This window comes from Bartonella sp. AA81SXKL, assembly GCF_042196945.1.
In the GTDB taxonomy this organism is placed as follows: Bacteria; Pseudomonadota; Alphaproteobacteria; order Rhizobiales; family Rhizobiaceae; genus Bartonella.
Genome location: NZ_JBHIRH010000009.1, coordinates 1 through 57671 on the forward strand (window position 1 = coordinate 1; position 57671 = coordinate 57671).

Consider the following 57671-nt stretch of genomic DNA (forward strand, 5'->3'; position numbering starts at 1 on the left):
GTTTTGCTATTCGTGAAGGTGGTCGTACTGTTGGTGCCGGTATCGTCTCTAAGATCATTGAATAAATAATGCTTGTTAAAGGGGTGTTAAAAGTGTTTTAGTTTTGAGAGTTAGGGGTATAGCTCAGTTGGTAGAGCGGCGGTCTCCAAAACCGCAGGTCGCGGGTTCAAGTCCTGCTGCCCCTGCCAAAGGGGGTACATATAAGGGAGTGGATTTTGCTGCCTTTTTCGCTTTTTTTGATATGGGGCTTGTTTTTTTGTGTGTGAAACGGTATTGAATAGAAAGTAAGGAAATTGCATAAGTCTGAAAGTTGGCTTTTGCATTTTTTTCCTGTTTATTTTATTCTATAAAACACAATAGGACTAGAGAGAGTATAGTGTGACGATGGCATCTAAAACCAATCCGATTACCTTTTTGAAGCAGGTTTATGCAGAAACAATTAAAGTGAAATGGCCTACACGTCGTGAGACGGTTATTTCTACTATTATGGTTTTGTTGGTAACTGCATTGGCTTCAGCTTTCTTTTTTATTGTGGATCAGGTTATGCATTTTGGTGTTTGGCGGGTTATTGATCTTCTGAAATATCTTTTTAGTTGAGAATGTAAGGAAGTGTGACTGTGGCAGCTCGTTGGTATATTGTTCAGGCATATTCAAACTTTGAAAAGAAAGTAGCGGAAGCTATTGATAAGGAGGCAAAGCAAAAGGGACTTGATCATCTTTTTGAAAAGATTTTTGTTCCAACAGAGCGTGTTGTAGAGGTTCGTCGTGGACGCAAAGTTGATACTGAGCGAAAATTTTTTCCTGGTTATGTTCTTGTTCGTGCTGAGTTAACAGATGAAGTTTATCATCTTATTAAGAATACGCCTAAAGTGACAGGTTTTTTAGGATCAGATGCGCGTCCTGTTCCCATTTCTGATCGAGAGGTTGAGCAAATTCTCAAACAAGTTCAGGAAAGGGTTGAGTCTCCAAAGTCTTCTGTATTGTTTGAGGTTGGAGAGCAAGTTCGCGTTGCTGATGGTCCTTTTGTTTCGTTTAATGGAATTGTTCAAGAGGTTGAAGAAGAGCGCTCTCGTCTTAAGGTTGAAGTGCTTATTTTTGGGCGTCCTACGCCTGTTGATTTGGAATTTAGTCAGGTTGAAAAACTCTGATTAAACTTAGAGTAGTTTTAATTACTTTAAGGAAGGAGTGGGAGGTGATTTATAGCTTTTGTCGGCTTAATGATCCGAACCACGTGACTGCAAGCGGGTAACGGGCAAGATGAATTGTCAGTATACCAGTAAAATTAAAGGCAGATTGTTATGGCAAAAAAAAGTATAGGTCAGCTTAAGTTGCAGGTCCCTGCAGGAGCTGCTACTCCATCTCCACCGATTGGTCCAGCTCTTGGGCAGCGTGGTATTAATATCATGGAATTTTGTAAGGCGTTTAATGCAGCGACACAAGAAATGGAAAAGGGGGCACCGATTCCAGTTGTTATTACGTATTACCAAGATAAATCTTTCACATTTTCTCTCAAGACGCCTCCTGTATCATTCTTTTTAAAGAAGGAAGCAAACCTGAAATCTGGCTCAAAAGAGCCTGGTAAAGTGTCTGTAGGAAGCATTTCTCGCGATAAAATTCGTTCGATTGCGGAATCAAAGATGAAAGATTTTAATGCGAATGACATTGAGGCAGCAATGCGTATGGTTGAAGGTTCTGCTCGCTCGATGGGCTTGGAAGTGGTGGGCTAATATTATGGCAAAAGTAGCAAAAAGAATAAAAAATATCCGAAAAGATATTGATTTTAATGAACTTTACGCTTTAAAAGATGCCGTTTCAATGGTTAAGGAGCGTGCTGTTGCTAAGTTTGATGAAACAATCGAAATTTCAATGAACTTGGGTGTTGATCCTCGTCATGCTGATCAAATGGTTCGAGGCGTTGCTCATTTGCCTAATGGAACAGGGAGAAATATTCGTGTTGCCGTTTTTGCTCGTGGGGATAAGGCTGAGGAAGCTAAGGCGGCAGGAGCTGATATTGTGGGTGCCGAAGATTTATTTGAAAGCGTTAATAGAGGGACTATAGATTTTGATCGTTGTATTGCAACGCCAGACATGATGCCTCTTGTTGGTCGTCTTGGTAAGATTCTTGGTCCACGGAGTTTGATGCCGAATCCGAAAGTTGGTACTGTAACACTTGATGTCGCCGGTGCTGTCAAAGCTTCTAAAGGTGGTGCTGTTGAGTTTCGTGTGGAAAAAGCTGGTATTGTGCATGCTGGTATTGGTAAGGCTTCTTTTGGTGTTGAAAAAATCGTAGAAAATATAAAAGCCTTTGCAAGTGCAGTTATTAAAGCCAAACCACAAGGTGCAAAAGGTGAGTATATTAAGCGCGTTGCTGTTTCGTCGACTATGGGAATTGGTGTTAAAGTTGATCCAGCAACGGTTCGTTCAGAGCTAGTATAAGCTGATTTATAATTTTGTTTTGGGGTATGGGAATATCAAAATTGTATTTAAAATGCTGATTTTGATCAGCTCGCTATCTAAGCTTTATAGGGCTTAGGTTGTACCGGGAGAAATTCCGGAATATCCTGTCCGAGATTGTAGGTGATGCTTTTAAGTATCTTAATCAAAAAAAACCTGCATGAGACTGGGGTAAAAACTGAGAGTTAAAAGACTTAAAGGGTTTGAGCCAAGGTTGCCTTTGAACGCTGTGCGTGAAAAAGGGGACAGGATCCTCATCGGTGACATGAAGTGTTTTATGTTATCAAAGGTAACCAACAGGTTTGTTTTAAGCAAATCTGTTAAATGGAGAGAGACAGTGAATAGAGCGGAAAAACGCGAATTTGTTACATGGCTTAACGAGGCTTTTCGGAAGTCTGGTTCTGTTGTTGTTGCACATTATTCCGGTCTGACAGTTTCACAGATGAATGATTTGCGTTCGAAAATGGGTGAAGCTGGCGGTGCCGTTAAGGTCGCCAAAAACCGTCTTGCTAAAATCGCTCTTCAGGGCACGGAATCTGAATCGATAGTGGGTTTGTTTACTGGACAAACACTTATTGCTTATTCAGAAGATCCAATCACAGCACCGAAAGTTGCTGTTGATTTTGCGAAAAGCAATGACAAATTTGTCATACTTGGCGGTTCAATGGGTGCAACAAGTTTAACTGTAGATGCTGTGAAGTCATTGGCTTCATTGCCTTCATTAAACGAGTTGCGTGCAAAACTTGTGGGTATGATTTCTACCCCTGCGACCCGTATTGCACAGGTTGTTAATGCCCCTGCTGGTCAGGTTGCACGTGTCATTGGAGCATATGCTCAGGAGGATAAGGCGGCTTAAGGCTGTTTGTATTCACGTTTATGGAAGAGCTTTAATGCTTTTCTGTTTTTTTGAATAAGATTTAATAATGGTTAAAATCTTTTAATTGAAGGAATTTAAAAATGGCTGATCTAGAGAAGATCGTAGAAGACCTTTCTAATCTAACCCTTTTGGAAGCCGCTGAGCTTTCTAAGTTACTTGAAGAAAAGTGGGGAGTTTCGGCTGCTGCTCCTGTAGCTGTCGCTGCTGTTGCTGGTGCTGCTGCTCCAGCTGCTGAAGAAAAAACAGAATTTGATGTTATTCTTGTTGAAGGTGGCGCACAAAAAATTAATGTTATTAAGGAAGTTCGTGCTCTTACTGGACTTGGTCTTAAAGAAGCTAAAGATCTGGTTGAAGGTGCACCTAAGCCTATTAAAGAGGCTGCTTCTAAAGAAGAAGCAGAAAAAATTAAATCTCAACTTGAAGCTGCCGGTGCTAAGGTGGAACTTAAGTAAATTTAATTTTATCGGCGGGCATTTATGTTCGCCGATTTTCTTTCTCTTAATACAAAGAGGGAAAATAATGAGTAAAAAAACTTTTCCCAATGGTTTCGTAACAGGAATGGGATAGGTTTGGATTACTTACCCCTTCATCATAGAGTCAAAGAGATAAATGGCTTATGTTGGTGGGGAAAGTTAATGATGCTCATTATTGAGTGTCAAGTGAACTGGTCTGCATATGCAGGTTAATGGTATAAGGCTTTCAAGGTTGGTCTACCTTGAAGAGTAAAGATCAAGGAGCGACGATGGCTCAGACTCACGCAATGATGTCTCAATTCAATGGTCGTAAGCGCGTACGGAAATTTTTTGGTAAGATTCCTGAAGTAGCAGAAATGCCGAATCTTATTGAGGTTCAAAAAGCCTCATACGATCAATTTCTCATGGTTGAGGAACCGAAAGGTGGACGACCAGATGAAGGTTTGCAAGCTGTTTTTAAATCGGTTTTTCCTATTTCAGATTTTTCCGGTACAGCTATGCTTGAGTTTGTAGGTTATGAATTTGATTTACCAAAATTTGATGTTGAAGAGTGCCGTCAACGTGATTTAACTTATGCTGCCCCATTAAAGGTCATATTGCGTTTGATTGTTTTTGATGTTGATGAGGATACTGGCTCCAAAGATATCAAAGACATTAAAGAGCAAGGCGTTTATATGGGTGATATGCCTTTAATGACGACGAATGGTACCTTTATTGTTAATGGTACGGAGCGTGTTATTGTTTCTCAGATGCATCGTTCTCCTGGTGTCTTTTTTGACCATGATAAAGGAAAGTCCCATTCATCAGGAAAGCTTCTTTTTGCTGCTCGTGTTATTCCGTATCGAGGTTCTTGGCTTGATATTGAGTTTGATGCTAAGGACATCATTTATGCGCGTATTGATCGACGGCGCAAGATTCCTGTTACTAGTCTTTTGATGGCATTAGGTATGGATGCGTCGGATATTTTATCGACGTTTTATGATAAAGTGACTTATGAGCGTGATGGAGAAGGATGGCGAGTTCCTTATTCTGTGGATCGCTTTAAAGGAATGAAGCTCATTTCTGACCTTATAGATGCAGATAGTGGTGAAGTCGTTGCGGAGGCTGGTAAAAAATTAACAGTTCGTACTGCGAAGTCTTTGGTAGAAAAAGGACTTAAAGCGGTTAAAGTTAGTGAAGATGATTTATTAGGTTGTTATCTAGCCGAAGATATCGTCAATTACGAAACAGGTGAAATCTACCTTGAAGCTGGTGATGAAATTGACGAAAAAGTATTAAAAATTCTGCTCGATGTTAGTGCTGATCAAGTCAATATTCTTGATATTGATCACATGAATATTGGCGCTTACATCCGCAATACTTTGAAGGTGGATAAAAATGAAAGTCGGCAGGATGCGTTATTTGATATTTACCGGGTGATGCGTCCAGGTGAACCTCCAACAATCGATACAGCAGAAGCAATGTTCCATTCATTGTTTTTTGATCCAGAGCGTTATGATCTTTCAGCTGTCGGGCGTGTTAAGATGAATTTACGTATGGATCTTGATTGTCCAGACACAGTTCGTATTTTACGCCAAGAGGATATTCTTGCTGTTGTTAAGATGTTGGTTGAATTGCGTGATGGACGTGGTGAAATTGATGATATTGATAATCTTGGCAACCGTCGCGTTCGTTCCGTTGGGGAGTTGATGGAAAATCAATATCGCATTGGTCTTCTTCGTATGGAGCGTGCGATAAAAGAGCGTATGTCATCGGTTGAAATTGATACAGTTATGCCACAGGATTTAATCAATGCAAAGCCTGCGGCAGCAGCGGTCCGTGAATTTTTTGGGTCTTCACAATTGTCGCAGTTTATGGATCAAACCAATCCATTGTCAGAAATTACCCATAAGCGCCGTCTTTCTGCTCTTGGTCCAGGTGGTTTGACTCGTGAACGTGCGGGTTTTGAAGTCCGTGACGTACATCCTACGCATTATGGTCGTATTTGTCCGATTGAAACACCAGAAGGCCCCAATATTGGTCTGATTAACTCCTTAGCAACATTTGCGCGAGTTAACAAATATGGCTTTATTGAAAGCCCATATCGAAAAATTATTGATGGGAAAGTCACAAAAGAAGTTATTTATCTTTCAGCGATGGAAGAAGCAAAGCATTATGTCGCTCAGGCTAATTCTTCATTAGATAACGAAGGTCGTTTTATAGAAGAGTTTGTTGTTTGCCGTCATGCTGGTGAAGTTTTAATGGCGCCGCGTGATCATGTTGATTTGATGGATGTTTCACCAAAACAGTTGGTTTCAGTTGCAGCAGCGCTTATTCCTTTTTTGGAAAATGATGATGCGAATCGTGCGCTTATGGGATCGAACATGCAGCGTCAAGCAGTTCCTCTTGTACGCGCTGAAGCGCCATTTGTTGGGACGGGAATGGAATCTATTGTTGCGCGCGATTCAGGAGCTGCTGTAAGTGCAAAACGTAGTGGTGTTGTTGATCAAGTCGATGCTACCCGTATTGTTATCCGTGCAACAGAAGATTTAGATCCTTCAAAATCAGGCGTTGATATTTACCGCTTACAGAAATTTCAGCGTTCTAATCAGTCCACTTGTATTAATCAGCGTCCTCTTGTACATGTCGGTGATAGGGTAGAGAAAGGTGATATCATTGCAGATGGTCCATCCACGGATCTTGGTGATTTGGCTCTTGGGCGGAATGTTCTCGTAGCCTTTATGCCTTGGAATGGATACAATTATGAAGATTCTATTTTGTTATCCGAGCGCATTGTTGCTGATGATGTGTTTACTTCAATTCATATTGAGGAATTTGAAGTTGCGGCACGCGATACAAAACTTGGACCTGAGGAAATTACGCGCGACATTCCTAATGTTGCGGAAGAAGCGTTAAGAAATCTTGATGAAGCTGGCATTATTTATATTGGTGCTGAAGTTCAACCAGGTGATATTTTAGTTGGAAAGATTACCCCGAAAGGTGAAAGTCCCATGACGCCGGAAGAAAAGCTTCTGCGTGCAATTTTTGGGGAAAAGGCATCCGATGTTCGTGATACTTCTATGCGTATGCCTCCTGGGACTTTTGGTACTGTTGTTGAAGTTCGCGTTTTTAATCGCCATGGCGTGGAAAAAGATGAACGTGCGATGGCAATTGAGCGTGAAGAAATTGAGCGTTTAGCAAAAGACCGTGATGATGAACAGTCTATTCTTGATCGCAATGTTTATGCGCGCCTCACCGATATGTTGACAGGTAAAGTTGCTGTAGAAGGTCCGAAAGGCTTTTCGGGCAGCAAAAAGCTTGATAGTACAGTAATGGGGCATTATCCACGATCCCAGTGGTGGCAATTTGCTGTTGAGGATGAAAAGCTTCAAAATGAAATTGAAGCTTTGCGCAAGCAATATGATGAATCAAAAGAAGCATTACAACGTCGCTTTATGGATAAGGTTGAAAAGGTCCAAAGAGGTGATGAAATGCCTCCTGGTGTCATGAAAATGGTGAAGGTTTTTGTGGCTGTGAAGCGCAAAATCCAACCAGGTGACAAGATGGCGGGACGTCACGGGAATAAGGGTGTTGTTTCACGTATTCTTCCCGTAGAAGATATGCCATTTCTTGAAGATGGGACCCATGCTGATATCGTCTTGAATCCGCTTGGTGTGCCTAGTCGTATGAATGTTGGACAAATTCTTGAAACGCATCTTGGTTGGGCATGTGCGGGGATGGGCAAGAAGATTGGTGCTTTGTTAGAGTTATATCAAGAGACTGGGGATATATTGCCGTTGCGTCAGCGTATTGAAAATCTTATGCCTGATGATAATCATAATGAACCAGTTCGTCAGTATGATAATGAAAGCCTTTACAAATTGGCATTGCAGATGAAGAAAGGGGTTTCAATTGCAACGCCTGTTTTTGATGGAGCACATGAGTCTGATATTAACATGATGCTGGAAGACGCAGGCTTAGATAGTTCAGGGCAGGTTACGCTTTATGATGGTCGTACTGGGGAGCCTTTTGATCGTCCAGTAACGGTGGGATATATTTACATGTTGAAATTGCATCACCTTGTTGATGATAAGATTCATGCACGTTCTATTGGTCCCTATTCACTTGTTACGCAGCAGCCATTAGGAGGTAAGGCACAATTTGGTGGTCAGCGTTTTGGTGAAATGGAGGTTTGGGCACTTGAAGCTTATGGTGCTGCATACACTTTGCAGGAGATGCTAACAGTAAAATCAGATGATGTGGCTGGTCGAACAAAAGTCTATGAGGCAATTGTGCGTGGTGATGATACATTTGAGGCAGGTATACCCGAAAGCTTTAATGTGTTGGTAAAAGAAATGCGCTCACTTGCTCTTAATGTGGAGCTTGATGATGCGCGTGAACTTATTGCACAGCGGGCATTGTCTGATACGGCAGAATAATAATTCAAGGAGCGCACTAGAAAAAGGTGCGCTCTTATTACTTTAAGAGGCTCAATAACCTTATTAAGGCTATACAGGTCATTTTTAAAAGTAAATGTCTTTTAAAGAAGATCTGTTATAAAATAGATGAGATATTACAACAGGTTCTAAGAATCTTTGAAGGAGAACAGCATGAACCACGAGGTCATGAATCTTTTCAATCCTCAAGCGCCAGCGCAGACATTTGACTCTATTCGTATTTCTATTGCGAGTCCTGAGAAAATTTTGTCCTGGTCGTATGGTGAGATTAAGAAGCCTGAGACGATTAATTATCGGACTTTTAAACCAGAGCGTGATGGTCTTTTTTGTGCACGTATATTTGGCCCTATTAAGGACTATGAATGTCTATGTGGCAAATATAAACGCATGAAGTATAAGGGTATTATTTGTGAAAAATGTGGTGTAGAGGTTACTCTTTCCCGCGTACGTCGTGAGCGTATGGGGCATATTGAACTTGCGGCACCCGTTGCGCATATATGGTTTCTTAAATCATTACCAGGTCGTATTTCTACACTTTTAGATTTAACTTTAAAAGATATTGAACGGGTTCTTTATTTTGAGAATTATATTGTAACCGAACCAGGATTGACGTCTCTTAAGCTCCATCAGCTTCTTTCTGAAGAAGAATATATGCTTGCTATTGATGAATTTGGAGAAGATCAGTTTACAGCTATGATTGGCGCTGAAGCTATTTACGAGCTTTTAGCTAGTATGGAGTTAGATAAAATCGCTAATGATTTGCGTCTTGAATTAGCTGAAACAACTTCAGAGTTAAAGCAGAAAAAATTGATTAAACGACTTAAAATCGTTGAAAATTTTCTTGAATCTGGAAATAAGCCAGAGTGGATGATTATGAAAACAATTCCGGTTATTCCACCGGATTTGCGTCCATTGGTTCCGCTTGATGGTGGGCGTTTTGCGACATCAGATCTGAATGATCTTTATCGGCGTGTTATTAATCGTAATAACCGCTTGAAACGGCTGATTGAATTGCGTGCTCCTGGAATTATCGTACGCAATGAAAAGCGTATGGTACAAGAAGCTGTTGATGCATTGTTTGATAATGGACGGCGTGGGCGTGTGATTACTGGAGCCAATAAACGTCCTCTTAAGTCTTTATCAGATATGTTGAAGGGCAAGCAAGGACGTTTTCGTCAGAACTTACTTGGGAAGCGTGTTGATTACTCGGGGCGTTCTGTTATCGTGACGGGTCCTGAATTAAAATTGCATCAATGTGGTCTTCCCAAAAAAATGGCTCTTGAATTATTTAAGCCTTTTATTTATGCGCGGCTTGATGCAAAAGGCTATTCATCAACGGTAAAGCAGGCAAAGAAGCTTGTTGAAAAAGAACATCCAGAAGTTTGGGATATCTTGGATGAGGTTATTCGTGAACACCCTGTTTTACTCAACCGTGCGCCAACATTGCACCGTTTGGGGATTCAGGCTTTTGAACCTATCTTAATTGAAGGCAAAGCTATTCAACTTCATCCACTGGTGTGTACTGCTTTTAATGCAGATTTTGATGGTGATCAGATGGCGGTTCACGTGCCGCTTTCTCTTGAAGCACAGCTTGAAGCCCGTGTTTTGATGATGTCCACCAATAATATTCTTCATCCGGCCAATGGTGCTCCCATTATTGTTCCCTCACAGGATATGGTTCTTGGTCTTTATTATCTTTCAATTGTTTCTGAAAAAGAACCAGGTGAAGGAATGGCCTTTTCTGATATAGGTGAGCTTCATTATGCCTTGGAAAATAAGGTTATAACGCTTCATACGAAGATTAAAGGCCGTGTTAAGAATATGGGGAAGGATGGAAAAGAAGTCTCTAAACTTTATGATACGACACCTGGTCGTTTGATTATCGGTGAGCTTTTGCCAAGAAGTGCGGATATCTCATTTGATATTGTCAATCAAGAGATGACGAAAAAGAACATTTCTAAAATGATTGATCATGTTTATCGGCACTGTGGACAAAAAGAGACGGTTATTTTTTGTGACCGTATTATGCAGCTTGGCTTTTCTTATGCTTGTCGTGCAGGAATTTCATTCGGTAAGGACGATATGGTTATTCCTGATAGTAAGTCGCGTTTAGTCGCAGAAACAGAAGCTTTGGCTAAGGAGTACGAACAGCAATATAATGATGGTTTGATTACACAAGGTGAAAAATACAATAAGGTTGTAGATGCTTGGGGTAAATGTACAGATCGCGTTGCAGATGAAATGATGAAACGTATTCAAGCCGTCGATTTTGATCCTAAAACAGGTCGTCAACGGCCGATGAACTCTATCTATATGATGTCGCACTCTGGTGCTCGTGGTTCTGCTAACCAGATGAGACAATTGGCCGGTATGCGTGGATTAATGGCAAAACCATCGGGTGAAATTATTGAAACACCCATTATTTCCAATTTTAAAGAAGGTCTAACTGTTAATGAATACTTCAATTCCACGCATGGTGCACGTAAAGGACTTGCTGATACTGCGTTAAAGACGGCGAACTCTGGTTATTTAACACGGCGTCTTGTTGATGTTGCACAGGATGCTATTATTTCAGCAGTTGATTGTGGTACCGCAAAAGGGCTTACCATGCAGCCGATTGTTGATGCAGGACAAATTGTTGCCTCCCTTGGGCAAAGAATTCTTGGTCGTACAGCGCTTGTTGATATTCTACATCCTGTCTCTGGAGAGGTTATCCTTGAAGGTGGAGCAATGATTGAGGAAGCTGATGTCGCGAAGATTGAAGCAGCTGGAATTCAATCTGTTCAAATTCGTTCTGCATTAACATGTGAAACACGTCTTGGTGTTTGTGCAAAATGCTATGGTCGTGATTTGGCGCGTGGAACACCTGTTAATCAGGGAGAAGCCGTTGGTGTTATTGCTGCTCAATCCATTGGTGAGCCGGGAACACAGCTTACTATGCGTACTTTCCACTTAGGAGGAACTGCGCAGGTTGTTGATTCATCGTATTTAGAGGCATCTTATGAAGGTAAGGTGGAGATTCGTAATCGTAATGTGGTTCGTAACTCTGAAGGCCATTTGGTTGTTATGGGGCGTAATATGGCTATCCTTATCAAGGATGAGTTAGGAAAAGAGCGCGTTGTACATCGTGTTAGCTATGGTGCTCATATTTTTGTTGATGATGGTGATGTGGTTAAACGTGGCCAACGTATAGCAGAATGGGATCCTTATACACGTCCAATTTTAACGGAAGTTGAAGGCTATGTGGGTTTTGAAGATATGATTGATGGTTTATCTGTCACTGAAACAGCTGATGAATCTACGGGTATTACGAAGCGTTTGGTGATTGATTGGCGCGCTAATCCACGTGGTGCGGATCTTAAACCAGCTATTATTATTCACACGGATAAAGAAGGTGAATCCATTGCTAAATTGTATAAGGGAGGTGAAGCCCGTTATATGATGTCAGTGGAAACTATTCTTTCTGTTGAGCTTGGTGCTCATGTTAAGGCTGGTGATGTTATTGCTCGTTTGCCAATGGAAAGTGCCAAGACGAAAGATATTACGGGTGGTCTTCCTCGTGTGGCTGAGCTTTTTGAAGCGCGTCGTCCAAAGGATCATGCGATTATTGCTGAAGTTAGTGGCACGATTCGATTCGGCCGTGGTTATAAGAATAAACGTCGTATCATTATTGAACCAAATGATGAAACTCTTGAGGCAGTAGAATACTTGATTCCAAAAGGTAAGTTGTTCCATTTCCAAGAAGGCGATCAAATTGAAAAGGGAGATTATATCCTTGATGGTAATCCAGCACCTCATGACATCTTGGCGATTAAGGGGGTTGAAGCTTTGGCATCTTATCTTGTTAATGAGATTCAGGAGGTTTATCGTTTGCAGGGAGTTCTTATTAATGATAAGCACATTGAAGTGATTGTTCGTCAAATGTTGCAAAAAGTTGAAATTACAGAATCTGGAGATTCTGGTTATATTCCAGGTGATAATGTTGATCGTATTGAACTTGATGAAATCAATGATAATTTGATTGCAGAAGGGAAGAAACCTGCATCTGGTAATCCCATTCTTCTTGGAATTACAAAAGCTTCTCTTCAAACGCCTTCTTTCATTTCGGCGGCATCGTTTCAGGAAACAACACGTGTTCTTACTGAAGCAGCAGTTTCTGGTAAAATTGATACTTTGCAAGGACTTAAAGAGAACGTTATTGTCGGTCGTCTTATTCCAGCAGGTACGGGTGGTACAATTTCTCAAATCCGTCGTATTGCTGCAGTTCGTGATGATTTGATTGTAGATGAGCAGCGTAAGTCTAGTAATAACGAAGTGGCTAAGGCTATGTTGACAAATATGACAACCGGGGCCGTTGCTGAATAATTTAAATACAACACCACATAATATAAAAACGTCTGAATAGAAAGTTCAGACGTTTTTTATTTCGAAATGCAGAAGTTGTATATTTTCTTGAAAAATATCAAAAATTATAAGGCGATAGTTATTTTAAACATCTTTAGTAGCTTATTGTTTTGTAATGATGCTTATCTTTCTTGTTGTTTCATTTTAAAGTTTCTTAATTTCTGCAGGCAGTATAGAAAGTTTTTTCCCAAATATGTGAAACTCAAAAATCATATTCAAGGAAAAGAGTTGATTATCTACAAATCAAATAATGATTGATTTTAAACTTTAGGAAAATTTTTAATTGATATCTTCTATAGAGATTTAAAAGGATTTATAATGAAAGATCAATAGTCTTTCTGTAATCTAAAAATAATTGATTCTCTACTATACAATGTTTATGAATGTATTTTCTTCTAAATTAAAATGCAGAAAAGTAGAGATTAAGGTGCTCACTAAGTTTTATAAAAAATAGACATATTTCTTATAACAATGTGATCTATGCAGACAGAATAATAAAATGTACGAATATTATTCAATTGGAAAATTAACACGTGAGTTTTCAATAATAGCTCGAACTTTGCTATGAAGAAGAGGGACTTCTTATCCCTTTTCGGTGTGGAAGTACACGGCTTTATACATAAACGGATCGTCATAAGTTAAAACAAATCCTGTATGCTAACAGAGTAAAATTTTCGTTGTCTGAAATATCTGATATGTTGACAATGGTTGGAAAACCACCTGATGATGAGAAAAAGCTTAAGAAATTAATTGCAGGAATTCATAAAAAACGAACTGATTTAAAGCAGATGCAGCATGATGTTGATGATCTTCTACAGGATTTAGAACGAATTGAAGAGAGTTTTTTTGAGAGCTTAGCGGAGTTGGGGGTTAGTCATTGATTATAAATTTATTTTGTCTTCTTTTAGACAAATTTCTTTCTCTTAAAAGAGATAGATTATACTATCTCTAAGGGGAATATTTACCACTGCGTGAAATGTGTAAGTCATTTAAAGAAATAGAGTGTTTGAAAAAGCTGCAAAGGTATTTTCGCAGTATATTATCCTTGATAAGAAAAAACTATTTTTCATAAAGAAAGTAAAAACAATGACAGTTTCTCCTATGAGTGTTTTTCAATCTATTTTGTCACGAAAGTCAATTCGCGCTTTTACTGATCAGCCAGTTAGTTTGGAAACAATCAAAGAAATCTTAAAACTTGCAGCACGTGCACCATCTGGAACAAATATTCAGCCATGGCAAGTAATTGTGCTTACAGGAAGTGTATTACAGAAAGTAGGGCAAGAGCTTTCACAACTTGTGCTTTCAGGTGTAAAAGGAGAGCGTGAATATAGTTATTATCCACGTCAGTGGCGTGAGCCTTATATTTCAAGGCGTCGAAAAGTTGGTTTGGATCTTTATCAGAGTCTTGGAATTCAAAAAGATGATGAAGAAAAAGTACTTCATCAAAAGGCGCGAAATTTTTTATTTTTTGATGCACCTGTAGGACTCTTATTTACAATGGATCACGACATGGAAATGGGGAGTTGGCTTGATTTGGGTATGTTTATGCAGACCATTATGTTAGCTGCACGTGGATTTGGATTAGATACCTGTCCTCAAGCTGCTTTTGCTGATTATCATAAACAGATTCGTACGCTTTTATCTATTCCTTCTGATCGCCATATTATCTGTGGTATGGCACTTGGTTATCGCGATATGAGTGCTCCAGAAAACAATTTTGAGACAGAACGAGAATCGTTAGAAAAATTTGTACGTTTCATTGAAACATATCCATAAAATATTTTATAAAATTAAGCATACGTTTTGAAGAACTTAGTGCATTATGAAAAATATTTCCGATAAGATTTCTCATCCTTATTGAATTTTAATATTGCATATTAACACTTATTTTACTACGCTTCAAACATTAGGAGTTGTGACTCTAGGGGCATTGTCCGTTTTAAAGGTTGGCTAATGGAAAACACTATAGAAAGAAAGTGTTGGGTGGTAGCAAGACGAGCGACATTCGTGTTTATTGTTGTCATTTTTTTAGTTTATCTCGCAATTTGATTTTAAACGGAAGAAACGTTATGAAAAAGCATATATGCTCAAGCTGTACTATAGTTTAAGGTGATACGTGTTTCTATCTGTTTTTGAACTTTTTAAAATTGGGATTGGTCCTTCTAGCTCACATACGATGGGACCAATGACAGCTGCTAATATGTTTTTGCAAAAGATAGGAGATTTTTCTCAGTCGTCTGATGTTCAAGTTTCTCGTATACGTGTTTATCTTTATGGTTCTTTAGCTTTCACGGGTATTGGTCATGCAACAGATAGAGCTATCATATTAGGACTTTTAGGAGAAAAAGCTTCTACTGTTGATCCTGATAGCATGGGGTTTCTGTTAGAAAAAGTTATACGTGAAAAAAAAGTGCAACCAGTAGGTCATCCCGCTTATCAGTTTGATGTGCAATGTGATCTTATTTTTGAACGAAAGCAAATCCTCCCTGGACATACAAATGGACTAGCCTTTGAAGGACTTGATACTGATGGGAATGTTCTGTTGCGGCAGATTTATTATTCTATCGGTGGTGGCTTTGTTGTGACTGAGGATGAATTAAGCCATATGAATGATAATATACAACCAGAAGCATTTGAGGTACCATATCCATTCGATTCTGCTTGTACAATGTTATCAATGGCAGAAAAATCAGGACTTTCAATTGCTGAAATGAAGCGCTTAAATGAAGAAACAAAGATAGAGCGTTCTTCTCTTGATGTAGGGCTTGATGAAATTTTTTCAGCGATGACAAATTGCATTGATAGAGGTCTTTCACAAGAAGGTGAGTTGCCTGGTGGATTGCGTGTTCTAAGGCGCGCTAAAAAGCTGCATGAAACGCTTTTGGAAAAACAAAAGAAAAATTACAATTATCCACTTTGGGCAAATGATTGGCTTTCGGTATATGCTATAGCCGTCAATGAGGAAAATGCAGCAGGTGGTCGTGTTGTTACAGCACCAACAAATGGAGCAGCCGGTGTCGTCCCAGCCGTTTTGCGTTATTATCTTCAATTTAATGATGATTCAGATCGAGAGGGAATACATAATTTTCTATTAACGGCAGCAGCTATAGGCGGTGTTATCAAACATAATGCCTCTATTTCTGGTGCAGAAGTTGGGTGTCAAGGTGAAGTTGGAACGGCATCTTCAATGGCCGCAGCAGGGTTGACCGCAGCGTTAGGTGGAACACCAGCTCAAATTGAAAATGCGGCAGAAATTGCGCTTGAACATCACTTGGGAATGACATGTGATCCTGTTGCAGGTCTTGTACAAGTTCCTTGTATTGAGCGTAATGCAATGGGAGCTGTTAAGGCGGTAACGGCTTCTTCTCTTGCATTATATGGTAATGGAGATCATTTTGTTTCTCTTGATGCTTGTATAGAAACAATGCGCCAGACTGGTCATGATATGAGTGAACGCTATAAAGAGACAAGTAAAGGTGGTCTTGCAGTCAATGTGATATCTTGTTAAGAGCTGGAACATTTTTCAATCCATAACTGGACTTTTGGGAGAGAGATCGTATTTTCTGATAAAGCTTATGTTTTTTCAGCGTTTATGTTGTATGGGGAGCGTTATTAAGAGGGACTTTCTTTATTGAACTTTTACAATAATCCCATCAAATGATAAGCTTTCATCTAATGAAGCTATTCATTTTTTCCAGAAAGATATCAAGGATAATTTTTTATATTAAATCCAAAAGTGGAAAAATATTGGGTATTTTTATGTCCTTAACAATGTTTTTATTGAAAGCTTGGAGATATTGGATAGTTGGAAAAGCTGTCAGAAAAATTCAACAATTTAAGAAAAAAGTATGTTTATCAAAGGGTTTTCTAAGGCTGTAGATAATGGTTAATAATAAAATAATTTTTTAGAGAAATTAAATATTTGTTGCTCCTAAACGGATTTTAATAGGCACATTACCAGTTTGGCTCGCAACGCGTAAATGAATGCGTACAGGAGGCATTATGAGACGACGGTTGCGTATTGTTTGGCAAATGAGAAGGTGAACAAGAGATTGTGTATCTAATGCAGTCGAATTATATTTTAAACCAGTAAGTTTTGCGGCAGCATCGTGAAGAGAACGCAATGAAAGGAGGGATGATTGCTTCAATAAAATTTCTTTTTTATGGAATGAAGCAAAAGCATTATCTGTCATAATACTATCCTTAACGCAGAATTCAAAAATTTTTAGTAGGCTACAGTATAGCAGTTAAAATTTGCTTTCTTTAATGTAGAGCAAGCATCAAATGCAGCTTTTTTTGATTGAAACCCTGTAAAGCGCGCTCGGTAATAACGCCGCCCATTTTTTTCAAACAGTTGCATGTGTGAAGATGCGTGTTTTAAAATAGAAAAAGCTATATTTTTTGCTTTTAAAAGTAGAGTTTTTGCTTGTTCTTCACTAGGAAGAGAACCAATTTGGATAGCCCATCCGGCATTTTCGGACAAAGAGACTGTTACAATTTTATGAGTCTCAGCCGGTATAGTTTTTTGAGGATTCGGTATTGGTATAATTACCTTATTTACAGCCGTTATTGCGATATTGGAGTTTTTAGGTTGTTCTGCAAATGCTGTCAACATAGTCGAAATTTCATCGTCAAAATTACTTGAATCAGCTTTAATGGTCGGTATAGGAGTATTGGCGCCAGTCGGTAAGTGATAGCGTACAGAAGCCATTAAACGTTCACCACTTTTCATTTGGCTTGCTTTGGGCAAATATTGTTTCAATAGGCTAGCCATATGCTCGTCACGCGCAGTAGATGATTTACCTCCCATAACAACAGCGACAACAGAGCGCCCCTCAAGACGCATCGAAGTTGCTAAATTAGAACCTGACATTTGTGTGTAGCCTGTTTTAATTCCATCGACACCTTTCATTATTTTAACAAGTTTATTGTGGCTGTTAATTTTATGTCCACGGAAATTAAAACTTTTTGTTTTGAACAATTTATATTGTTTGGGAAAATGTTTACGTAAAGCTAATGACAAAGTCGCTATATCTCGTGCTGTAGAATAATTGTGCACATCCGGAAGTCCTGAAGCATTTGCAAAATGTGTATGTTTCATGCCAAGTTTACGAGCTTTTATTGTCATCATTTGAGCGAATTTTTTTTCACTACCTCCAAGATATTCTGCAATGGCAGCAGCAACATCATTTGCGGATCTTGTAATGAGTGCTTTAGCTGCTGATTCTGCAGAAATTGTTTGGCCTGCTTTAAATCCAATTTTTGTTGGTGGACGCATTGCTGCATAATGAGAAACAGGAATTGGTGTATTTGGTGTCACACGACGCATCTGCATAGCTTCAAAGAGTAAGTACAATGTCATCATTTTTGTTAAAGAAGCAGGATAACGTTTCAGTGTTGCATTGGCTTGAAATAGAGTTTTTCCCGTAGTAGCATCTATAACAATAGCCGCATACTTATCAGGATAGGCGCCTTGAGGTGTGGCTGATGCCCAACAGTAAGAAAAAGCTAACATAACAAAAGAAATTGCTATTGTTTTACAGTAGCGCATAATTTTTTGATAATTAATATACACTTGCAGTATCCTATTTCTCCATTTATCCTGAAAAACTTCTATAAAGCTTCCTTTTCTGTAATTTGTTGATGCAGTTTAGGCGAATGGTATTACTAATTTGTTTACAGAAGTTATTTTATGAGTGAGTGATTGAAGTCTAACCATAGAGGGAGATTTTTTTCTAATACAAACAGGTATTGCAATAGTTATGAAAGAATTTAAAATTAATAAAAAATGTGTTGCATGGAAAACGATAATGGGACAGACGCTCATAATAAACTCTATAGCTCATATTATGCATAATGAAAAGGGCAAGAATTGGGATGAAGGTAGGCATGGTGCGGTTATAATGCCTAAGGCTAGAGAAAAACTCGAAAAACCTAAATTATGTCGAGTTTTTTTGCTTAATGATGATTACACACCTATGGATTTTGTTGTTTTCGTTTTGAAGAACTTTTTTAAAAAAAGTTTCGAAGAGGCAACGCGGATAATGTTAAATGTTCATCACAATGGGATAGGAGAATGTGGGACTTATACTTATGAAGTCGCTGAAATGAAAATATTACAAGTGAGGGAATGTGCGCGTCAAAATGAACATCCGTTACAATGTGTAATGGAATGGAAGTGAGGAGCTATGCCATCTTTTACACCTAGTCTTGAAGAGGTTTTGCATCGTGCATTAACAATTGCTACTCAAGCACGGCATGAATATGCAACACTAGAGCATCTTCTACTTGCGCTGTTAGATGATGCCGATGCAAATTCCGTTATTCAGGCTTGCCAAGTAGATGTGGAGGAATTGCGAGAGCGCTTAACCAATTATCTTCGCTCAGAGTTAGATGAACAGATTAGAGCTGATGAGGATACAAAGCCTACAGCTTTTTTCCAGCGTGTTATCCAACGTGCGGTGATTCATGCACAATCAGCTGGAAAAGATGAAGTATCGGGGGCAAATGTTCTTGTTGCAATTTTTTCTGAACGTGAAAGCCATGCAGCATATTTTCTTCAAGAGATGGGAATGACACGCTATGATGCTGTACGTTTTATTTCACAGGGTGTCACGCGTGATGATGGGTTATCCATGTTACTTGAAGGACTTGAAGAGCAATTAGATCAGCAGATTTCGGATAATGGTGAAAGAGGAACAAGTGCTTTAACGAATTATTGTGTTGATCTCAATTGTAAAGCACGTAATGGAAAAATTGATTTATTAATTGGCCGTGAAATAGAAATTTCACGCATGATTCAGATTTTATGTCGAAGGTCAAAAAACAATCCGCTTTTGGTTGGTGATCCTGGAGTAGGGAAAACAGCTATAATTGAGGGATTGGCAAAGCGCATTGTTGATGGGCAAGTGCCTGAAGTTTTATCAAATGCAACAATATTTTCTCTTGATATGGGGGGACTTGTTGCAGGTACACGTTATCGCGGTGATTTTGAAGAACGCTTAAAGCAAGTTATTAAAGAGTTTGAGCTGTATCCAGATGCTATTTTATTTATTGATGAAATCCATACCTTAATTGGAGCAGGAGCAACATTAGGGGGAAATATGGATGCAGCAAATCTTTTGAAACCTGTGTTATCTTCTGGAACTATGCGATGTATTGGTTCGACGACTTACAGAGAATATCGCAAATTCTTTGAACAAGATCGTGCTTTAGAGCGTCGTTTTCAGAAGATTGATATTAATGAACCTTCTGTTACAGATGCGATTAAAATTTTGCAGGGGATGAAGCCTTACTTTGAAGATTTTCATCAGATTAAATATACAGATCAGGCGATGAAGGCATCTGTAGAATTATCTTCACGTTATATAATTGACCGTAGGTTACCTGACAAAGCAATTGATATTATTGATGAAAGTGGCGCAGCGCAAAAGCTTTTGCCACAAAAACAACGCAAGAAGAGTATAGGTGTTAAAGAAATTGAAGCGACTGTTGCTACAATTGCAAGAATTCCACCAAAAACAGTTTCCCGGAATGATCAGAAGATACTGAGTAAGCTTGAAAGAGAACTCAAACATGTTGTTTATGGTCAAGATCAGGCAATTTCCGTCTTAGTTTCATCCATAAAATTGGCGCGAGCAGGTTTACGCGAACCGGATAAACCAATAGGAAGTTATTTATTTTCAGGACCAACAGGTGTAGGAAAAACTGAAGTTGCAAAACAGCTTGCATCATCTTTAGGCATTGAATTATTGCGTTTTGATATGTCAGAATATATGGAACGGCATACGATAGCACGTTTAATCGGAGCACCTCCAGGTTATATAGGGTTTGATCAAGGAGGTCTCCTTACAGATGCCGTTGATCAGAAACCTCACGCAGTTCTATTGCTAGATGAGATTGAGAAAGCGCACCCAGAGTTATTTAATATTTTATTGCAGGTAATGGATTATGGTAGATTAACAGACCATAATGGTAAGAAAATTGATTTCCGCAATGTTATTTTGATTATGACAACCAATGCTGGTGCTTCAGATATGGCAAAATCAGCTATTGGATTTGGGAAAGTACATCGTGATGGTGAGGATATAGAAGCAATCAATCGGTTATTTACACCAGAATTTCGTAATCGGTTAGATGCAATTATTCCGTTTGCACCTTTATCTCATTTAATCATCAATCAGATAGTGCAAAAATTTATTTTTCAGCTTGAAGCACAATTAGCTGATCGGGGAATTTGTTTTGAATTAAGCCCTTCTGCAACTTTATGGCTTTCTAATAAAGGATATGATTCTCAGATGGGAGCACGCCCATTAGGGCGTGTTATACAAGAATATATTAAAAAGCCATTAGCTGATGAAATTTTATTTGGAAAGTTACGCAATGGCGGTACCGTTCGCGTATTGACACAAAAATCAAATGGTAAAAAAGAAAGCTTACAGTTAGAAATTTCATCTTCCGATATATCTGTAAGTTCAAAGAAAAGTAAAATGGAAAACTTTACAAAAAAAACGTGTAGGAAAAAAAGCACAACAACTTAAGAGTGTGTTATAAAGCTGCACGGATTTTTTTTGCATTCTCTTCAAGTATTTCTGGAGGCGTTACCATATCATTATGAGGGGTAAGCTCTATTCCCTCCATACGTGGTATAATATGAAAATGAAGGTGATAGACGGTTTGTTGACTAGCTGCTTCATTAAATTGCATGACAGTTATGCCATCTGCTTGAAAGGCTTTTTTGACAGCATTTGCAATTTTTTGAACAGCTTTAATAACAGGAAATAATGTTTCAGGATCTGCATCAAGTAAGTTTCTAGAGCCTTTTTTAGGAATGACCAGCGTATGACCTTGTGCCTGTGGCATGATATCCATAAATCCAATAACATCATCATCTTCGTAGACACGAACAGAAGGGATTTCATTGCGAATCAATTTAGCAAAAATATTGTTATTGTCATAAGCTTGTTTCATACAAATATTTCCTTTTATCGTAAGTTTAAGATTCTAATTTAAAAACGAAAAAATGCAAGGTTTATCAGAGTGTAAGACAAAGAAGTATTTTGACTTCAGTTATATTTAGGATAATGCACTGTCTTAATGAAGGTTTAGATTTCTATGATGGCTTCAACTTCTACAGGAACATCCATAGGAAGAGAGGCAACACCAATAGCAGAACGGGCGTGTTTTCCAATTTCACCAAGGATATTGACGAATAAATTAGAAGCTCCATTGGCAACAAAAGGAATATCGGTAAAATGAGAATCTACAGCCACAAAAACAGTAATTTTGACCACACGTTTTATTTTATTTAAGTCACCCAGAGTTGCCTTGAGTTGCGCGAGAATATTGAGAGCGCAAGCTTCAGATGCTTTTTGGGCTTGTTCGGTATTCACAGTTGCACCAACTTTACCGATGGCTATTGGTTTTCCATTAATAAGAGGAAGTTGCCCAGAAATAAAGAGTTGATTGCCACTTTGTGAAGTGGTGATGTAATTGGCAAGGGGGGAGATTACTTCAGGAAGAGTGATCCCGAATTTTTCTAAGTTTTTTTCAATCATATTGGTCATAATTTTAACTCCATAGCTGCTTTATAATATATTCATTGCATAATCTATTTTTTGATTTAAGAAAATGTGTGGTTAATTGAGAAATTAGCCTTTTTTGCCTTATTGTATGATGTTATGCAACGGGGATAAAGTTCGGAAGTTGGGAATGATTAGATCATTATTTATAATAGTTTTATATATTGTTTTTTTATGTACTGCGAGAGCTGAAGAGCCCATTTTTATTGTGCCTCATCGAGCAATTTATGATTTTCATCTCGATAGTGTTTCTCATGAAATGACAATTTCTGCGATGTCAGGACGAATGGTTTACGAGCTTGCTGGTTCGGCATGCCAAGGCTATAGCACACGTTTTCGTTTCATTAGCCGTGTTTACATTGAAGATATGCCAGTACGTTTGACGGATCAACAGACGACGAGTTATGAAACAGGAGACAGCCGTACATTTCGTTTTAATATTACAGATCAAGAGGGAGAAGAGGTTGTGCATCGTGCCGAGGGAGTTGCGGAGCGTACGCAAGATGGTATTACAGTTACCTTAAAAAAGCCAAAGGAAAAAGAGTATAAGCTTGCAATGGCTGAATTTCCAATGATGCAACTAAAAAATATTATCCGCCATGCAAAAGCAGGAGATCATTTTTACAATGTTACTGTATTTGATGGGACAAATAAAGCAGATAAAGTTATAAAAGAAAGTATCGTCATAGGGGAAAAGAAGACGCTTTTATCTGATAGCGAAACGGAAAAAGTAAGAAAATTGGATGAAGAAGAATATTGGCCTGTTACAATTTCTTATTTTGATGATGGAGAAAATAAAGATGGTTTGCCGGTTTATCGTAGCAGTTTTCTCTTACATGAGAATGGTGTCATGCGTGATCTTCATATAGATTATGGAACTTTTTCAGTGCGTGCAAAATTGAACAGTCTCGAATTCTTGGAACTTGGAAAAGATCTTAATCAATGTGAAAATGCAAATATTAAATGATTAAAGAAAATAACTTGAAAAAGAATCAAATATTAGTATGTTTGCGCTATTCCACACGCGGAGTCTGGGTGTTTGCAAATGATCTGTGAGAAACTTCTAGCAAGCATCCGCCGGTAGCAGGTCTTCCTGCTTTTTCCGCGGAGGTTGAACCGGAAAGGATAAGATTTATGGCACTACCCGATTTTACTATGCACCAGCTTTTAGAAGCTGGTGTGCATTTTGGTCACCAGACTCATCGCTGGAATCCCAAAATGACTCCCTATATTTATGGTCAGCGTAATAATATCCATATTATTGACCTTGCTCAGACCGTTCCACTTTTACACCAAGCACTTAAACTTGTTTCAGATACTGTAGCGCGTGGTGGTCGTATTCTCTTTGTTGGTACGAAACGGCAAGCATCTGACATTATCGCAGATGCGGCGAATCGTTCCGCTCAGTATTACGTTAATGCACGTTGGCTTGGCGGCATGCTCACAAACTGGAAAACGATTTCCAATTCGATCCATCGTTTGCGGAAGCTTGATAAAATTCTTGCTGCTGAAGCGCAAGGCTTTACTAAAAAGGAACGTTTAAATCTTGAACGTGATCGTGAAAAGCTTAATCGTGCGCTTGGTGGTATTAAAGATATGGGTTCTGTTCCAGATCTTATCTTTGTTATCGATACGAATAAAGAAAATATTGCACTCCAAGAAGCAAAACGTTTAGGTATTCCAGTGATTGCTATTATTGATACCAATTGTGATCCCGATGACGTAACACATCCAATACCAGGTAATGACGATGCTTCACGTGCAATTTCTCTTTATTGCGATCTTTTTGCCCGTGCTGCTCTTGATGGTATTGCACGCCAGCAAGGAGCAATGGGTATCGATTTAGGAGCTCAAGTTGATGCACCTGTGGAGCCTATTTTGGAAGAAAATGCAGTTTCAGAAGTTTCTGAATAATATAAAATGCCTAATTAAGGTACTTTTATTGTCTAAAGAAGAAGTTATAGGCGTGCAGAGGGATTTTGCACGCTTTCACTGTTACAAAATAAAGAGGCAAATATGAGCATTACTGCTGCACAAGTAAAAGAACTTCGAGAACTATCTGGCGCTGGTATGATGGACTGTAAAGCCGCCCTAGCAGAGACCAATGGTGATATGGAAGCTGCTGTTGATTGGCTTCGTAAAAAAGGAATAGCTAAAGCAGATAAAAAGGCTGGTCGTACAGCAGCTGAGGGATTAATCGGAGTCGTATCAAAAGATTCACATGCAGTTTTGGTTGAGATTAATTCTGAAACAGATTTTGTTGCACGCAATGATGGATTCCAAGACATCGTGCGTAAAGTAGCAACTGCTGCCTTAGATACGTCAGGGGATGTTGAATCTGTTTCTGTTTCTCTTTATCCAGGTTCTGAGAAGACTGTAGAGCTTACAATTAAAGATGCAATTGGTACAATTGGCGAAAATATAACATTTCGTCGTTCCGCTAAATTGTCCGTTGAGAATGGTGTTGTTGCGACTTATATACACAATAGTGTGGCTGATGGGCTTGGAAAACTTGGTGTTTTGGTTGCGATTGAAACAACAGGAAATAAAGAGGCTGCTCTTGCTTTTGGTCGGCAGGTCGCGATGCATATTGCGGCAACCAATCCATTAGCACTTACAGCACAAGATGTTGATGCTGCTGCTGTTGAGCGAGAAAAAGCAATTTTTTCAGATCAAGCGCGTCAGTCTGGAAAACCTGAAAATATCATTGAAAAAATGGTAGAAGGGCGTATGCGTAAGTTTTTTGAAGAGGTTGTTTTGCTTTCTCAAGCTTTTGTTATGAATCCTGATATAACTGTTGAGGCTGCTTTAAAGGATGCTGAGAAATCAATAGGTGCTCCAGCAAAAATTATAGGCTTTATTCGTTTTGCATTAGGTGAAGGTGTGGAAAAAGAGGAGTCTGATTTTGCAGCAGAGGTTGCTGCTGCTGTAAAAGGCTAGTTATTGCAAACTCTTGATCAGAGATTTAAAGTCATATCATTGGTTGTAGAATCTCTGAGGGGAAAAATGTAATTGTTGAGAGGGCGTCACGTGAAAAAAGTGGTGCCCTTCGTGATGTCAAAAGCAAAAAGTAAATGGGCTTTTGGGGAGATTATTAATGGCATTAGCACTTCCGTATAAACGGATTCTTTTAAAGGCTTCTGGTGAAGCTCTTATGGGAGGGCAGAATTTTGGCATTGATGTTTCTGTTGTAGACCGTATTGCCGCTGATATTGCAGAAGTGCGCACAATGGGGATAGAAGTTGCGGTTGTTATCGGTGGGGGAAATATTTTTCGTGGCGTTGCTGTTGCTTCGCATGGTGGGGACCGAGTGACAGGTGATCATATGGGAATGCTTGCAACTGCTATTAACTCTTTAGCATTGCGAACATCTTTGACAAAATTAGGGGTTGAAACTGTTGTACTCTCTGCGATTGCTATGCCACAAATTTGTGAAAGTTTTTCGCAACGTAAAGCAATAGCTTATATGAATCAGGGAAAAGTTGTTATTTTTGCAGGTGGTACAGGAAATCCATTTTTTACCACTGATTCTGCTGCTACTTTACGTGCAGCAGAAATTGGTGCGGATGTCCTTCTTAAAGGAACACAAGTTGATGGTATTTATTCAGCAGATCCAAAAATAGACCCTACGGCTAAGCGTTTTGACCAATTAACACATGTTGAAGTTTTGCAATGGGGATTATCTGTTATGGATTCAACGGCGGTCACTTTAGCACGTGAGAACAATGTACCGATTATTGTGTACTCCATTCATGAAAAAGGCGGTTTGGCTAAGGTCTTGAATGGAACAGGACGCTTTACAATAGTATCGGAATAAGGGTAAGCTTCAAAGGACAATTGAAGGAGACAGAAATATGAATGTTACATCAATTATGGATGATCTGAAACGTCGCATGGATGGTGCCATTACGGCTTTTAAACATGAGTTAGGTGGTTTGCGGACTGGACGTGCATCGGCCAGTTTATTAGAACCGTTGACCGTTGAATCTTATGGTTCTGTTGTTCATATAAATCAGGTTGCTAATATTTCTGTTCCTGAACCTCGGATGCTTTCTGTTTCTGTATGGGATAAAACGATGGTCGGAGCTGTAGAGCGCGCTATTCGCGATTCTGGTCTTGGTTTAAATCCCATAACTGATGGTACGAATTTACGTATTCCTTTGCCTGAGTTGAATGAAGAGCGCCGTAAAGAACTTGTAAAAATTGCGCATCACTATGCAGAGCAAGCGCGTGTTGCTACACGTCATGTTCGTCGGGATGGTCTGGACAATTTGAAAAAGTTAGAAAAAGATGGTGAAATTGGACAAGATGAAGCCCATAGTTTGTCTGAAAAAGTTCAAAAACTCACAGATGAAACTATTGCTGATATTGATAAAATTTTAGTCGTAAAAGAATCTGAGATTATGCACGTTTAAGACGATTTTGTCGCTAGAAAAAGGATGTTATACTCCCAGCCTGTAAATTGTTTCTAGGGATAATTGTAGGGAGTGGTGTGCTCTGTGGTAGCAAGGTGTGATGCAGGAAGGTATTCTATCATTTTGATATGGGAGAGACTGATTTGAAAGGGCAGATGTTTTAATTTTTTAGTCTGCGTGATAAATCATGCGCTTTGCTGGGAGACACTATTTAACAGCATGGTGCGGTTTTTTAGTTGAGCACATCTTTGTTAAAATGCATTTAGAAATTATTCAAATATTCTAAGATGAAGGTTGGGGAAAGAATATAATGCAAAAAACAAGCCTAACCTTTCTCTTATTTCTCATTATAAAACATGTGAGTATAATTGATCAAGCAGATGTTATGTGGCGTAATTCGTTTTTTAATGACGAATAGTTGATAGAAAAGTGTTTTTATACGAAACCTCTATTAGTTAATTTGTATGGGGCAGAGGTAACTGCTTTTTCATTTTATATTTGAGAAAATATTAAAAAAATATTTTATAATTTTGACGGAGATTTTTGAAGCTGTTTTCATTGATTATTAGTTTCATAAGCGCTATCTTAGTAGACTGAATTATTTATGATAAATTATAAGAGAAATTATACAGGTATGAGATAAAAATACTGCGTAGGGGAGTTTTTCTTGCGTTAATTTTAGAGCTTGTATTTTCTATTTTTATTGTTTGGATGTTGTTTTGTCTAATTTGGTTTATCGTATTCTGACAGCTTTTGTTTTTGGCATTATTGCGTTGTATCTAACATGGTTGGGAGGAAACTTCTTTTTTTTATTTGTATGGTGTATTGGCGGTTTTGTTCTTTATGAGTGGATGAGTATTACTAAAGAGAAATGGTGTATTTTACAAAAAATATTAGCAAGTATCTTTTATTTAATCTTTGGCTTTTTTTTAGTGTTGAGTGTATCTGCTTCATTGATTTTTTGTGTTTTAATCGTTTTAGCTACAGTATTAGCTATTATATCTATAAAAAAAAGTGGTTGGGTTTTTTGTGGTTTTTTATATGCATCTTTTCCTGTTGTTGCTTTATGCTTTCTACGGGATCATGAAATGTTGGGGTTCCAAGTTGTTATTTTCTTATTTACGATAGTGTGGGGAACAGATATTGGTGGTTATTTTATCGGACGTGCATTAGGGGGACCTAAATTAGCACCACAATTTTCTCCTAATAAAACATGGTCAGGAGCACTTGGTGGTACATTTGTCGGAGTTTTCGGTGGTATATGGGTTGCTTTTGGATTTTTTGATATAAATTTAGCCAGTTTTTTTGTGCCACTCCTTACACTTGTTTTGTCAATTGTTTCACAATTGAGTGATTTAGGGCAATCATGGCTCAAAAGACGGTTTTCTGTTAAAGATTCTAGTTCTTTATTGCCTGGACATGGTGGTTTTATGGATCGTATAGATGGATTGGTAGGGGCAGCTTTTCTTCTTTATTTAATTGGTTCATTTATGTCTGATATGGATGCGCCTTTTAATCTTTTTAGTATGATCTAATTGGGAGAAGATAGTTTGGAACTTTTAAATCATATCGTCACTATGGGTGATTTTCTTTTAAGAAGTTTGAGTATTCTTTTCATCATTATGATTATCATTTTTGTACACGAATTTGGGCACTATCTCATTGGTCGGTGGTGTGGTATTAAGGCGTTAATTTTTTCGCTTGGATTTGGACCAGAAATAGCGAGTTGTACAGATAAGCATGGCACGAAGTGGCGTTTAGCACTTATCCCCTTAGGAGGTTATGTAAAATTTGTTGGGGATGAGGAAAAAATCGATACGGAATCATCCCAATCATCTCTGATTGTTGATGGTTCATTTGCTAGTGCGCATGCTTGGAAAAAAGCAGCAACTGTTTTTGCCGGTCCTTTCTTCAATGCCCTTTTTACTGTTGTTATTCTAACATTTTTTTTCTTTATCTATGGTCGTGTAGCCATTGAGCCCGTTGTTGGTTCTTTGGTAAAAGATAGCCCTGCTCTTCAATCCGGTTTGGAATTAGGTGATCGTTTTGTTGAAATGGATGGGCGACGGGTTGAAAGCTTTGAAGATTTGATGAATTATGTAGCTTTTCACGGAAGAGAACCCATAGAGTTTAAAATAGAACGCATGGGGCGATTCTTTACAACGATGATTACCCCGAAAGTCGTTGAGCGAGATGATGGATTTGGTAATCGAACACGAAGTGCTATGATAGGTGTAGGTGTTCCTGTTGATTTAAATAATCCTGCACGTTTAGATCCAACTTATATAAAACATATTCGCTATGGTTTTGTAACAGCTGTAAGAAAAGCGTCAGACCGTACTGTGTTTATCGCCACTCAAACCGTTCTTTTTATGAGTCGTTTAATAGGAGGCAAAGAGGATCGTTGTCGGCTAAGTGGACCTTCTAAAACCGTTAAAATTGCTTGGAAAGTGAGCGAGACAGGTTTTATCTCTTTATTGAATTTAGCAGCTTTTCTTTCAATAAGTGTTGGGCTTATTAACCTTTTTCCGATTCTACCGCTTGACGGTGGGCATCTTTTATTGCATGTCATTGAGGTCATTACTGGGAGGAAAATATCTGCTAAAATTCAGGGAATCGTTTTTCGTTTAGGTTTTTCCATTCTTTTCCTTTTTATGATCTTTGTCTTTTTTAATGATTATTTTTGTTGGTTTAGCTAATTAAATTATGGAAAACGCTTTATAAATTAAGTAATAATAGCAAAAACAAATTGAAGGTTGTTTACCATGTCTACAAAATGTTGTGGCATTGTACATTATAATGAGTAATTAAGGAATGAAAAGTCTCGCTGTAAAAAGGTTGTTATGGCAGTTAGCTTTTTAAGGCATCATGTCTAAGGAACGAGAGTAAGGTAAAAAAGCCAATGACTACGAATTCAAAGTTTTTAAATGCAGCATCTGTATTGGTGTTAAAGATGGGGTTGATTGCCCCAGCAACGGTTTTTATGTCAATTGCTGCGGTCGGAGAAATACAAGCGTCTGTAGTCCGCTCTATTGAGGTTCGTGGGAATAAGTTTGTAAGTTCTCAGGCGATTCGAGACAATATGGGGATTAAGGTTGGGCAAGGTGTTTCCAGTGGTGATGTTGATAGTGCTGTGAAGAACCTTTTCGAATTGGGTTTATTTTATGATGTTAAAATAAATCCGGTGGGTGATAAATTGGTTGTATTCGTAAAAGAATATGAGGTTGTCAATCAAATATTGTTTCAAGGAAATAAATCTTTTAAAGACCCAGATCTTAAGCGGTTTATTTCTTTAAAACCGAATGAGCCTTTTAATTCTGCTAAGCTTTCTGCTGATATAAATACAATTCGTGAGGCTTATAAAACTCTTGGTCGTAATAATATCACTGTTAACGTTCAAACGATTAACCTTGGAAAAGGGCGGGTTAATGTGGTATTTAATGTCGTTGAAGGGAAAAAAACAAAGATTGGTGATATCACTTTTAAGGGAAATAATGTCTTTGGAAGTCGTCGTTTGCGTGATGTGATTTCAACAAAAACTTCAGGAATTTTTTCGAAGTTGTTGGGAGGTGATGTTTACAGTGAAGAGCGCCTCGCTGTTGATGAAGAAGCTTTACGTCGCTTTTATTATAACCGTGGTTATGCAGATTTTCGTGTAGTCTCTTCTAAAGCAACTTTTGATGCAGCAAGCAATACGTATAAAATTTCTTTCGTTCTTGATGAGGGTGCGCTCTATAAAATTAGCGATATTCAGGTTGAAAGTGATGTTGATGGAATTGACGTTCAATCTGTGAAAAGGATGCTTAAAACCCAGCCAGGTAATGTTTATAGTGCAGAAGATATTGAACAGTCTGTTGCAACTATTAATAACAAAGTTGCTGATTCGGGATATGCTTTTGCTAAAGTTGAACCGCGGGGAAATCGTAATTTAGCAAATCATACAATTTCAATTTTATATAATATTGAACGGGGTACACGTGCTTATATTCAACGTATTGATATACGTGGCAATGAGAAAACGCGTGATTACGTCATTCGCCGTGAGATTGATTTAAACGAAGGAGATGCTTACAATCAAACTTTATTACAGCGGGCAAAACGTCGTCTAGAAAGTTTAGGTTTCTTCAAAGCCGTTAATATTTCAATGGTTCCTACAGATCAATCTGACCAAGTTGTTTTGGTAATAGATGTCGTTGAAGCTTCAACAGGAGATCTTTCTCTTTCTGGAGGGTATACAACAGGGGGAACAAGTCCTGGTATGTCACTTGAAGTTTCTGTTACTGAACGTAATCTTGGGGGACGTGGTCAATATGTTCGTTTAGGATTAGGTGCGGGGCAAGAAAAATCTCGTAATTATAATTTATCATTTGTTGATCCTTATTTCTTAGGGTATCGTTTATCTGCTGGTGTTGATGTTTTTCGTAGTACTTATCGTGCTGATAAAGCCTATGATGTACGGCAGACAGGTGGATCGCTGCGGTTTTCGTTACCTATTAATAATCAATTATCTGCTAATGTAGCTTATTCTTATGTGCAGGAAGAATATGATTTTGGCGGAGAGTATGATTTTGACAAAGAGAGTGACATAATAGAATTATATGGGAAATATTCTGGTGCGATTGTTCAAGCTGCAAAACACAGCCCTTGGAAACGTTCATCAATTAGTTATGGTTTCACCTATAATACGATTGATGATATGAGATCCCCCCATGATGGGTGGTACGTGCATCTGCTTCAGGAATATGCAGGGCTTGGTGGGAGTGCAAAGTTCTTGAAGACCACGGGTAAGGCGATGATGTACAAGACTCTTTCTGACCAGAAGGATATCGTTGGTTTGCTTTCCTTTGGGGGTGGTTATATCCACGGAATGGGCCGAGATGGTGTTCGTATTTTCGATATGTTTAAAGTAAATTCTGATATGATTCGAGGGTTCAAATATAATGGAATAGGTCCGCGTCAGGTTTCCAGTAAGGGTGAGGTTTATTTCTTGGGGGGAACGACATATATGAATGCGACTGCTGAAGTACAGTTCCCTATCCCTGTCGTGCCTGAAGGATTTGGGTTGCGCGGTGCTTTATTTGCGGATATTGCCACGCTTTATGGCAATAATTATAAAGCCGTTTTTAAGGGTGAACCGTCTGTTACCAATACCAAAAGTGCTTGGCGTTCATCTGCAGGTGTGAGTTTGATGTGGGATTCTCCGTTTGGTCCTTTGCGTTTTGATTATGCTTGGCCAATAACGAAGCAGGAAGGTGATCGTTTGCAACAATTGAACTTTGGTATTTCTACGAAGTTCTGATTTGAGCGATTTTAAGAAGGAAAAACTTGAAGAGAATAGCTTAAGCTGGGAGAGAAAGTGTTTTGATGGCGGATACATTTTTTTTTACGCCGTCCCGACGATTGACAGTTGCAAATGCTGCTGAGTTGACGGGTGCAAAGCTTCTTAATCCAGAGTTTTCTCATAAAGTTATCAATACTCTTTCTTCACTTGAGAGTGCTGTGGAAGGTTCGCTTGTTTTTGTAGAGCATCGGAAGTTTTCTGATGCTTTACTGGACAGTTCTGCTGTTGCTGTTTTGTGTACGAATGAGATTGTTTTTAAAGTTCCCGAAACTATGGCAATTTTGGTGACATCCACACCACAGCGTGACTTTGCTCAGATTGGTCGTATTTTGTTTCCAGATTCTGTCAAGCCAATGCCTTGGTTGGGGCAGAAGGGGATTTCATCGCATGCGCATATTCATCCAACGGCTAAGTTGGCACATGATGTGTGTATTGAAGCGGGAGCTGTTATTGGTAAAAATGTTGAGATTGGTGCAGGAACTCTTATTTCATCCACAGCTGTTATCGGTGAAAATTGCCGTATTGGATGTGACTGCTATATTGCTCCTAAGGTAACAGTTCAGTGTTCTATAATAGGTGATAAGGTTCAGCTTTATCCTGGTGTTTGCATTGGGCAAGATGGTTTTGGTTATGTTGGGGGCGTTTCTGGAATCGAGAAAATTCCACAGCTTGGTCGCGTTATTATTGAGGATGGTGTAGAAGTTGGTGCGAACACGACAATTGATCGTGGAACATTTCAAGATACTGTTATTGGTGAAGGAAGCAAGATTGATAATCTTGTACAAATTGCCCACAATGTCAAAATTGGACGCTATTGTCTTATTGCCGCTCAATGTGGCATTGCGGGAAGTACATCTATAGGGGATATGTCTCAGCTTGGCGGAAGTGTGGGAGTAGCGGATCACATCATAATAGGTAAATCTGTTCAGATTGCTGCTCGTAGTGGTGTTATGAATGACATTCCGGATGGCGAAAAATGGGGAGGTAGTCCAGCGCGACCATTTAAACAATGGTTTCGTGAAGTAGCGGCATTGCGCAGTATGGGAAAAGTTAAAAAGGAGAAACGCTGATATGATCAGCAGTGAAAAAACTAAAAACTTAGAGGCTGTCGATATTGAAAAACTATTATCAATATTACCGCACCGTTATCCATTTTTATTAATTGATCGTATCGTTGATATTGATGGTGAACAAGAAGCGATTGGTATTAAAAATATAACGATTAACGAGCCACATTTTATGGGACATTTTCCCTCAAAGCCTGTTATGCCTGGAGTTTTGATTTTAGAAGCTATGGCACAAACGGCAGGAGCAATAGCACTTTTAAATTTAGGCAATAAGCAAACAAATTTAGTTTACCTTATGACGGTTGATAATGCGAAATTTCGTAAGCCGGTTATGCCTGGTGATCAGCTAAAAATCCATGTTCAGCTTTTGAAAAAAAGATCTGGTATGAGACGTTTTTCATGTGTTGCAAAAGTAGAAGATGTTCGCGTCGCTGAAGCAGAAATTGCTGCGATGATTGTCGAAGAAGCATAAACGATATTTGATGGGAATTAAAAAATGTCCGGTACGAAAATCCATCCAACTGCTCTTGTGGAGAAGGGAGCGCAGCTTGGTGAGAATGTACGCGTTGGACCATTTTGCCATATTAGTTCAGAGGCTGTTATTGGTGATGAATGTAGTTTGACAAGTCATGTTGTAATAATGGGAAAGACAACGTTAGGAGCCAAGAGTAAAGTATTTTCTCATGCCGTTTTGGGGGCAGATCCGCAAAATAATAAACATAAAGGAGGGGCTACAACTCTTTTTATTGGTAAGAATTGTACGATTCGTGAAGGTGTAACAATGCATAGGGGTTCCGATTCGAGTGTAGGAATGACAGTTGTTGGTGATAATTGCCAATTTTTTTGTTATGCGCATATCGCTCACGATTGTTATGTAGGCAATCATGTAACATTTGCCAATAACGCAATGATTGCTGGTCATGTTACTATTGGTGATTATGTGATTATTGGTGGTGGTGCTGCTGTTCATCAATTTGTTCGTGTTGGACACCATGCATTTATCGGCGGCGTATCTGCACTGGTTGGTGATCTGATACCTTATGGAACAGCTGTTGGTGTGCAGGCAAAACTTGCTGGACTCAATATTATTGGCATGAAGCGTGCAGGACTTGAGCGTCAAGATATTCATGCACTCCGTCATGCGGTTGCTATGCTTTTTGATCATAGCAAACCATTTAAAGAGCGTGTCAGTGATGTTGCTTCTTTCTATTCTTCTTCTCAGTCTGTTTCTGAAGTTGTTAATTTTATTAAAGAAGAAGGAAAGCGTTTTTATTGCACACCAAAATTTGAAGGTGTTAGAATAAAAGAACATAAGGATTAAAAATGCCTATTTGGGGAGCCAGAAGTTTTCTTTCCGGCCGTACTGCTATTATAGCAGGAAATGGTATTCTACCGATTACTGTTGCGCAGACTCTTGAGAAGAATGGAGAAAATCCTTTTCTTGTGCTTTTGCATGGTGAGGCAGATTCTGTTCTTTATCGCTATGAGCATTGCGAGCTATCAATTGTAGAGTTAGCACGACTCGTTAAAATTTTAAAAGAGGCTGGTGTATATAATGTTGTTTTGGCAGGTGGTGTGAAAAAGCGTCCACTTCTTAAACAATTGCGACTGGACTGGACAACATTTTTAGCTCTTCCTAATTTAATCGGAGCTTTGAAGAGGGGAGACGATGCGTTATTAAAAGCTTTTATACGGGTTATTGAAGCACACGGTTTTTGTGTTATCGGTGCTCACGAAATAGTCCCAGATCTTTTAGCTCCCATAGAATTTAATTTAACAGTACGGCGCGCTACTCCAAAAGAGAAAAAAGATATTTTTTTAGCAGTAGAAGCAGCAAAGCTTTTAGGTCAATTAGATATCGGGCAAGCCGTTGTCGTTGTTCAAGGAAGGGTGGTTGCTCTAGAGGGCGCTGAGGGAACTGATAATATGTTGTGGCGTATTTGTGAAATGCGAGAAAGAGGGCAAATTCCCCTTAAAGGTGGCATTCTTGTAAAATGCGCAAAACCACAACAGGATAATCGCGTTGATTTGCCATCAATTGGGCCCGCGACAATAATGAATATTGCAAAGAGTGGTTTATCTGGTGTTGCGGTGGAGGCAAATAGAAGTCTAATATTATCGGTGAAAACAACAATAGAAAAAGCCAACAAATATTCTTTATTTATAGAGACATTTGAAAAGTTTGGTCATGAATAATTGTTTCTTAAAGATTGCAGTGGTTTCAGGTGAGGAATCTGGTGATTTACTTGGGGCCGATCTAATTTCTTGTTTATTACAACAGATAGGATGCAATATTCATTTGATTGGTGTTGGGGGGAGCCATTTAAAGGCATTAGGCTTAAAAAGCTTTTTTGATTCCCATGATATTGCTTTAATAGGTTTAAAGGAGGTGTTGAAAAAACTACCATTGTTGTTGCTACATATTCGCAATTTATCCAAATTTATTGCACAAGAACAACCTGATTGTTTAATTATTATTGATAGTCCTGATTTCACGCATCGTATTGCAAAAAAGGTACGTGCTTTAGCGCCTTCTATTCCTATCATTAAATATATTGCACCAACCGTTTGGGCATGGAGGCCAGAGCGTGCAAAAGCTATGTGTGGATTTGTTGATCATGTTTTAGCGGTTTTTCCTTTTGAAGAAAAGATTATGCAAGATTTGGGAGGCCCTGCCACGACTTATGTTGGACATCGTCTTTTGACATATCCTCCCCTTTTGAGAATTCAGTCAGAAAAAAAAAGCCAATTAGAACAAAGAAATTTGATCGATACACAAACATTATCGCCTACATTAGTTATTTTGCCAGGATCACGCAATTCAGAAATTCGTTCCTTAATGCCTATTTTTCGAGAAACAGTAGAGATTCTTGTACAACGTATTCCTCATTTACGTATTATTTTACCAACCTTACCTCATTTGGTAGATAGAATCCGGGACTTTGTGCAGGGCTGGAAAAGCAAGATAGAAATTGTAGTTGGTGAAGATGAAAAATGGCGTGCTTTTGCACAAGCAGATGTTGCTCTTGCTGCACATGGAACTGTTTCACTTGAATTAGCCTTAGCAAAAGTTCCTATGGTTCTTTGCTATAAACTTGATTTCTTTTCTAAATTATTTATTTTTCCTAAAATGATGTTATGGAGTGCTGCTCTTCCAAATATTATTGCTGATAAGCCTATTGTTTCGGAATATTTGAATGAATTAATCCGTCCTGGCATGTTAGCAAGACAGGTAGAACAACTTTTGGCTAATCCTTTATTGCGACAGGCACAACTTGATTCCTTTGAGATGGTAGAACAGAAAATGAAAACTGAAGTACCATCGGGGGTTGTTGGCGCACAAACAATTATCACTATTTTAAAAAGCAGGAATAAAATTGTATAAATAAAGCAATATTTTAATGATTAATATTTAATTTTAGCAAGAAAATTACAAGCACGTTGGCTTTTAGGATTGGTAAAAAATTCTTCAGAGGCTGCATCTTCAACAATTTTTCCATTTTCTAGAAAGAGTATTCTTTCTGAGACTTTACGTGCGAAGCCCATTTCATGGGTAACACAAAGCATTGTGATCCCTGTATCGGCCAATCGAGCCATCACTTCCAAAACTTCTCCCACACTTTCTGGATCAAGAGCAGAGGTTGGTTCATCAAAAAGCATGACTTCAGGTTCCATACAAAGTGCACGGGCAATCGCAACACGTTGTTGTTGCCCACCAGAAAGTTGTAAAGGATATTTTTCACAGTGTTTTTCAATACCAACATGCGTTAAGTAACGAATTGCCCGTTCTTTTGCTTGTTGTTTGGAAAGTCCCTGAACTGTCATAGGTGCTAAAATACAATTTTGTATAACGCTCATGTGGGGAAATAAATTAAAGTTCTGAAAGACCATTCCTATCTTACGAAGAACATTTTTTTGCTGTTGTATAGGTGCAGTATGGATATCAACGTTATGGATACAGATTGAACCTTTTTGTGCTTGTTCTAATTGATTAATGCAACGAATTAACGTTGATTTTCCTGATCCGGATGGTCCACAAATAACGATATGTTCACCAGCTTGAACATTAAAGTTGATATCATGTAGGACCTGAAAGTTTCCATACCATTTATTTAGATTTCGAATAGAGATCACTGGTTTTTTACTGGGAGAGATCGATTTATTATTTTTCAAATTCATCTTATTTTATTCTTTCATTGATGAAGAACTTGATTAATTCAACATTTTGGTTTGGTAAAGTTTTTTATGATCATTTTATTTACCGTAAATATCGAGTGAGGCGCTGCTCGATAAAAACAATAAAACGATGAATGAGTTCAACGATAAAGAGATAGATAAGAGCAGCCCAAACGTAAACTTGAAAATCGAAAGTCCGTGAATAAGCGAGTTTAGCAACCCCCATTAAATCATAAACAGTAATAAGTGAGGCAACAGCACTGGATTTAATCATTAAAATCAACTCATTTCCTAGGGGGCGTAATGCTACAATCATTGCTTGTGGAAGAATAACTCTAAAAAATGTGACAGAGTTGCTTAAACCTAAAGCTTTTGATGCTTCGCGTTGTCCAGTTGTTACGGATAGAAAACTTCCTTTAAAGATCTCAGATTGATAGGCAGCAGAATTGAGTGTAAAAATAAAAAGACAACAATACCACGCGTTTTGAAAAAACCACCATAGCCCCACTTGTTGCCAAAAACTGTTCATTGAACCAAGCCCATAATAAAAAAGAAAGAGTTGAGCTAATAAAGGAGAGCCACGGAAAAAATAGACATAAGCATTTGCAAAATATTGTAAAAATGTATTCTCTGATAGACGTGCAAAAGCGATAAGCATACCAAGAAAAAGTCCTAGAGAACAAGAAATAGAAACAAGTTCAACAGTAACAATAAAGCCATTAATAAATTTTGGTCCATAATGACTTAAAAGATCAGGATTAAAAAGAAAATAAAGCCACTCAGGAATCATTGACCTAGCACCTTTTTATAGCCTATTTGAGTGTATGTTTCCAAATAGCGTAAGATTGCAGTAAAAACCGCTGAAAATAACAAATAGAGTAAGCATGCTACAAAATAAAATAGCATGGGTTTATTGGTAGCAGCGACAGCTAGATTCGTTTGTCGCATGAGGTCAACAAGCGCGATGGTAGAAACAAGGGATGTATCTTTCAGTAAAGTAAGCCAATTATTAGAAAGTCCTGGCAAGGCATTTCGGATGAGCTGAGGGAAGACAATACGAAAAAATGTGGTTGACCGTGAAAGCCCTAAAGCTTTAGCTGCTTCATATTGACCTTTATCAAAAATATTAAATGCTCCAAGCCAAACTTCACAAGAAAAAGCTGCAAGAACCATACTAAGGGCAAGAACACCAGCAACAAAAGCATTGATACTGAACATGATTTCAAAACTAAAATAGTCAAATAAATTTTGAATAAGGCTTTGTAATCCGTAGTAAACTAAAAACAAAGTTAAAAGCTCTGGTAGCCCACGAAATATCGTTGAAAAGAGGCGTGCCATAGCTTTGGCCATCTTAATATTGGATCGAATCATCACTGCATTGAGAAGTCCTAGAGGAAATCCTAGAAGTCCACAACATAATGCCAATGACAAAGTCATTCCTGCACTGGAAAGTATAACTGCTCCCCATCCACCATTGCTAAATGATAGCAATGCTAAATTTTCAATCATTCTTATATTCCTCATGAAAGAGTTAGATAATATTTTTTAGCAATAACCAACGGGTTTTATTAAATATCATATTGATATTTAATAAACATCACTTGTAAAATATTTTCTCATAATTTTTTCATAAGTTCCATCCAAACGGATTTCTTTTATTGCTTCATTGAACTTATTTTTAAGATCATTATTATTTTGACGGACTGCAATTGCAACAGGAAATCTTGTTTCTTCTAGAGTTCCCAAGAGGAGACAACAATCTTTTCCTTCATTTTTAAGCCAATTTAATGCTTGTAATTTATCAACAATAATCACATCAAGTCGATGATTTAAAAGATCACGATTCACTTCTATTGTGGAAGGATAGAGTTTTATTTTCACCTCTTCAGAGGCAAAATGATCTTCTGCATAGAAAGCTTGTGTTGTATTTGATTGCACACCAAGATTTTTACCTCTAAAGTCTTTTGTCGAGATTTCTTTAATTCCCGAAGCTTTGGTAACAATAACAGCCAGTGCTGTATCGTAGTAAGGATCTGTGAAGTCAATTTTTTGTAAACGCTCTTGTGTGAGAGAGAGGGAAGCAATGATAGCATCATATTTTTTTGCAATAAGTCCAGGGATCATTCCCTCGAAGTCTTGTGTAACAATAGTACAATCAACATTCATTTTTTTACAGAGTGCATAAGATATATCAATATCAAGTCCCTGCAATTTATTATTTGAGTCAATATAACTGAAGGGAGGATAGGTGCCTTCACTCGCAATTTTTAATGTTTTCGCATCAGCCAATTGGGTGAATAGTGCGGCGCTTATTATAAGAGCTCCTGCTAATAGTTTCATGATGTTCTCCTATTGGATAAGCGGGCAATATGAAATCATTATGTTTTTATAATCCGTAAGCTTTTTGGGAGCAATTCAAAAATTTATTGATGTTTATTTTAGATCATTATGTTGGGCATTATTGATAAAAAAAGAATAAATATCTTATTGCTTGTATGATAGCTTAATTTTCACGAAATTTTTGATTTGAATCATTTCATGAGTAAAAACTGAGGATTTTTCTTGAAAATAAGGCTATTAAATTTGAACATAAAAAAAATTAGATTTTAATACGATAAAAATACAACCTTATTGTTGTCATTAGATTCTACAAAATGTTTAGCTCTCAAGGAGCAATTAAAGTTATTTTGATAAATGTAAATTTTCTTATAAAAATGCCGAATTTCTAATTATACCTGCATGTCCAATAAAGATTTAAAAAATACTCCTTAAATATACAGATTGAGTTTTAATTCATAGTACTATCTAATTGATATCGAAAGTAAAATATTTTCTCATAATTTTCTCATAGGTTCCATCGGCGCGGATTTCTTCTATTGCTTTATTAAAACTGTTTTTAAGATCATTATTATTTTGACGGAGTGCAATTGCAATAGGAAAATTTGTTTCTTTTAGAGTTCCCAAGAGGAGACAGCAGTCTTTTCCTTCATTTTCAAGCCAATTTAATGCTTTTAATTTATCAAAGATGATGATATCAAGCCGATGGCTTAAAAGATCACGATTAACTTCTGTTGCTGTAGGATAAAGTTTGATATTAACTCCTTCAGAGGCATAATGATCTTCCGCATATGCAGCTTGTGTTGTATTTGATTGTACACCAAGGTTTTTACCTCTAAAGGCTTGTGTTGAGATTTCTTTAATTTCCGAATTTTTGGTAACGATAACAGCGAGTGCTGTGTTGTAGTAAGGATCTGTAAAATCAATTTTTTGTAAGCGCTCTTTTGTAGGAGAAAGGGAAGAAACGATAGCATCATATTTTTTGGCAAGAAGACCGGGAATCATCCCCTCAAAGTCTTGTGTGACAATAGTACATTCAACATTCATTTTTTTACAAAGCGCATAAGATATATCAATATCAAACCCTTGCAGTTTGTTATTTGAGTCGATATAACTAAATGGCGGATAAGAAGCATCGCTTGCAATTTTCAGCGTTTGAGAATTGGCCGATAGGGTAAACAGTGTCGCGCTTATTATAAGCGCTCCTGCTAATAATTTCATTATGTTCTCCTATTAGATAAGCTGGCAAATATGAAACCATCATGAATTTTTATAATCTGTAAGCTCTTTTGGAGCAATGTAAAAAATTTATCTGTGTTCATTTTGCTATCATTATGCTGAATATCATTATAAAAAAAGTAATTTCTTTTTATCAAGTATGGGAATAAAAAACACAGGAAAGAAGGTCATCTCTTATTGATTATAGGGTGATTTTTAATAATTTTATTTAAAAATCAATAACTTATCTTTAAAAGAAAAACTATTAACTTAAATACAAAGAAAATTTCAGCTTTTAACAGAACAAAATGTAAAGTGTTTTTATTCTAACTAGAGAAGCACTTAATGTAAGCTTTTTGCAATTTTATCTGAAGAAGATAGAAAGAAAAATTCTGACATTGCTAGATTTTAATATGTAATAAGGCTTTTAAACATGGGGGAATAATAGGGAATACATTTCCATTAAAGATAATGAGGATTATAAGGTAAAATTTTCAATTTCTTTTTGCTAAATGTTTGGCTAATTTGCAGAAGAGTATTCTCAATTTCTTTACAGAGCTAAAACTTAGAATTTTTTAGTAAATTTTTATGATGATGTTATCTCTGTAGAAAGAGTTTTAAAATCACGTTTTATAAAAATTCTTAAAGGATGTTTTTTGATTACTCTCAATAAAGCTTCAGTAAATTGAAGCTTTATTGATTTCTTTTTTAATTTGCACGTTCATCTATAGGAACATAGTCACGCATAGCATAGCCTGTGTAGAGTTGTCGAGGACGACCAATTTTTTGTGCAGGGTCTTCAATCATTTCTTTCCATTGTGCCACCCACCCGACACTGCGCGCCAATGCAAAAAGGACAGTAAACATTTCAGTTGGAAAACCTAGAGCTTTTAATGTAATGCCGGAATAGAAATCAACATTGGGATAAAGTTTTTTCTCAATAAAATATTCATCACTTAAGGCAATTTTTTCAAGCTCTATTGCAATATCAAGAAGAGGGTCATCTTGAATGTTGAGTTCTTTTAAAACTTCATGACAGGTTTTTTGCATGATTTTTGCACGTGGATCATAATTTTTATAGACACGGTGCCCAAAGCCCATAAGGCGGAAAGGATCATTTTTATCTTTTGCACGTGCAATAAATTCAGGAATTCTTTTAATAGAACCTATTTCTTGTAGCATTTTTAGGCATGCTTCATTGGCACCACCATGTGCTGGTCCCCAAAGGCATGCAACACCTGCTGCAATACAGGCAAACGGATTAGCACCTGAGGATCCAGCAAGACGTACGGTAGATGTAGAAGCATTTTGTTCATGATCTGCATGAAGGGTAAAGATTTGATCCATCGCCCGAGCAAGCACAGGGTTTGTTTTATATTCTTCACAAGGAACAGCAAAGCACATATGGAGGAAATTTGCAGCATAACTAAGATCATTACGTGGATAAACAAATGCTTGTCCAATACTGTATTTATAGGCCATAGCAGCAAGCGTTGGAACTTTTGAGATAAGACGAACAGAAGCAATCATTCTCTGGTGAGGATCTGTAATATCAATAGAGTCGTGATAGAACGCAGACATAGCGCCAAGGCAGGCAACCATGACGGCCATAGGATGAGAATCACGACGGAAGCCATGGAAGAAGCGTGCAAATTGTTCGTGGACCATGGTATGCTGCATAATACATCGATCAAATTCATTTTTTTCTTGCTGTGTTGGGAGTTCACCATAAAGTAAAAGATAACAACTTTCGAGAAAGTCTCCTTTTTCAGCCAATTGATCAATAGGATAACCACGATAAAGCAATATGCCTTTATCACCATCGATATAAGTAATTTTTGATTCACAAGAAGCTGTTGAAGTAAAACCAGGATCATAAGTAAAAATATCGGTTTTTTTATAGAGAGAAGCAATTTCAATGACTTCAGGTCCACTCGTGCCTTTACGCAAGGGAAGCTCTACTTTTTTATCATTCACAATAATATATGCGTTATTCTCAGACATTCGGTATTCCTTTCAGATCCTTCACTTCTAAAAATTAAGACTCTGCTTCATCAGAGTAGGGGATGTATAACTGAAGCTTTTCTTACTTATTTAAGGGTAGATTGCCTCTAAAAGTGAGTACATGCAATCTAAAAATATTTCCTTGTTGATCATTATTACTCAATAAGAAATGTATTTCAATGATATAACATAAAAAACTCTTTTAGGGCACGTTGAGATATCTGTATAGATCCTTATTTGAGGAAATATACTCAGTGTCCATCATGGGCATATTGTTGTGATAAGTTGGTCCTTGATGCGATGAAGGGATTCATCGCGTCCTAATAAAATAAGAACATCCAAAACACCTGGTGATGTTGCACATCCTGTAAGAGCTGCGCGAAGTGGTTGGGCGATAGATCCAAATTTGAGATTCTGTGTTTGTACACAAGAGCGAAGTGTTTCATCTAGAGTTTTTGTATCCCAAGAGGGGCAAGCTTTCAGAGCAAGATAAAGATCGTTTAAAATGGTTCGTCCATTTTTATCTAAGAGTATTTGAGCTTTTTCATTAAGTTGTAAAGGTCGTTGCGTAAAAATGAAGGAGGCATTGTCAATCAGTTCGCACAGTGTTTTTGAACGTTCTTTCAAATGCGGGATTGCTTTTAAAAATTGAACACGGCGTTTTTCATCAAGTCTTTCAATAATTTGTGCTCCCCTATCGGTTTCTGGTAGAATATTAAGAGCGGCATCAAAAAGTTCTTGATCATTACTCATACGCATATAGTGTCCGTTGATGGAATCGAGTTTTTTGAGATCAAAACGAGCAGCACCTTTGTTAATATCCTCAATATCAAACCAAGAAATCATATCTTTAAGTGACATCAGTTCGTCATCACCATGACTCCAACCTAAACGGACAAGGTAATTGCGCAAAGCAGCAGGAAAATATCCCATTGTTCGGTAGGCATCAACACCGAGCGCACCATGTCGCTTTGATAATTTTGCACCGTTTTCACCATGGATAAGAGGAATATGGGCCATAACAGGAATGTCCCATCCCATTGCTTTAAAGATAATCGTTTGTCGGGCTGCGTTGGTAAGATGATCGTCACCACGTATAATATGTGTGATGCCCATATCATGATCATCAACGACAACAGCATGCATATAGGTAGGCGAACCATCAGAACGTAAAATAATAAAGTCATCGAGATCTTTATTAGGAAAACGGACATCACCTTGAACACGGTCATGTATGATCGTTTCTCCATCTTGAGGGGCTTTGATGCGAATAACAGGCTTAACACCTTTAGGAGCTTCAGAACTATCACGGTCCCGCCAACGTCCATCATAACGGGGTGGGCGCCTTTCTGTACGGGCTTTTTCACGCATTTCAGCTAACTCCTCAGGTGAAGCATAACAATAATATGCTTTGCCATTCTTGACCAACTGTTCAGCGATTTGGCGGTGACGTTCTGCACGTTCGAATTGCGAAATAGGGGCGCCATCATAACTAAGACCCATCCAGTGCAAGCCATCTATAATGGCTTTTACAGCTGCTTCTGTTGAACGCTCTCGGTCTGTATCTTCAATTCGTAAAAGCATTTTTCCACCGGTATGTTTTGCATAAAGCCAATTAAAAAGAGCAGTACGAGCACCACCAATGTGAAGGAAGCCAGTGGGTGAAGGGGCAAAACGAGTAATAACAGACACGAATATTTTCCTTTAAACTAAGATATTACTTATGGAATTTTATAGAAAAGTCATGTTAGCATAAGTGATGGGGCGTGCAATAGCCGTATTGCGAGTTAAAGTGGGGGACTGATGTTTTATAAAAGTAAAGAGGGTTTATCCGAAAAATCTGTTACAGAAAGAAAAAAGCCATGTCAGATAGGGCAGAGTGTTTTTTCTAGGTATGATGATGCAAAGAACGGTAGCTATAATCAACAAAAACTTTTTTTATTGACACTCTTAAAAGAAGTAATCATTTTTTTTCGCAAATGGTTAGAAGATTGTATTAATAAAGAAGTTTCTTTTGGTATCCTTTTTTCGCTGATTTTAGTCTTTTTTGCCCTAGGAATCATTTTCTATTTTCATTTAGAGTGGGAACCAAGTTGGGGACAATTGGGGGCGTTGGTCAGTATTTTTCTGGGAATATTCTATGTTGCACGTTTTTATCGAAAAATATGGATTCCCGTGGGGTTTCTGTTTTGTATTATATTGGGTGTTTTAGCGGCAAAAATAGAAACGTGGCGTATTGCAACACCCATGCTAAGCAGTGACATTGTCACTACATTGACGGGAAGAATTGTTTCTATTGAGTCAGGTGCCAAAGGAGGATTTCGTTTAGTTTTGGATATTTTGAATACAGAAAATCCCGTATTACGCCATAGTCTTCATCGTGTTCGTTTATCGGCAAGATATTTGCCATCTGGCTTAGCGATTGGTGATGGATTGCATGGAAAAGTTAAGATTCGTGCATTCTCTGGGCCGGTGCGTCCAGGAGGCTACGATTTTAGTTTTCATAATTATTTTAAAAGAATTGGAGCACAAGGCGTTTATTTAGGAAAACCAAGAAAAATATCCGTTTCGCAGCCTGATGGAATATTCGCTATCATTCTACAGAAAATTGAAAATTTACGCACGAAGATGACACAAAGAATCCGTATAGCCCTTGAAGGAGAAAAGGGGAGTGTTGCAGCTGCCCTCATAACAGGGCAGCGTGCTGGTATTTCAAATGAGACAAATGAAGCATTACGTACAGCTGGATTAGCTCATATTTTATCAATATCAGGTTTACATATGGCGTTGTTAAGCTGCATAGTTCTTTTGAGTATCCGTAGTTTTTTAGCATTTTTTCCAGTTTTTTCTTCCTATTATTCCAGTAAAAAATTTGCTGCTATCGTTGCTTTTATGATAACAGCTTTTTATTTGTTATTGTCGGGCTTAGCAATATCAGCGCAAAGAAGTTTTGTGATGATTGCTGTTATGTTGGTTGCTATATTGTGTAATCGCTCTGCTATAACAATGCGTAATTTTTCCATTGCAGGGTTGATAACTCTAGCGATGACACCCCATGAAATATTAGGTCCTAGCTTTCAAATGTCCTTTTCTGCGACTGCTGCTTTGATCGCTTTTTTTGATTGGTGGAGTGGAAGGTCATTTTTTCGTAAAAGAAAAACAACTCCCTCTTATGTTGGAGGAGGAGTGATAAATTTTGTTTTCTTATCGATGCTTTCAACATGTGCTTCTTCCTTTGTTGCAGGGAGTGCAAGTGGAATTTATGCTGCTTATCATTTTTCTAATATGGCATCGTTGAGCATTATCAGTAATGCTTTTGCTTTGCCTGTCATCTCAATTTTTGTCATTCCCTTTGGATTAATCGCAGTTCTTGCAATGTTAGGAGGATTCGAATGGCTTCCTCTTCAAATTATGGGTTTTGGAGTTGATCTTGTAATAAAGATTGCACATGCTATCAAGGCTATTTCTCCTGATTTGAATCCTGGTTTTATGCCGTTATCAGCGTTAGTTTTATTGAGTATAGGCTTGGTTGGACTGACTTTTTGCAAAACACCCATCCGGCTCTTTTTTAGTTTGTTTATTTTGGCAGGTATTTCTATTTGTGTAATGCATTCACCTGTACAACTGATTATAGCAGATAATATGCGTCTCGTGGGCGTTATCCATGATAAAAAGTTATATATTGATCGTTACCATATTTCTAAGTTCACGACATCCATATGGAAAAAGTCATTTCGTGTGAAGGAAACGATTAAACCAACAAAATATGGTCCTTCGTTGCACGGACAATTTATTTGTGATTATCATGTATGTACATCTTTATTGGATAATGGATTAAAAGTGATCGTTTTACAGAGAGAAACAGGTCAATGTGTAGAGGCAGATATTCTCATTCAGACATTTGTGATGCATAATCCAACTTGTTACAAGAAGGCAAAAACAATATTTATACCTCAACAATTGTTATCACGAGGAAGCGTTATGATGACCAAAGGTGGAGATATTATTTGGTCTTCGCTAGGGTTTCATAGACCATGGAATATGCACAGACAGCGTTCATAAAAACATATAATCAGTCATATTTTGCTTCACATTTGGATAATGACAAAACAAAAAATAACAGAAGACTTTTCTCATAATATTTTACGGTATTTAAATTGGTAAGTTTATCAACGTCATTGAAATGAGATAATAATCTACAGTTTTCTAGAAATAGATGATTTTTTATATCTGATCATTTTAATTTTTTCAAAAAAATTGATATGTGCATTTTTGTGCATCCTATTGATAGCACAAAATAAATCAAAAATTCTTATTGAATGAGAAAAATGCTAACAAATATTCTCAAAGAAATAAAAAAGATAATTGTTGATTATTCTATTTTATTCTTATCATATATTTCTATAACGAGTAACATCTCTTCAAGCAAAAGATGATGGTCAATTTAAATAGATTGCGTCAAGAGGTTATCTTTTATTATCATTATTATCGGTGGTAATAGGGGTGATTAATGCTGCTTATACGGATAGAAGGCAAAGTCATTCATGAATGTTCAGCAGTTAAAAAAAATGGCAGCTATTAAAGCGCTTGAGTTTGTGGAAGATGGTATGCGGCTTGGAATCGGATCTGGTTCGACAGTCAATGAATTTATTCGTCTTCTAGGTGAGCGTGTTGCGGATGGTTTGCGGGTGACTGGTGTTGCTACTTCAAAATATTCTGAACAACTCTGTCATAAGTTTGGAGTGCCTGTTAGCACTTTAGAACAAATACCTGAGCTGGATCTTGATATTGACGGAGCAGATGAAATTGGTCCTGAGATGATGCTCATTAAAGGGGGAGGGGGAGCATTGTTGTATGAAAAAATTGTAGCGTCGGCATCTCGTGCAATGCTTGTCATTGCGGATGAAACAAAGGTGGTAAAAAGACTTGGTGCTTTTGCACTACCAATTGAAGTTAATCCATTTGGTATCCACACAACATGCAGAGCCATTGAAAAAGTTGCTGATGATTTAGGGCTTTCTGGAAAAATTGCATTGCGAATGAATGGAAAAAATCCTTTTGAAACAGATGGTGGCCATTTTATTCTTGATGCATTTTGGGGCTGCATTTTGCAACCAAAACCATTATCGGATGCACTTCTTGCTATTCCTGGTGTTGTTGAGCATGGACTTTTTTTGGGGTTGGCTTCACGTGCAATTGTCGCTATGGCTGATGGTCAAACAAAAATTTTAGAATCTTTTGATTTTAGAGAAGACAGTTTCATGACGATATGTTAGCACAGTAAAAAAGGGTCTTAAAGATTTTAGGTAGAATAACGAATTAAAATTATAATTAGCGATCGGGGTAATCATTAAATGAAAATAATATTTTCTTTTCAGCGTTTTGTCGTATATTTGGGTGTAGTTGTCGTTTTTGTTGTGAATATTGGAATGGCTTATGCACAAGGTGTGAGCGATCAACATTTAGATTCAGCTAGAAAAGCTATAAGTGCCATTCACGCAACGGATCAGTTTGATAGTTTTTTACCAAATGCGGTAGAAGATCTTAAAACTGTACTGATGAGGGATGATCCAAACTTGGCAGCGGATATTTCTGATATTGTTGATAAGCAGGCGCTTGCTTTAATTAAAAGGCGCTCTGATCTAGAAAAAGAGATTGCTCATGTATATGCAAAATATTTTACTCAAAAAGAGCTTGATGCAATAACAACATTTTATAATTCTGATACCGGTAAAAAGTTTTTGACAGAAGTTCCCAATATCGCACGTGATTCTTACTCAGCATTTGATATATGGCGTACTGCTTTTATGCAGGATCTTGTAGAAAATGTGAGAAAAGAGATGTCTGAAACACTTAATTTGAATAATTCTACGATGCCTACAAATGTGCCTATAAAATCAGAATCTTCAGGAAATAAAAAATAGCTTGATTGATATCATGACAACCAATGGGCAATTTCTGATTTTTAAAATAGCGGCGGTTTTCCCGCCGTTTTAAATATTTTAATGAGAATAAGTCCTTTTAGAATGCTGCTTTATAAAAAAGGCTTCTTCAAAAGAAAAAAAGACTTTCATTTGATAATAAAAGATCTTAGCCTACTCTTGCAGATGTATAAGAAGGAATAATTCGTGGGCTCTTTTGACTTTGATTTATTTGTTATTGGAAGTGGTTCTGGTGGAGTGCGTGCAGCACGGCTTGCTGGAGGTCTTGGCAAGCGGGTCGCTATAGCAGAGGAATATCGTATAGGGGGCACTTGTGTTATTCGTGGCTGTGTTCCCAAAAAACTTTATGTTTATGCATCACAATATGTAAAAGAATTTAAGAAAAGTGTTGGTTTTGGGTGGAAATATGCGGATCCAATTTTTAGTTGGGAAAAGTTGGTTGCAGCTAAAAATAAAGAAATATCAAGGTTAGAAGGGCTGTATCGTAAGGGATTAGAGAATAACAATGTGCATATTTATGAAAGTCGTGCTACTTTTGTAGATGATCACACATTAGAGCTTTCTGCCACGGGTGAGCGGGTCAGTGCAGAAAAAATTTTGATTGCAACAGGGGCAAAAGTTGCACCAAATACTTCCATAGAAGGCGGTGGATTTTGCCTCACTTCTAATGAGATTTTTGACCTTGATCAACTCCCAAAATCAATAGTCATTGTTGGTGGAGGGTATATTGGTGTTGAATTTGCTAATATTTTTCATGAATTAGGTGTAAAAACAACGCTGCTCCATCGTGGTGATTTAATCCTTCGTGGTTTTGATCATGATTTGCGGCAATTGCTCAGCGATGAAATGACTGAAAAAGGGATTTCTATTCTCTATGGTGTAACAATTTCTAAAGTGCAGGCTGCAGAAAATTGTTATGAAGTTATTTTATCAAATGGGAAAATAATCAGAGCCGATCAGATTATGTTGGCTACGGGGCGTGTACCAAATACAACAGGTTTAAGACTTGAGCGGGCAGGTGTTAAGGTGGATGAATTTAGTGCAGTTGTTGTTGATGAAAGAATGACAACGAATGTACCCCATATTTGGGCTGTTGGTGATGTAACAGGTCATATTCAATTAACACCTGTTGCGATTCATGATGCAATGTGTTTTGTTAAGACAGCATTTGAGAATATTCCAACAACACCTGATTATGATTTAATTACAACAGCAGTTTTTTCACAGCCAGAGATTGGAACGGTTGGTCTTTCAGAAGAGGAGGCGGTAAAGCGTTATAAGAGTCTTGAAATTTATCGTACAGTTTTTCGTCCTATGCGTAATGTTCTTTCTGGTAGTTCAGAGAAAATGCTTATGAAACTCATTGTTGATGGTGAAAGCCGTATTGTTGTGGGCGCTCATATTTTAGGGGAAAACGCTGGTGAGATGGCACAGCTTATTGGGATAGCTCTCAAAGGAAAGCTAACGAAGGATATCTTTGATGAAACGATGGCAGTGCATCCAACGATGGCAGAAGAATTGGTAACGATGTATAAACCAAGTTATATATATGAAAATGGGAAGAAAATAGAAAGTTAAACAGCATATATTGCGGTAAAAAGCTTTTGATATGCCAATCTGTAAGATTAATCTTTAGAGAGAGTGTAATGATAAAAGAATGGGCACCTGACTCTTGGAGAACAAGGCCAATTAAACAAGTTCCGACTTATCCGGATAAGTCTATGTTAGAAGATGTTGAACGAAAACTGAGAAGTTACCCTCCTTTAGTTTTTGCCGGTGAAGCACGTGATTTAAAAAATGAATTAGCAGCTGTTGCAAAAGGACAAGCTTTTTTATTGCAAGGTGGTGATTGTGCCGAAAGCTTTGCAGAACATGAAGCTGATAATATCCGTGATTTTTTTCGTGTATTTTTGCAAATGGCGATTGTTTTGACCTTTGGTAGTTCTAAACCGGTTGTTAAAATTGGTCGTATTGCTGGTCAATTTGCAAAGCCTCGCTCTTCTGATATTGAAAGAAAAGAGGGAGTTGAATTTCCTGCTTATCGTGGGGATATTATTAATGGCATTGAATTTGAAGCAGGTTCTCGTATTCCAGATCCGCAACGGATGTCTATGGCTTATCGCCAATCTGCGGCAACACTTAATCTATTGCGTGCTTTTTCACAAGGTGGCTATGCTAATTTAGAAAATGTTCACACATGGATGTTGAGTTTTGTTTCTAACAGTCCGCAGGGAGAACGTTATGAATTATTGGCAGAGCGTATTTCTGAAGCAATTGATTTTATGCGTTCTATAGGGATTACATCCAAAACACATTCTTCATTGCGTGAAACATCTTTTTATACCAGTCATGAAGCACTGTTGCTTGGTTATGAAGAGGCTTTGACTCGGATTGATTCAACTTCAGGAAATTGGTATGCAACATCTGGTCATATGTTATGGATTGGTGACCGTACGCGTCAGATTGACCATGCTCACGTTGAATATTGTCGCGGCATTAAGAATCCTATAGGATTAAAATGTGGTCCTTCCATTGAGTCTGATGAGCTTTTAAAATTAATTGATATTTTAAATCCTGAAAACGAGCTGGGGCGGCTTACTCTCATTACGCGCTTTGGTTATGATAAAGTTGAAAGTTATCTGCCTAAACTCATCCGTGCCGTTGAACGCGAGAAGCGTGCGGTTATATGGTCATGTGATCCAATGCATGGCAATACAATTACTGCCAATGGTTATAAGACGCGTCCCTTTGATTATGTTTTAAAAGAAGTAGAGAATTTTTTTGCAGTGCATCGTGGAGAGGGAACTTATCCAGGAGGCATTCATATTGAGATGACAGGTCGTGATGTTACTGAATGTACAGGAGGGGCACATGCCATTTCTGTGGACGATTTATCTGATCGTTATCATACGCAATGTGATCCACGGTTAAATGCAGATCAAGCGTTAGAATTGGCTTTTCTTGTTGCTGAACTCCTTAAAAAAAATCGCGTGACTGACTCGTTAGCAATTGCTGCTGGGGGGTAGCAAAAATTTGCCTAATATTTTTTTAGGTCATTATGGCAGAAGAGAATTTTTAAAAATGATATTTCCGATGATGAAGAATAAAGTTGTGGTTACTAAACTGATGAAATGATACAAAGGCTTATGAAAAATGATTTTCGGGTATCAATTGCTCAATTAAATCCTATTGTCGGTGATATTGAGGGGAATTTTTCTTTAGCTGTCATGGCGCATCAAAAGGCCAAAGAAGAGGGGGCAGATCTTGTTTTATTCACGGAACTTTTTATAAGCGCTTATTCGCCGGAAGATCTTGTTCTAAAACCTGCTTTTACAAAAACATGTGAAGAGACTGTTGAGAAATTAGCAAAGATAACCGTAGGCGGACCAGGAATTGTCATTGGACTTCCATTAAGACGCAATGGCAATATTTACAACGGTGTCATGCTTCTTGATGAAGGGCGAGTCATTGCCGAAAGTTTGAAGTTTGATTTACCTAATTATGCTGAATTTGATGAAAAGCGTTTATTTTCTTCAGGACCACGACCTAAGCCTCTTATCTATCGTGGGGTAGGACTAGGAATAGTGATTTGTGAAGATATTTGGAATGATTCTTCACTTTGTACGGAGCTTGGTAATAAAGGAGCGGAAATTATTCTTGTCCTTAACGGATCTCCCTACTATCGTAATAAAACCTTAAAACGTATAGATGTTGTTCATACGCAAGCCCTACGATCTGGGGTGCCAATTATTTATGCTAATCAAGTTGGTGGTCAAGATGAGCTCGTTTTTGATGGCGGGTCTTTTGCCTTGAATGGACAAGGCAAAAAGATATTTCAAATGAAACACTTTGATAGCCATATTGCTTTAAGCCATTGGCAAAAAACAACGACGGGATGGCACTGTATTTCAGGTCCTAAAGAAAGTCTTCTCAATGGATTAGCGGCCGATTATCAAGCTTGTGTTTTAGGGTTGAAAGATTACGTTAATAAAAACGGCTTTAAGGATGTTATTCTTGGTCTTTCAGGAGGAATTGATTCAGCCCTGTGTACAGCAATGGCGGTGGATGCTCTTGGTGCTGAGAGGGTTCGCACCATTATGATGCCCTATCATTATACTTCGCAAGAATCATTAAAAGATGCCAAAGAATGTGCTGATCTTTTGGGATGTTGTTATGAAATCATACCGATTGCACAACCTGTTGAGGCTTTTTTAAAGACAATGGCACCTGTTTTTTCAGGGTTATCCTCTGACGTCACAGAAGAAAATCTTCAAAGTCGTATACGCGGTACACTTTTAATGGCGCTTTCAAATAAATTCGGCTCAATGGTGGTAACGACAGGCAATAAGTCAGAAATGGCTGTGGGATATGCAACATTGTATGGGGATATGAATGGCGGGTTTAATCCTCTTAAAGATATTTATAAAATGCAGGTTTATGCATTAGCTGAGTGGCGCAATAAAAATCACTTGCACAATTTGAGAGGACCAGAAGGAATTGTCATTCCATCCAATATTATAGAAAAAGCGCCTTCTGCAGAGCTGCGGGAAAATCAAAAAGATGAAGATTCACTTCCACCTTATCCTATTCTAGATGATATTTTGCAATCTCTTGTAGAAAATGACATGAGTATTGGTGATATTGTTCAACGTGGGTATTCACGGGAAATTGTTGAGAAAATTGAACAGCTTCTTTATAGTGCTGAATATAAAAGGCGACAATCTGCACCCGGTGTAAAAATCAGTTACAAGAATTTCGGACGCGATCGTCGCTATCCTATAGTCAATCATTTTCGCGATAAAAATTGAGTATTATGTTATGGTTAAAGTTCGTTTTGCTCCCTCTCCAACAGGTTATATTCATATTGGCAATATCCGTATTGCGCTTTTCAATTGGCTTTATGCGCAAGCGCATAAAGGAGAATTTATTTTGCGCTATGATGATACAGATGTTGAACGTTCTAAACAAGAATATATTGATGCTATTGCTGTTGATCTTGAATGGTTTGGTATTCAACCAGATTCAATTTATTACCAATCTAAGCGATTTAATCGATATGATGAAGTTGCAGAAATTCTCAAACAACGCGGGCTTCTTTATCCCTGTTATGAGACTGCAGAAGAATTAGAGCGGCGTCGTAAAATCCAGCTTTCACGCAAATTGCCTCCTATTTATAACCGTGCAGCATTAAAATTGACAGCAGAAGAGAAAAAAAACTTTGAATCTCAAGGTCGTAAACCCCATTGGCGTTTTCTTCTTCCTAATTTTGAAAGTGATCCTTTACAAACAAAGCGAACAGAAGTTTGCTGGAATGATGCAATAAAGGGAAAGCAGACGATTGATTTGGCTTCTCTTTCAGATCCTGTTCTTATTCGTGAAGATGGAAGCTATCTTTATACATTGCCGTCTATTGTTGATGATGTAGATATGGCTATTACGCATATTATTCGTGGGGATGATCATATTACAAATACAGGCGCTCAAATTGCTCTTTTTAAAGCTCTTAATGCAGAATTACCGGTTTTTGCTCATACCAATTTATTGGCGACAGTTTTAGGAAAAGGATTTTCAAAACGTAATAATGATCTTTCTATTCGTTCTCTACGGGAAAAAGGATTTGAATCTATAGCTGTTCAATGCCTTGCCGTTTTGATTGGGACATCACAAAATGTACATCCCTATCCCCATCAAGCAGCGCTTTTAGAGCATTTTAATTTACAAGATACATCAAAATCGGTTGCAAAATTTGATATTGCTGATCTTCTTTCTTTGAATAGTCATCTTGTCCATGAACTAAGTTATGAGGACGTTAAAATGCGCCTTAAAAAACTTTCTATTGAGGGAGATAAGGCGGAATATTTCTGGAACGCGATAAGACGCAATATTGATAAAGTCAATGATGCTGTTTTGTGGTGGAAAATCATTCATGATGAACAGAATTTTGATACAGTGGCACTAGAGGATCGTGTATTTGTGCGTCAATCACTCGATTTCTTACCTGAAGGTGCTTTGAATGAGGAAAGTTGGAAAATTTGGACAACAGCATTAAAAGAAAAAACAGGTCGGAAAGGAAAGTTCTTATTTATGCCATTACGTCAAGCACTTACGGGCATGGATCATGGACCTGAAATGGGAAAGCTTTTGCAGCTTTTAGGGCGTGAAAAGGTAATAGAAAGACTCTCTAAGAAATAAGAGAAACTTTTAAAAGGCATCTTTTATTTACTTTATGCTTACAGAGAGTAAAGGACGAGTCTATCTACGCGTCTTTATGAGCATGAATGCAGGAATATCATCACCAAATCCAAGGGGCGTGTAATTCTTATTTTTTCGTGAGCGTTGTTGCTCAGATGGCTTCTCCTTATTATTTGCATTTTTGATATATTCTGTTTTATTCTCTTCTACAGATTTTTTAGTGTGAGCAACAGGCTCTTTTGGAGCAGTTTTCTTTGATGATTTTGAAGATTTTTTCTTTACAACAATATCTTCTGTTTGAGCATCGGCTATTAAAGTTGAAAGATCTCCATTGAGCCATTCAATTTTTTCATTACTCATTTCCTCGATGGCATTGATATATTTTTGATCAGCTTTTGTAACGATTGTAAAGGCTTTTCCGCTGCGATTTGCACGCCCTGTACGACCAATTCGATGGATATAGTCTTCAGCATGTGTCGGAACATCATAGTTAAATACATGACTTACAGCTGGAATATCGAGACCGCGGGCAGCAACATCAGAAGCAACAAGAAGTGTAAGTTTATTATTTTTAAAATCAGCTAGGGTGTTCATGCGCGAATATTGGTCCATATCTCCATGAAGTGCCCCTACATTAAAGTTATGTTTGATGAGCGATCTAAAAAGTTCAGAGATATCTCTCTTTCGATTACAGAAAATGATTGCATTTTGAAGCTCTGCACCTTCATTTTGGATCAGCTCTCGTAAAACCGCTCTTTTATCCCATGATTTATTTCCAGATTTGACAAGCCGTTGTGTAATTGTGGTAGCTGTTGAGGAAGCTTTTGTAACTTCAACAGATACAGGAGAATGTAAAAATTGTTTCGTTAGCTTTGTAATTTCTGGCGCCATTGTTGCAGAAAAGAACAAAGTTTGACGCGTAAAAGGGGTTAGTTTACAGATGCGTTCAATATCAGGAATAAAGCCCATATCCAACATGCGATCAGCTTCATCAATCACAAGGATTTCAACGCCCATCAGGAGCAGTTTACCGCGCTCGCAATGATCAAGAAGGCGCCCTGGTGTTGCTATAAGAACATCAGCTCCCCGTTCAAGTTTGCGATCTTGGAGTTCAAAAGAAACGCCACCAATCAAAAGAGCAACATTTAAACGATGATTTATGCCGTATTTATCGAAATTTTCTTCAACTTGAGCTGCAATTTCTCTTGTTGGTTCTAAGATAAGCGTACGGGGCATGCGTGCTCTTGCACGACCTTTTTCAAGGAGAGTGAGCATAGGCAATACGAAAGAGGCGGTTTTACCTGTTCCCGTTTGGGCGATTCCTAAAACGTCTTTTCTTTGAAGGACATGCGGAATTGTTTCACTTTGAATAGGTGTCGGAGATGTATACCCCGCTGATTTCACCGCATTAATAACCTTTGCGGAAAGACCTAAATCATCAAAACTGTTTAAAGATGGTATCATTTTTTTATCAACTGCTCTGTGATTTTAACTGCGCTATCTAAATGATGATTATAACCAATATTCTACACTCTTTAAAAGTGTTAAGATGTTTTCACAAAAAAACTAACTATAACAATCATATACATATAAAACGCATAATACAATCATTAATAGCGAAATTGTTCTGATAAAATGCGCTCATCCCATGAATGATTTGAGTCAAAAAGGATTGAAGCTGTTACTTCTGTTGCCATTGAAATAGTAACTGAATGGACAGATTTAACTTCAATATTATCTGCAGCAGCGTTTACAGGGCGTTTGTCAGGTTCAAGCATATCAAAGCGCACTGTTACTGTATTGGGAAGCAAAGCTCCATGCCAACGCCGAGGGCGAAAAGGGCTAACGGGAGTGAGGGCCATAAGGGGAGCCATAAGAGGTAAGATAGGTCCTTGTGCTGATAAATTATAGGCGGTTGATCCAGCTGGTGTAGCGACGAGGACACCATCACAACTTAATTGTTCCATTCGTACGTTGTTATCAATGGTGATGCGAATTTTTGCCGCTTGATAAGATTGCCGAAAGAGGGATACTTCATTAATTGCAAGCGCCTCGATAGAATCTTGACATTCAGATTTTGCAATCATGCGCAGGGGATGGATTTCTTTTTTATGTGCGACAGCAATACGATTGGGCAATTTTTTTTCATGAAATTCATTCATAAGAAATCCTACAGAACCTTGATTCATGCCATAAATAGGTTTGCCTGTGTTCATGACATCTCGTACGGTTTGTAACATTGTCCCATCACCACCGATTGCAACAACAATATCAGTTTCTTCCAGAGAAGAATGACCATAAACGGAAATTAATTTATGGGTAGCTTTGATAGCCTCCTCAGTTTCTGCGGAAATAAAATGAAAGCGACTTGGTAATGTAGCCATTTAAAAATTATCCTGATACTTATAATTTATGTTGTAACTTATTTATGAGAGTTTTGAAGTTGTAATAAATGCTCTTTTTATAATAAAAAGAGCATTGAATAAAGAGAAGTTATTTCAAGGTAAAGTATCATTAAAAAGTAAAAGGAATGCGTCGTTAGATAAATCACAAACAAGTAATTTTTTTATTAGAATGATAATTTAGCATTGAAGTTAAGAGTATGATTAGTTAAAAGACCATAACTGATTTTAATAATTAGTGTGGAGCACCCGTAGCTCAGCTGGATAGAGCGCTGCCCTCCGAAGGCAGAGGTCACAGATTCGAATTCTGTCGGGTGCACCAAATTCTTCAACTTCATATTATCCTAAATAA

The 57671-nt window shown here is 37.9% G+C and carries 46 protein-coding genes, 2 tRNA genes and 1 pseudogene; 36 read left to right on the forward strand and 13 right to left on the reverse strand.

Annotated elements, in window-relative coordinates:
* The 13 genes and pseudogenes from ACFINZ_RS05785 to ACFINZ_RS05845 all read left to right on the forward strand — a co-directional run.
* Window positions 1–65, forward strand: a pseudogene (locus ACFINZ_RS05785) (elongation factor Tu); the annotation flags it as partial.
* Between the two features lie 47 nt (window positions 66–112).
* Window positions 113–188 (forward strand) — tRNA-Trp (locus ACFINZ_RS05790).
* A gap of 196 nt (window positions 189–384) precedes the next feature.
* Window positions 385–597 (forward strand): preprotein translocase subunit SecE, encoded by a 213-nt coding sequence (gene secE / locus ACFINZ_RS05795; protein ID WP_273790652.1) that lies wholly within the window; start codon window positions 385–387, stop codon window positions 595–597.
* A 20-nt stretch (window positions 598–617) separates the two neighbouring features.
* On the forward strand, window positions 618–1148 hold the full coding sequence (gene nusG, locus ACFINZ_RS05800; RefSeq protein ID WP_375632755.1) for a transcription termination/antitermination protein NusG: 531 nt from the start codon (window positions 618–620) through the stop codon (window positions 1146–1148).
* Between the two features lie 150 nt (window positions 1149–1298).
* Window positions 1299–1727, forward strand: a complete 429-nt coding sequence (gene rplK / locus ACFINZ_RS05805) for a 50S ribosomal protein L11 (protein ID WP_375701224.1) — start codon at window positions 1299–1301, stop codon at window positions 1725–1727.
* A 4-nt stretch (window positions 1728–1731) separates the two neighbouring features.
* The gene (gene rplA / locus ACFINZ_RS05810; RefSeq protein ID WP_375613460.1) at window positions 1732–2436 is read left to right on the forward strand and encodes a 50S ribosomal protein L1; all 705 of its coding nucleotides are present in this window, start codon (window positions 1732–1734) and stop codon (window positions 2434–2436) included.
* 355 nt (window positions 2437–2791) lie between these two features.
* Entirely contained in the window at window positions 2792–3310 is a 519-nt protein-coding gene (gene rplJ, locus ACFINZ_RS05815) for a 50S ribosomal protein L10 (protein ID WP_012755027.1), read from the forward strand.
* Window positions 3311–3411: 101 nt separating this feature from the next.
* A complete protein-coding gene (gene rplL / locus ACFINZ_RS05820; RefSeq protein WP_273790654.1) occupies window positions 3412–3783 on the forward strand; it encodes a 50S ribosomal protein L7/L12 in 372 nt (123 codons plus the stop codon).
* 290 nt (window positions 3784–4073) lie between these two features.
* Window positions 4074–8222 carry a DNA-directed RNA polymerase subunit beta gene (gene rpoB / locus ACFINZ_RS05825; RefSeq protein WP_375632759.1) on the forward strand — a complete coding sequence of 1383 codons (4149 nt, stop codon included), beginning with the start codon at window positions 4074–4076 and terminating at the stop codon, window positions 8220–8222.
* 171 nt (window positions 8223–8393) lie between these two features.
* Window positions 8394–12605: a DNA-directed RNA polymerase subunit beta' gene (gene rpoC / locus ACFINZ_RS05830; RefSeq protein ID WP_375632761.1), complete on the forward strand. Its 4212-nt coding sequence runs from the start codon at window positions 8394–8396 to the stop codon at window positions 12603–12605.
* A 716-nt stretch (window positions 12606–13321) separates the two neighbouring features.
* Window positions 13322–13525, forward strand: a complete 204-nt coding sequence (locus ACFINZ_RS05835) for a hypothetical protein (protein ID WP_375618381.1) — start codon at window positions 13322–13324, stop codon at window positions 13523–13525.
* 205 nt (window positions 13526–13730) lie between these two features.
* A complete protein-coding gene (locus ACFINZ_RS05840; RefSeq protein WP_375618388.1) occupies window positions 13731–14420 on the forward strand; it encodes a nitroreductase in 690 nt (229 codons plus the stop codon).
* Window positions 14421–14760: 340 nt separating this feature from the next.
* Window positions 14761–16152 carry an L-serine ammonia-lyase gene (locus ACFINZ_RS05845; RefSeq protein ID WP_375701225.1) on the forward strand — a complete coding sequence of 464 codons (1392 nt, stop codon included), beginning with the start codon at window positions 14761–14763 and terminating at the stop codon, window positions 16150–16152.
* Window positions 16153–16558: 406 nt separating this feature from the next.
* Here the strand turns inward: ACFINZ_RS05845 and ACFINZ_RS05850 are convergent, their stop codons facing one another.
* Both ACFINZ_RS05850 and ACFINZ_RS05855 read right to left on the reverse strand, forming a co-directional pair.
* Window positions 16559–16837: a hypothetical protein gene (locus ACFINZ_RS05850; protein WP_375618379.1), complete on the reverse strand. Its 279-nt coding sequence runs from the start codon at window positions 16835–16837 to the stop codon at window positions 16559–16561.
* A 32-nt stretch (window positions 16838–16869) separates the two neighbouring features.
* Complete coding sequence (locus tag ACFINZ_RS05855) at window positions 16870–18219, reverse strand: D-alanyl-D-alanine carboxypeptidase (RefSeq protein ID WP_375632766.1); 1350 nt, start codon at window positions 18217–18219, stop codon at window positions 16870–16872.
* Window positions 18220–18454: 235 nt separating this feature from the next.
* Between ACFINZ_RS05855 and clpS the strand changes: the two genes are divergently transcribed.
* Both clpS and clpA read left to right on the forward strand, forming a co-directional pair.
* On the forward strand, window positions 18455–18826 hold the full coding sequence (gene clpS, locus ACFINZ_RS05860; RefSeq protein WP_273790742.1) for an ATP-dependent Clp protease adapter ClpS: 372 nt from the start codon (window positions 18455–18457) through the stop codon (window positions 18824–18826).
* Between the two features lie 6 nt (window positions 18827–18832).
* Window positions 18833–21184, forward strand: a complete 2352-nt coding sequence (gene clpA / locus ACFINZ_RS05865; RefSeq protein WP_375632768.1) for an ATP-dependent Clp protease ATP-binding subunit ClpA — start codon at window positions 18833–18835, stop codon at window positions 21182–21184.
* 7 nt (window positions 21185–21191) lie between these two features.
* Here the strand turns inward: clpA and ACFINZ_RS05870 are convergent, their stop codons facing one another.
* Together ACFINZ_RS05870 and ACFINZ_RS05875 are read right to left on the reverse strand one after the other, a co-directional pair.
* Complete coding sequence (locus ACFINZ_RS05870) at window positions 21192–21614, reverse strand: HIT family protein (protein WP_375632769.1); 423 nt, start codon at window positions 21612–21614, stop codon at window positions 21192–21194.
* 134 nt (window positions 21615–21748) lie between these two features.
* Complete coding sequence (locus ACFINZ_RS05875) at window positions 21749–22210, reverse strand: RidA family protein (RefSeq protein ID WP_375607219.1); 462 nt, start codon at window positions 22208–22210, stop codon at window positions 21749–21751.
* 145 nt (window positions 22211–22355) lie between these two features.
* Between ACFINZ_RS05875 and ACFINZ_RS05880 the strand changes: the two genes are divergently transcribed.
* From ACFINZ_RS05880 to lpxB, 13 genes are all read left to right on the forward strand, one after another.
* On the forward strand, window positions 22356–23192 hold the full coding sequence (locus ACFINZ_RS05880) for a cell envelope integrity EipB family protein (protein ID WP_375632770.1): 837 nt from the start codon (window positions 22356–22358) through the stop codon (window positions 23190–23192).
* 167 nt (window positions 23193–23359) lie between these two features.
* Complete coding sequence (gene rpsB, locus ACFINZ_RS05885; RefSeq protein ID WP_273788135.1) at window positions 23360–24139, forward strand: 30S ribosomal protein S2; 780 nt, start codon at window positions 23360–23362, stop codon at window positions 24137–24139.
* A gap of 102 nt (window positions 24140–24241) precedes the next feature.
* Window positions 24242–25165, forward strand: coding sequence for a translation elongation factor Ts (gene tsf / locus ACFINZ_RS05890; RefSeq protein ID WP_375632772.1), 924 nt, complete (start codon window positions 24242–24244; stop codon window positions 25163–25165).
* 157 nt (window positions 25166–25322) lie between these two features.
* On the forward strand, window positions 25323–26042 hold the full coding sequence (gene pyrH, locus ACFINZ_RS05895) for a UMP kinase (protein ID WP_273790666.1): 720 nt from the start codon (window positions 25323–25325) through the stop codon (window positions 26040–26042).
* A 37-nt stretch (window positions 26043–26079) separates the two neighbouring features.
* Window positions 26080–26640, forward strand: coding sequence for a ribosome recycling factor (gene frr / locus ACFINZ_RS05900; protein WP_375632774.1), 561 nt, complete (start codon window positions 26080–26082; stop codon window positions 26638–26640).
* Window positions 26641–27359: 719 nt separating this feature from the next.
* On the forward strand, window positions 27360–28175 hold the full coding sequence (locus ACFINZ_RS05905; RefSeq protein ID WP_375613469.1) for a phosphatidate cytidylyltransferase: 816 nt from the start codon (window positions 27360–27362) through the stop codon (window positions 28173–28175).
* A 15-nt stretch (window positions 28176–28190) separates the two neighbouring features.
* Complete coding sequence (locus ACFINZ_RS05910) at window positions 28191–29339, forward strand: RIP metalloprotease (RefSeq protein WP_375634732.1); 1149 nt, start codon at window positions 28191–28193, stop codon at window positions 29337–29339.
* A 203-nt stretch (window positions 29340–29542) separates the two neighbouring features.
* Complete coding sequence (gene bamA / locus ACFINZ_RS05915; protein WP_375701226.1) at window positions 29543–31939, forward strand: outer membrane protein assembly factor BamA; 2397 nt, start codon at window positions 29543–29545, stop codon at window positions 31937–31939.
* A 65-nt stretch (window positions 31940–32004) separates the two neighbouring features.
* On the forward strand, window positions 32005–33051 hold the full coding sequence (gene lpxD, locus ACFINZ_RS05920) for a UDP-3-O-(3-hydroxymyristoyl)glucosamine N-acyltransferase (RefSeq protein ID WP_375612127.1): 1047 nt from the start codon (window positions 32005–32007) through the stop codon (window positions 33049–33051).
* A 1-nt stretch (window position 33052) separates the two neighbouring features.
* The gene (gene fabZ / locus ACFINZ_RS05925) at window positions 33053–33520 is read left to right on the forward strand and encodes a 3-hydroxyacyl-ACP dehydratase FabZ (RefSeq protein ID WP_375612128.1); all 468 of its coding nucleotides are present in this window, start codon (window positions 33053–33055) and stop codon (window positions 33518–33520) included.
* Window positions 33521–33544: 24 nt separating this feature from the next.
* Complete coding sequence (lpxA, locus tag ACFINZ_RS05930) at window positions 33545–34369, forward strand: acyl-ACP--UDP-N-acetylglucosamine O-acyltransferase (RefSeq protein ID WP_375609506.1); 825 nt, start codon at window positions 33545–33547, stop codon at window positions 34367–34369.
* 2 nt (window positions 34370–34371) lie between these two features.
* Window positions 34372–35244, forward strand: a complete 873-nt coding sequence (locus ACFINZ_RS05935) for an LpxI family protein (protein ID WP_375701227.1) — start codon at window positions 34372–34374, stop codon at window positions 35242–35244.
* Entirely contained in the window at window positions 35237–36433 is a 1197-nt protein-coding gene (gene lpxB / locus ACFINZ_RS05940) for a lipid-A-disaccharide synthase (protein ID WP_375634731.1), read from the forward strand. The genes ACFINZ_RS05935 and lpxB overlap by 8 nt, the downstream gene beginning before the upstream one ends.
* Window positions 36434–36453: 20 nt before the next feature.
* Here the strand turns inward: lpxB and ACFINZ_RS05945 are convergent, their stop codons facing one another.
* From ACFINZ_RS05945 to gltX (ACFINZ_RS05975), 7 genes are all read right to left on the reverse strand, one after another.
* Window positions 36454–37227, reverse strand: a complete 774-nt coding sequence (locus ACFINZ_RS05945) for an amino acid ABC transporter ATP-binding protein (RefSeq protein ID WP_375634730.1) — start codon at window positions 37225–37227, stop codon at window positions 36454–36456.
* Between the two features lie 79 nt (window positions 37228–37306).
* The gene (locus tag ACFINZ_RS05950) at window positions 37307–38014 is read right to left on the reverse strand and encodes an ABC transporter permease (protein ID WP_375632788.1); all 708 of its coding nucleotides are present in this window, start codon (window positions 38012–38014) and stop codon (window positions 37307–37309) included.
* Window positions 38011–38733, reverse strand: coding sequence for an ABC transporter permease (locus ACFINZ_RS05955; RefSeq protein ID WP_375632790.1), 723 nt, complete (start codon window positions 38731–38733; stop codon window positions 38011–38013). Before ACFINZ_RS05955 ends, ACFINZ_RS05950 begins: the two co-directional genes overlap by 4 nt.
* 78 nt (window positions 38734–38811) lie before the next feature.
* The gene (locus ACFINZ_RS05960) at window positions 38812–39564 is read right to left on the reverse strand and encodes a transporter substrate-binding domain-containing protein (RefSeq protein ID WP_375632791.1); all 753 of its coding nucleotides are present in this window, start codon (window positions 39562–39564) and stop codon (window positions 38812–38814) included.
* 465 nt (window positions 39565–40029) lie between these two features.
* Window positions 40030–40782 carry a transporter substrate-binding domain-containing protein gene (locus ACFINZ_RS05965; RefSeq protein WP_375618360.1) on the reverse strand — a complete coding sequence of 251 codons (753 nt, stop codon included), beginning with the start codon at window positions 40780–40782 and terminating at the stop codon, window positions 40030–40032.
* A 705-nt stretch (window positions 40783–41487) separates the two neighbouring features.
* On the reverse strand, window positions 41488–42783 hold the full coding sequence (gene gltA / locus ACFINZ_RS05970) for a citrate synthase (protein WP_375618359.1): 1296 nt from the start codon (window positions 42781–42783) through the stop codon (window positions 41488–41490).
* A gap of 261 nt (window positions 42784–43044) precedes the next feature.
* Window positions 43045–44475, reverse strand: a complete 1431-nt coding sequence (gene gltX, locus ACFINZ_RS05975; RefSeq protein WP_375701228.1) for a glutamate--tRNA ligase — start codon at window positions 44473–44475, stop codon at window positions 43045–43047.
* Window positions 44476–44586: 111 nt separating this feature from the next.
* Between gltX (ACFINZ_RS05975) and ACFINZ_RS05980 the strand changes: the two genes are divergently transcribed.
* The 7 genes from ACFINZ_RS05980 (at window position 44587) to gltX (ACFINZ_RS06010) (ending at window position 54917) form a co-directional block, all read left to right on the forward strand.
* Window positions 44587–46845: a ComEC/Rec2 family competence protein gene (locus ACFINZ_RS05980; RefSeq protein ID WP_375632796.1), complete on the forward strand. Its 2259-nt coding sequence runs from the start codon at window positions 44587–44589 to the stop codon at window positions 46843–46845.
* A gap of 482 nt (window positions 46846–47327) precedes the next feature.
* Window positions 47328–48059 carry a ribose-5-phosphate isomerase RpiA gene (gene rpiA / locus ACFINZ_RS05985; protein ID WP_375618356.1) on the forward strand — a complete coding sequence of 244 codons (732 nt, stop codon included), beginning with the start codon at window positions 47328–47330 and terminating at the stop codon, window positions 48057–48059.
* Between the two features lie 78 nt (window positions 48060–48137).
* Entirely contained in the window at window positions 48138–48707 is a 570-nt protein-coding gene (locus ACFINZ_RS05990; RefSeq protein WP_375632798.1) for a DUF2059 domain-containing protein, read from the forward strand.
* Between the two features lie 204 nt (window positions 48708–48911).
* The gene (gene gor, locus ACFINZ_RS05995; protein WP_375701229.1) at window positions 48912–50303 is read left to right on the forward strand and encodes a glutathione-disulfide reductase; all 1392 of its coding nucleotides are present in this window, start codon (window positions 48912–48914) and stop codon (window positions 50301–50303) included.
* Window positions 50304–50371: 68 nt separating this feature from the next.
* A complete protein-coding gene (locus ACFINZ_RS06000) occupies window positions 50372–51751 on the forward strand; it encodes a class II 3-deoxy-7-phosphoheptulonate synthase (RefSeq protein ID WP_375618353.1) in 1380 nt (459 codons plus the stop codon).
* A 120-nt stretch (window positions 51752–51871) separates the two neighbouring features.
* Window positions 51872–53533, forward strand: a complete 1662-nt coding sequence (locus tag ACFINZ_RS06005) for an NAD+ synthase (RefSeq protein ID WP_375701230.1) — start codon at window positions 51872–51874, stop codon at window positions 53531–53533.
* Window positions 53534–53543: 10 nt separating this feature from the next.
* Window positions 53544–54917 (forward strand): glutamate--tRNA ligase, encoded by a 1374-nt coding sequence (gene gltX, locus ACFINZ_RS06010; protein WP_375632804.1) that lies wholly within the window; start codon window positions 53544–53546, stop codon window positions 54915–54917.
* A 60-nt stretch (window positions 54918–54977) separates the two neighbouring features.
* On the opposite strand, the gene ACFINZ_RS06015 is transcribed toward gltX (ACFINZ_RS06010), so the two are convergent.
* A complete protein-coding gene (locus ACFINZ_RS06015; RefSeq protein WP_375632806.1) occupies window positions 54978–56381 on the reverse strand; it encodes a DEAD/DEAH box helicase in 1404 nt (467 codons plus the stop codon).
* 146 nt (window positions 56382–56527) lie between these two features.
* Complete coding sequence (locus ACFINZ_RS06020; RefSeq protein WP_375632808.1) at window positions 56528–57301, reverse strand: NAD kinase; 774 nt, start codon at window positions 57299–57301, stop codon at window positions 56528–56530.
* 263 nt (window positions 57302–57564) lie between these two features.
* Between ACFINZ_RS06020 and ACFINZ_RS06025 the strand changes: the two genes are divergently transcribed.
* Window positions 57565–57641: transfer RNA gene (locus ACFINZ_RS06025), tRNA-Arg, on the forward strand.
* Window positions 57642–57671 lie beyond the last annotated feature (30 nt).

Bases quoted from the DNA above. Each gene is read 5' to 3' on its own strand.
- secE (WP_273790652.1), top strand. From the start codon at position 385: ATGGCATCTAAAACCAATCCGATTACCTTTTTGAAGCAGGTTTATGCA.
- rplK (WP_375701224.1), top strand. From the start codon at position 1,299: ATGGCAAAAAAAAGTATAGGTCAGCTTAAGTTGCAGGTCCCTGCAGGA.
- rplA (WP_375613460.1), top strand. From the start codon at position 1,732: ATGGCAAAAGTAGCAAAAAGAATAAAAAATATCCGAAAAGATATTGAT.
- rplL (WP_273790654.1), top strand. From the start codon at position 3,412: ATGGCTGATCTAGAGAAGATCGTAGAAGACCTTTCTAATCTAACCCTT.
- rpoB (WP_375632759.1), top strand. From the start codon at position 4,074: ATGGCTCAGACTCACGCAATGATGTCTCAATTCAATGGTCGTAAGCGC.
- rpoC (WP_375632761.1), top strand. From the start codon at position 8,394: ATGAACCACGAGGTCATGAATCTTTTCAATCCTCAAGCGCCAGCGCAG.
- ACFINZ_RS05840 (WP_375618388.1), top strand. From the start codon at position 13,731: ATGACAGTTTCTCCTATGAGTGTTTTTCAATCTATTTTGTCACGAAAG.
- ACFINZ_RS05850 (WP_375618379.1), bottom strand. From the start codon at position 16,837: ATGACAGATAATGCTTTTGCTTCATTCCATAAAAAAGAAATTTTATTG.
- clpS (WP_273790742.1), top strand. From the start codon at position 18,455: ATGGGACAGACGCTCATAATAAACTCTATAGCTCATATTATGCATAAT.
- clpA (WP_375632768.1), top strand. From the start codon at position 18,833: ATGCCATCTTTTACACCTAGTCTTGAAGAGGTTTTGCATCGTGCATTA.
- ACFINZ_RS05870 (WP_375632769.1), bottom strand. From the start codon at position 21,614: ATGAAACAAGCTTATGACAATAACAATATTTTTGCTAAATTGATTCGC.
- ACFINZ_RS05875 (WP_375607219.1), bottom strand. From the start codon at position 22,210: ATGACCAATATGATTGAAAAAAACTTAGAAAAATTCGGGATCACTCTT.
- ACFINZ_RS05880 (WP_375632770.1), top strand. From the start codon at position 22,356: ATGATTAGATCATTATTTATAATAGTTTTATATATTGTTTTTTTATGT.
- rpsB (WP_273788135.1), top strand. From the start codon at position 23,360: ATGGCACTACCCGATTTTACTATGCACCAGCTTTTAGAAGCTGGTGTG.
- tsf (WP_375632772.1), top strand. From the start codon at position 24,242: ATGAGCATTACTGCTGCACAAGTAAAAGAACTTCGAGAACTATCTGGC.
- pyrH (WP_273790666.1), top strand. From the start codon at position 25,323: ATGGCATTAGCACTTCCGTATAAACGGATTCTTTTAAAGGCTTCTGGT.
- frr (WP_375632774.1), top strand. From the start codon at position 26,080: ATGAATGTTACATCAATTATGGATGATCTGAAACGTCGCATGGATGGT.
- bamA (WP_375701226.1), top strand. From the start codon at position 29,543: ATGACTACGAATTCAAAGTTTTTAAATGCAGCATCTGTATTGGTGTTA.
- lpxD (WP_375612127.1), top strand. From the start codon at position 32,005: ATGGCGGATACATTTTTTTTTACGCCGTCCCGACGATTGACAGTTGCA.
- fabZ (WP_375612128.1), top strand. From the start codon at position 33,053: ATGATCAGCAGTGAAAAAACTAAAAACTTAGAGGCTGTCGATATTGAA.
- lpxA (WP_375609506.1), top strand. From the start codon at position 33,545: ATGTCCGGTACGAAAATCCATCCAACTGCTCTTGTGGAGAAGGGAGCG.
- ACFINZ_RS05935 (WP_375701227.1), top strand. From the start codon at position 34,372: ATGCCTATTTGGGGAGCCAGAAGTTTTCTTTCCGGCCGTACTGCTATT.
- lpxB (WP_375634731.1), top strand. From the start codon at position 35,237: ATGAATAATTGTTTCTTAAAGATTGCAGTGGTTTCAGGTGAGGAATCT.
- ACFINZ_RS05945 (WP_375634730.1), bottom strand. From the start codon at position 37,227: ATGAATTTGAAAAATAATAAATCGATCTCTCCCAGTAAAAAACCAGTG.
- ACFINZ_RS05950 (WP_375632788.1), bottom strand. From the start codon at position 38,014: ATGATTCCTGAGTGGCTTTATTTTCTTTTTAATCCTGATCTTTTAAGT.
- ACFINZ_RS05955 (WP_375632790.1), bottom strand. From the start codon at position 38,733: ATGATTGAAAATTTAGCATTGCTATCATTTAGCAATGGTGGATGGGGA.
- ACFINZ_RS05960 (WP_375632791.1), bottom strand. From the start codon at position 39,564: ATGAAACTATTAGCAGGAGCTCTTATAATAAGCGCCGCACTATTCACC.
- ACFINZ_RS05965 (WP_375618360.1), bottom strand. From the start codon at position 40,782: ATGAAATTATTAGCAGGAGCGCTTATAATAAGCGCGACACTGTTTACC.
- gltA (WP_375618359.1), bottom strand. From the start codon at position 42,783: ATGTCTGAGAATAACGCATATATTATTGTGAATGATAAAAAAGTAGAG.
- ACFINZ_RS05980 (WP_375632796.1), top strand. From the start codon at position 44,587: ATGTTTTATAAAAGTAAAGAGGGTTTATCCGAAAAATCTGTTACAGAA.
- rpiA (WP_375618356.1), top strand. From the start codon at position 47,328: ATGAATGTTCAGCAGTTAAAAAAAATGGCAGCTATTAAAGCGCTTGAG.
- ACFINZ_RS05990 (WP_375632798.1), top strand. From the start codon at position 48,138: ATGAAAATAATATTTTCTTTTCAGCGTTTTGTCGTATATTTGGGTGTA.
- ACFINZ_RS06000 (WP_375618353.1), top strand. From the start codon at position 50,372: ATGATAAAAGAATGGGCACCTGACTCTTGGAGAACAAGGCCAATTAAA.
- ACFINZ_RS06005 (WP_375701230.1), top strand. From the start codon at position 51,872: ATGAAAAATGATTTTCGGGTATCAATTGCTCAATTAAATCCTATTGTC.
- gltX (WP_375632804.1), top strand. From the start codon at position 53,544: ATGGTTAAAGTTCGTTTTGCTCCCTCTCCAACAGGTTATATTCATATT.
- ACFINZ_RS06015 (WP_375632806.1), bottom strand. From the start codon at position 56,381: ATGATACCATCTTTAAACAGTTTTGATGATTTAGGTCTTTCCGCAAAG.
- ACFINZ_RS06020 (WP_375632808.1), bottom strand. From the start codon at position 57,301: ATGGCTACATTACCAAGTCGCTTTCATTTTATTTCCGCAGAAACTGAG.